The organism is Parafilimonas sp. (assembly GCF_047606085.1).
Classification (GTDB): domain Bacteria; phylum Bacteroidota; class Bacteroidia; order Chitinophagales; family Chitinophagaceae; genus Parafilimonas.
Genome location: NZ_JASGEX010000040.1, coordinates 1 through 44,181 on the forward strand (window position 1 = coordinate 1; position 44,181 = coordinate 44,181).

22 protein-coding genes are annotated in these 44,181 nt (G+C 40.6%); 5 read left to right on the forward strand and 17 right to left on the reverse strand.

The window, feature by feature from the left end; genetic code table 11:
- Positions 1-93: 93 nt before the first annotated feature.
- Positions 94-426 carry an alpha-L-fucosidase gene (locus QM629_RS03540; RefSeq protein WP_415157253.1) on the reverse strand — a complete coding sequence of 111 codons (333 nt, stop codon included), beginning with the start codon at positions 424-426 and terminating at the stop codon, positions 94-96.
- A 177-nt stretch (positions 427-603) separates the two neighbouring features.
- Positions 604-3,021, reverse strand: a complete 2,418-nt coding sequence (locus QM629_RS03545; protein WP_415157255.1) for an ABC transporter permease — start codon at positions 3,019-3,021, stop codon at positions 604-606.
- 271 nt (positions 3,022-3,292) lie between these two features.
- Here QM629_RS03545 and QM629_RS03550 point away from each other — a divergent pair, with 271 nt between their 5' ends.
- Positions 3,293-4,552, forward strand: a complete 1,260-nt coding sequence (locus QM629_RS03550) for a DUF937 domain-containing protein (RefSeq protein WP_415157257.1) — start codon at positions 3,293-3,295, stop codon at positions 4,550-4,552.
- 153 nt (positions 4,553-4,705) lie between these two features.
- Here the strand turns inward: QM629_RS03550 and QM629_RS03555 are convergent, their stop codons facing one another.
- From QM629_RS03555 to QM629_RS03570, 4 genes are all read right to left on the reverse strand, one after another.
- Positions 4,706-7,042 carry an FtsX-like permease family protein gene (locus tag QM629_RS03555; protein WP_415157259.1) on the reverse strand — a complete coding sequence of 779 codons (2,337 nt, stop codon included), beginning with the start codon at positions 7,040-7,042 and terminating at the stop codon, positions 4,706-4,708.
- A gap of 60 nt (positions 7,043-7,102) precedes the next feature.
- Positions 7,103-9,559: an ABC transporter permease gene (locus QM629_RS03560; RefSeq protein ID WP_415157261.1), complete on the reverse strand. Its 2,457-nt coding sequence runs from the start codon at positions 9,557-9,559 to the stop codon at positions 7,103-7,105.
- Positions 9,560-9,867: 308 nt separating this feature from the next.
- On the reverse strand, positions 9,868-12,222 hold the full coding sequence (locus QM629_RS03565) for an ABC transporter permease (protein WP_415157263.1): 2,355 nt from the start codon (positions 12,220-12,222) through the stop codon (positions 9,868-9,870).
- Positions 12,191-13,918: an ABC transporter permease gene (locus QM629_RS03570; RefSeq protein ID WP_415157265.1), complete on the reverse strand. Its 1,728-nt coding sequence runs from the start codon at positions 13,916-13,918 to the stop codon at positions 12,191-12,193. The genes QM629_RS03565 and QM629_RS03570 overlap by 32 nt, the downstream gene beginning before the upstream one ends.
- 76 nt (positions 13,919-13,994) lie before the next feature.
- Between QM629_RS03570 and QM629_RS03575 the strand changes: the two genes are divergently transcribed.
- Entirely contained in the window at positions 13,995-14,162 is a 168-nt protein-coding gene (locus QM629_RS03575; protein WP_415157267.1) for a hypothetical protein, read from the forward strand.
- Positions 14,149-14,511 (forward strand): type II toxin-antitoxin system VapC family toxin, encoded by a 363-nt coding sequence (locus QM629_RS03580; RefSeq protein WP_415157269.1) that lies wholly within the window; start codon positions 14,149-14,151, stop codon positions 14,509-14,511. The genes QM629_RS03575 and QM629_RS03580 overlap by 14 nt, the downstream gene beginning before the upstream one ends.
- A 36-nt stretch (positions 14,512-14,547) precedes the next feature.
- Here the strand turns inward: QM629_RS03580 and QM629_RS03585 are convergent, their stop codons facing one another.
- Both QM629_RS03585 and QM629_RS03590 read right to left on the reverse strand, forming a co-directional pair.
- Positions 14,548-16,944, reverse strand: a complete 2,397-nt coding sequence (locus QM629_RS03585; RefSeq protein WP_415157271.1) for an ABC transporter permease — start codon at positions 16,942-16,944, stop codon at positions 14,548-14,550.
- Between the two features lie 139 nt (positions 16,945-17,083).
- Positions 17,084-19,504, reverse strand: coding sequence for an ABC transporter permease (locus QM629_RS03590; RefSeq protein WP_415157273.1), 2,421 nt, complete (start codon positions 19,502-19,504; stop codon positions 17,084-17,086).
- A 43-nt stretch (positions 19,505-19,547) separates the two neighbouring features.
- Between QM629_RS03590 and QM629_RS03595 the strand changes: the two genes are divergently transcribed.
- A complete protein-coding gene (locus QM629_RS03595; protein WP_415157275.1) occupies positions 19,548-19,775 on the forward strand; it encodes a hypothetical protein in 228 nt (75 codons plus the stop codon).
- Complete coding sequence (locus QM629_RS03600; protein WP_415157277.1) at positions 19,765-20,175, forward strand: putative toxin-antitoxin system toxin component, PIN family; 411 nt, start codon at positions 19,765-19,767, stop codon at positions 20,173-20,175. Before QM629_RS03595 ends, QM629_RS03600 begins: the two co-directional genes overlap by 11 nt.
- A gap of 119 nt (positions 20,176-20,294) precedes the next feature.
- On the opposite strand, the gene QM629_RS03605 is transcribed toward QM629_RS03600, so the two are convergent.
- The 9 genes from QM629_RS03605 to QM629_RS03645 form a co-directional block, all read right to left on the reverse strand.
- Positions 20,295-22,718 carry an FtsX-like permease family protein gene (locus tag QM629_RS03605; protein WP_415157279.1) on the reverse strand — a complete coding sequence of 808 codons (2,424 nt, stop codon included), beginning with the start codon at positions 22,716-22,718 and terminating at the stop codon, positions 20,295-20,297.
- A 75-nt stretch (positions 22,719-22,793) separates the two neighbouring features.
- Positions 22,794-25,244 carry an ABC transporter permease gene (locus tag QM629_RS03610; protein WP_415157281.1) on the reverse strand — a complete coding sequence of 817 codons (2,451 nt, stop codon included), beginning with the start codon at positions 25,242-25,244 and terminating at the stop codon, positions 22,794-22,796.
- 94 nt (positions 25,245-25,338) lie between these two features.
- A complete protein-coding gene (locus QM629_RS03615) occupies positions 25,339-27,747 on the reverse strand; it encodes an ABC transporter permease (protein WP_415157283.1) in 2,409 nt (802 codons plus the stop codon).
- A gap of 89 nt (positions 27,748-27,836) precedes the next feature.
- Positions 27,837-30,296 carry an ABC transporter permease gene (locus tag QM629_RS03620; RefSeq protein WP_415157285.1) on the reverse strand — a complete coding sequence of 820 codons (2,460 nt, stop codon included), beginning with the start codon at positions 30,294-30,296 and terminating at the stop codon, positions 27,837-27,839.
- 541 nt (positions 30,297-30,837) lie between these two features.
- On the reverse strand, positions 30,838-33,237 hold the full coding sequence (locus QM629_RS03625; RefSeq protein WP_415157287.1) for an ABC transporter permease: 2,400 nt from the start codon (positions 33,235-33,237) through the stop codon (positions 30,838-30,840).
- A gap of 260 nt (positions 33,238-33,497) precedes the next feature.
- Positions 33,498-35,936: an ABC transporter permease gene (locus tag QM629_RS03630; protein WP_415157289.1), complete on the reverse strand. Its 2,439-nt coding sequence runs from the start codon at positions 35,934-35,936 to the stop codon at positions 33,498-33,500.
- 296 nt (positions 35,937-36,232) lie between these two features.
- The gene (locus QM629_RS03635) at positions 36,233-38,641 is read right to left on the reverse strand and encodes an FtsX-like permease family protein (RefSeq protein WP_415157291.1); all 2,409 of its coding nucleotides are present in this window, start codon (positions 38,639-38,641) and stop codon (positions 36,233-36,235) included.
- 322 nt (positions 38,642-38,963) lie between these two features.
- A complete protein-coding gene (locus QM629_RS03640) occupies positions 38,964-41,357 on the reverse strand; it encodes an ABC transporter permease (protein ID WP_415157293.1) in 2,394 nt (797 codons plus the stop codon).
- A 268-nt stretch (positions 41,358-41,625) separates the two neighbouring features.
- The gene (locus QM629_RS03645) at positions 41,626-44,010 is read right to left on the reverse strand and encodes an ABC transporter permease (RefSeq protein WP_415157295.1); all 2,385 of its coding nucleotides are present in this window, start codon (positions 44,008-44,010) and stop codon (positions 41,626-41,628) included.
- Positions 44,011-44,181: the final 171 nt, after the last annotated feature.

The following is a 44,181-nucleotide window of genomic DNA, read 5'->3' on the forward strand; positions in this document are numbered from 1 at the left end:
AAAATATCAGGAAGAGGAAGAACGTAAAGAGGAAAGGGATGGAAAAGATTTTACGCAGATGAACCTTGGAATATAGCCCTTTGGGCTGCTTCTTTAAGCCACCTGCTTTGCAGGTGGTATTTGACTGTGAAAATCTACAAACCGCTGCCGGTATGCTTCATTCTCTTCATAAGAAGTGTCGGTTTTTTCTTTCTTTATACGCTTCCAGTACCATTCGGCATAACTGTAGCCGCTGTTGGGAATTACCGGCGCATAGGCAGGAACTGAATACAACCCCCAATGAATAAAAATGCCGAATTTATCCTGTTGAAACCATTCAGGCATTTTTCGGCTGTTGAGTGAAGCCCAGTTGGGTTGAAATTTTTGAGCGGATATGTTACTAACGCAAAAAGCAATAATTAAAAGTAAATAAAGCAATCTTTTCATGCAGAAGAATTTAGCGTAGTCAAATATAAGGTCGTTTATCCTTTTATTAAAGTGTTTTGTTTTACTCCGTTCTCAAACTCTTTATGGCTTTTGGCAATTTGCAGCCTTATTACCTGGGAAACCAGCTCCTGCCTTCGGGGCACCCCGCAGTTTTTTCTATCGCCTCCGGCGAGGATATTATTCTGTTCTTAATGATTTCACCGGGTTGGCCGTTGCCGCTTTCATTGCCTGGAAACTTACCGTTATTAATGCAATTAAAATGGCGGCAACACCGGCCACAACAAATATCCACCAGCTAAGCGCTGTGCGGTAAGCAAAACTTTGCAGCCAGGTATGCATTGCCCACCATGCCACAGGAAAGGCAATAACAGAGGCGATAAGCACAAGCTTCGCAAAGTCTTTGGATAACATAGCCACAATGCCTCCCACACTGGCGCCTAACACTTTGCGTACACCAATTTCCTTTGTGCGTTGTTCTGCTGCATACGTAACCAAACCAAACAAGCCAAGGCAACCGATAAATATGGCAAACACAGCAAAGGTTATAAACAGCTTACCGGTCTGTTGTTCGGCTGTATAAACTTTGTTGAAGTCATCATCCATAAAAGTATAACTGAACGGCTGGCCTGCTGCTGCAGCGTTCCACCTGTTTTGAATAATATTGATGATGGAAATAATGTTTTGGGTATGCACACGCACAGCAATACTGCCCCGGTTGTCGCCTAACTGTATTAAAAGCGGGCCAACATCCTGGTGCATGGAGCTGAAATTAAAATCTTTCACCACACCTACTATATGATAGGCAACAGCGCCATTTACATTGTTATTGCTGAAATCGGGGCGATATAAAATTTCTTTAAGCGGCTCTTTTAAGCCCAGCACTTTTACTGCAGCTTCATTAAGTATGAGGCCGGTTGAATCAGAAAGAAAATCTCTTGAAAAATTCCTGCCGGCTGCTATTTTCATACCAAGCGTTGGTATATAATTTTCATCCACATAAAAATCAGTTAACACAACGCCTCTTTTTGCATCCATAGTGGCATCCCGAAACCAGCCTTCGGTATCAAAGTTGTTGCCCGTGGGCAAATCACCTGAAACAGTTGCATTCTCCACACCGGAAATATTCAGCAGTTCATTCCTGAAAGCATGGATCTGTTTATCAAGGTACCAGGCATTGTGCAGCACCAGCACCTGATCGCGGTTATAACCGATTTTCCGACTGCGTATGTAATCAAGCTGGTTGTAAATAACGATCGTTCCTATAATAAGCATAATAGAAATGCTGAACTGAAATACTACCAAACTGCTGCGCAGCCAACTGCTTTTAAAGCCCTTCGCTATCTTACCTTTCAACACATCTATCGGCTGAAACGATGATAAATAAAAAGCAGGATAACTGCCGGCAATGCAGCCTACAACAAGCGCCAGTACAAGCATTACGGGAAAAAGCCAGGTTGAGAATAAAGTGGCAACACTCATTGCTTTACCGGCTAGCTGGTTGAACAATGGTAATAACAACATGACCAATAAAACAGCAAGTACTAATGAAAAGAAGCTTATTAAAACAGATTCTGTTAAGAATTGTGTGATGAGATGCAACCGCAATGAACCCGCCACTTTTCTTATGCCCACTTCTTTGGCGCGGTTGGCAGAGCGTGCTGTGGAAAGATTCATAAAGTTCACACAGGCTATCAGCAAAATAAAAACAGCAATAACAGAAAAAATATAAACATAGCTGATGTTGCCGTTCGCTTCTATTTCGTACTGCTTGTCTGAATGCAGGTGAATATCGGTAACCGGCGTTGCATGGTAATTAAAATGGCCGCCGGTTTTTTTGAGATCATTCAATGAGGCATGCAACTGGTCCTGTAATTCTTTTCCCAGGTAATTGCTGATGGTTGCATCTACATCTTTTTGAAGCTTTTGTTTTGTTACGCCCGGCCTTACCAGCACATAGTTGTACCGGTTGTTGCTAAGCCAACTGGGATTGTCTTTTCCCCGCGGGCGAATAAAATGAAAATGAAAATGCGATTGCCCCGGAATATCTTTTATTACACCGGTGATCTTGCAGTAATTATCATTATCAACAAGTAAAGTTTTACCAAGTACATCGGTGGTATTGAAATATTTTTTAGCGGTGGTTTCATCAATTACAATTGAATTGGGGTCGCGCAATGCCGTTAACGGGTTGCCCGCAATCATTGGCAACGAAAACACTTTAAAAAAAGTGGAATCTGCAAAAGCCGCATGATCGTCCTGTACATTCCGGTTATCTTTTTTTACAAGGATGCCACCCTGGTTAGCCACTCTTGTTATTTCTCCCACTTCAGGAAAATCTCTCTTTAACGCCGGGCCAAGCGGGTCGGGCGAAACCGCAAAAATGGCGGAGGTATTATTAAAGAAAATATCCGCATCAATGCGGTAGATGCGATCCGCATGGGGATAGTGTTTATCATATCTTAATTCATCTGTAACATACAAAACAATCAGCAGGCAAACAGCCAGCCCGGATGCGAGGCCAATGATATTAATGGCTGAAAAGCCTTTATTTTTCCAGAGGTTGCGCAAGGCAACTTTCAAATAGTTTTTAAGCATGGTTGTACGTTCAAAATTTAAAAATCAGCATTTAAAAAAGACCCGGTAAGGCTGGTTGTGCTATTACGTTTCAACCGTTTTTTTGTTACTATTTTTTAAAAACAGTTTTACATGTATGGTTTGGTACCGGCTAAAAAACTATTGCCAAGCCCTGAACCTGGCAGCCTGCACTGCTGTTCATACCCACCGGCAAACAATCTGGCTGAATATTTGTGAACTAACCAAAATAAAACGCTAATCAAATTTATTTATTAAACAAAAAAACAGCCATATGTCATTAAATATCCTCGAATCAATCAAAGGCATTTTTAATAATGACCTGATTTCAAAAGCAGCTACATCAGTTGGTGAACCTGAAAACGGCGTGCAAAAAGTGGTTAACGGCGCAGTGCCGGCCATATTGTTAAACCTGTTACACAAATCAGATACACCGGAAGGCGCCAGTTCTGTTTTCAGCCTGGTGAACAATGCAGTTAACAGCGTACCGTTAAATAATCCTGCCGGCTCGTTACCCCTTGTAAATGCTGCAGAAGGCGCTTCATCAAATGTCACCAGCAACCTTTTTGGAGATAAATTGAGTGGCCTGGTTAATTCCTTTTCCGGTTTTTCCGGTATAAAACAATCTTCTGTATCGTCTTTATTAGGCTGGGTTACACCGTTAGTGCTGGGCCTGCTGGGCAAACATGCCAAAGATAATAACCTGGGTGCTGCCGGCCTGACGGACGCCCTCAAAAGCCAAAAAGATGCGATTGCTTCAGCCATTCCATCCGGCCTCAACTTAACAGGTATTCTTGGTTTGGGCAGCCTTGCAGGTTTAGGCGGCAAAATAAGTTCAATGGCCGCTTCTGCCGGCGCTGATATAAAACACAAGAGCGCTGAAGTTACACAGGAAGTAAAAAAAAGCGGCAGCAAATGGCTATTACCATTGATTATTATTATAGCGGCTGTTTTGCTGATAGGATATTTGATGAAAAGCTGTAACGGCAAAACAGATACCGTTGCAACAGGAGATACGGCTGTTAACACAACTGCTGATTCAACAATAACCGACAACACCGGCCCTGTTTCCGTTAAGGTAAAACTTCCGGATGGCACCGAGCTGGATGCCTATAAAGGCGGCATAGAAGACAGGCTTGTAGCTTATCTAAACTCAACAGATGCGGCAGACAGCATCAGCAAAACAAGATGGTTTGATTTTGATAACCTTAATTTTAAATCAGGCAGTTCGGAAATTACAGATTCGAGTAGGGTACAGATAAACAATATTGCAGCTATATTGAAAGCTTATCCAAAAGCAAAAATTAAATTAGGTGGTTATACAGATAAAACCGGAGATTCAACAGTTAATTTAAAACTTTCCCAGCAACGTGCTGAAGCTACCCTGGCTGCTATTAAAAAAGCAGGCGCAAATGCAGCACAGTTAACAGGCGCAGAAGGGTATGGCAGCAAATTTGCCACTGTAGAAGCTTCTGCCCCGGATGAGCAAAGAAAAAAAGACAGGCACATTTCTGTAAATGTAAAAGAAAAATAAACTGACAGATGGCAAGAGGCTGTCCTCAAAAAAAGTACAGGACAGCCTCTTTTTATTTTTATCCGGCAGGTAAATGGAGTTTACGTGCATCATTCCGTCCGCAAACGCTTTATCCCGAAGTCTGCTTCGCAGCCCGGGATTTCGTCGTTACGCTCACTCTGTTCGCAATGACTCAACCGGGTTTGCTACCGCAATCCTGTAAGTGTACCAGCCTATTGTACATAACCCTGGTAAAAGAAATATTATAATGGCTGCTATAATTAAAAAAGAATCAATCCTTATATGAAAAGCATAAGTATTTAAAAACTGGTTGCCCAATAAGATGCCAACAGGCAAACCAATGGCAACCGCAATAAGCAATAGATATGTAAAAGACTTTGAAACCTGGAGAATTATGCTTGTTACAGAGGCGCCCATTATTTTACGAATGCTTACTTCTTTTGAACGCGTTTGGGTAGTATAAACAACCATGCCCAACAGCCCCAGCAAAGCAATAGATAAAGACATACCTGTAAGCACGCCCATCCCGCTCAGATCGCCTTCATGTAAATGCTGATCATGTAGCAACTGGTCAAACCATAGCGCATCAAATGCTTCATTGGGAAAAGTTTTTTCCCAGGTATTTTTTATGGTTTTTAACGAATATTGATCCGCGGCTCCCTGTATTTTTAAATTAAGGCGGGTGAACTGATCTGCATTATCCGTAAGTATGAGCGGCATAATACTTCTTTGCATGCCGGCATAATGAAAATTTCTTACTACGCCGGCAATATGGAAACCGGCAGTATCATCTGTTTTAATAATTTTTCCTACGGCATCGCCCGGTGTTGTAAAGTTCAGGATTTTACAGGCCTCTTCATTTATCAAAACATCTTTAAAAATATGTCCTCCGACAGGCGGCAGGGTTTTTCCCGCTATAATCTGCAGCCCGAAATCTGTAATAACAGAAGGAGATATTGAAAAATATTCACTCCTCACGCTATCATTAACCGATTTTCTTATAAATACGGCATCGCCGCCGGAAAACCCGAAAAGCTGCGAAGTGGCAGAAATTGACTGAACGCCGGGCAATAAAGAAAAAGCAGCCACAGCTTTCTTATAGCCGTTTTCAGGCAACGGCAGTGTAAGTATATTTTGCCTGTTGAAACCATAATCTGCATTTGCCATAAATAAGCACTGCTTATAGAATATCATTAAGGTAATAACAGCAACCATTGATACAGTAAACTGAATTGCAATCAACGTTTTTCTTAAGCCAATCCCTCCAAATAAACCAATATTAAAACGCCCACTTAAAACTTTTACAATTTTCACTTTTGAAAATATTTTAGCCGGTATCCATCCTGCTAAAATGCCGGTAATAAATGTAAACATTACAAAGCTTATACATGTAATGGCATCATAAGAAATAGTGCCAACCATTCTTTGCACAGTACTAAAACGGCTTATCCATGTTAATTCTATCATTGCAATACATAAAGCAAGAAAGGCTGTCAAAACGGCCTCTGACAGAAACTGAAAAATAATATGCTTTTTTAAAGCCCCGGTTACTTTACGAATACCCACTTCTTTTGAACGGCCTAAAGAACGCGCCAATGTTAAATTGATATAATTAAAAAATGCAAGCATTAAAATGCCAAGACTAATACAGGCAAAAATTATAAGCCCGCTCATTAAGGGTTCATCCGTGATACGATTGTACAGGTTAATGGTTCCGGGAGAGATATGATCTAATCTTTGCATGTTGAATGCAAAAGTTTTTTTGTCCTGATGGATAAAATCATTTGCATCTTTTGCAGCATTATTCAGCATGTTTTTAAAAGTTAAGGTGCTGATGCCTTTTTTTAGTTTTACATAGGTTAATGCAATCGTTTCATCATCCCAGCTTTTTTGAAAGAAACCCGCAGGCGGGGAGACAAGAATATCAAAATTCAAATGAGATTCTCCGGGGTTTTTTGCAAGCACGCCGTTTATAATGTAATTATTGCTGTCTATTACAAGCACTTTCCCAACCGGGTTCTCCTCGTTAAAAAAACGTTTTGCCGTTTCATAAGAAAGAGTAGCAGTCTGCGGCTGCAGCGCCGGAGCACCTTCCAAAACTTTAAAGCCAAATATGGAATAAAAGCCTGGTTGAATATAAGCAAGCTTGGTATACAGTCTTTTTTCATTAGCCACAACATTCGCATTTGCCAACTGAATGCTGGTGACATCTTCCACACCGCTATAATTGGTTTTTAAATAGCCGCTTAGCGGAGCAGGCGAAGTAGCGCATAGAAATTGTTCTCCGTTTTTATAGGTTATATCAGTAAGTATCCTGTATGTTCTTGATGCGTCGGGATGAAAATTATCATAGGCGAATGCTTTTCTTATCTGCATTATTGCCAGCAGGCAAACCGCAATGCCGGTAGCTAATCCAAAAATATTAATCACAGAAAACAACCTGTGCTTATTTAAATTCCGCCAGGCGGTTTTGAAATAATTTTTAAACATAGAAGCTGATTTGTGATGTTTGATGTACCGTTGACTGTCGACTGTTGACCGTTAACCGATTCATTCCGTTCTCAAACTTTTTACCGGATTTGCCAATGCCGCTTTTATCGCCTGGAAACTTACAGTAATCAAGGCGATAAAAAGTGCCGTAATTCCCGCTGCGGCAAACATCCACCAGCTAATGCTGATGCGGTACACAAAATCCTGCAGCCATTTATACATAAAATACCAGCCAAGAGGAACAGCAATTATAAATGCAATGGCGACAAGCTTTACAAAATCTTTTGAAAGCAATTGCACAATGCCGCTTACACTTGCGCCCAATACTTTTCTGATGCCTATTTCTTTTGTTCTTTGTTCTGCAATAAAAGTCGCTAATCCAAACAGCCCCAAACAGGCGATGGCAATTGCAAGCACAGAAAAGATTAAAGCGATTTTGCCGACTCTTTGTTCGGCATCATACATTTCGTTGAATGATTCATCCAGAAAGCGATAATTGAACGGCATGGATGGCACCAGCGCTTTCCATTTGTTTTCTGCACTGCTGATGATATTACTGATATTTGCCGCATTTACTTTGAATGCAACATAGCTGCCGGCTCTTTTGCGAAGACGGAAACATAAGGGGCCGACATTTTGGTGAAGCGATTCAAAGTTGAAATTTTTTACGACACCGATAATGTTATAAGGAATAAGCCTGGCACTATCATCCTGCCCGTATATTTTTGTGTTTAGCGGATCTTTCCTGTTCAGGAACTTTGCTACTGTTTCATTTACTATCATTGCCGAAGAATCGCTGGGAAAATCCTTTGAAAAATTTCTTCCCTTTATGAGCTGCATTCCCATTGTTGGGATGTAATTTTCATCAATAGACCAGTTTTGCATATCAAAACCATTCTTTACATCCGTTGAAGGCCCGGAAAAATAAGTATTATCGCTGCGACTTGAATTGCTGACCGGCAAATAAGGGCTTATTGTAGCTGATTGCACACCGCTGATTTTTGTAATATCTTCCTTAAAAACGTTGGTACTGCCGCCCAGGCTGAATGCATCGTTAATAATCAGCACCTGGTCTTTATTAAATCCAATATCTTTTGTTTGAATAAAATGAAGCTGCTTATAAATAATAATGGTTCCTATGATTAAAAAGATGGATGTTGCAAACTGAAATACGACCAGCACACTCCTCAACCCGCCGCTTTTGTTACCCATTTTCAATTTACCTTTCAGCACTTCAACCGGCCTGAATGATGATAAAAAGAACGCAGGATAACTGCCGGCAATTAGTCCCACAATAACCGGCAATGCAACAAGCAATAATAAAATAGCCGGTGAAAAAAGATTGCGCACGGAAATTATTTTGTTGGCAAGGCTGTTAAAGAGCGGCATCACCAGCCATGCCATACCTATAGCAATAATTAAAGATAAACAGACCATTAATACCGACTCACTAAGAAATTGCAGGATCAGTTCTCTTTTTTCCGTACCAAGCACTTTGCGTATACCTACTTCTTTTGCACGGTTGGCAGACCGTGCAGTGGTTAGGTTCATAAAGTTTACGCAGGCAATCAATAAAATAAAAAGCGCTACTGCTGAAAAAATATACACATATTGAATGTTGCCGCCTGGCGCCAGCTCAAATTGATAATCGGAATAAAGATGAATTTTTGTTAACGGCGTAAGCGAATACTCCAGTTTATTGCCTGCTTTTTTAAATTCATCCATGCTGGTTATTTTCACAAACTGCTGAACATAAGGAAGTACGTAGCGGTTGGTATAATCGTCAAATTTTTTTTCAAAGGCTTTGTAATCTGTTCCCTTTGCCAGCAATAAATAGGTATGAAAATTATGGCTGGCATATCGTCCCCATTCATAGCTAACATTCTTCATCGGGAAAAGAAAATTGTAATTAAAATGGCTGTTCTCAGGCATGTCTTTTATTATTGCTGTTATTTTATATACATCGGTTTTATTATCGCCCGGCGTTTGTACTTCAAGGGTTTTGCCCGTAACATTGGCGCCATGCGCGATATCCTGTGGAAAATATTTTTTAGCAACCGATTCTGTAATAACAACGGTGTTCGGTTCATTCAATGCAGTATGTGTATTGCCTGAAATTGCGGGAAAAGTGAATACATCGAAAAATGTGGAATCAACATTGGCGACTTTTTCTTCTTTAATGTAGTTGTTGCCTTTCTTAATTAATTTATAGCCGTCGAAATTATAAATGCGTGTGTATTGCTCTACCTGCGGGTAATCTTTTTTCAGTACCTGCCCCATCATGTCGGAGGATATTGCTCCATGTATTTCGCCACCACCAAACCGTATGTCCGCATTGATGCGGTAAATCCTGTCCGCATTTTTAGTAAAACGATCATAGCTCAGTTCATCCAGCACATATAACGCTATGATTAAAAAGCAGGCAAGGCCGGTTGCCAAACCGACGATGTTGATGATAGAGAATGTTTTGTTTTTTAAAAGGTTTCTCCAGCCGATTTTGAGATAATTTCTGAACATGACAGTGTGTTAAAGTTTAACGTAAGCGGTAACAGGAATGCAGATGCCCTGCGTCCTGTGTGATGACTCATTTCAGAATGCAGGCAGCCGCCAGTCCTTTCTAATGACTATTTAGCTATAAGCTATCAGTGAACGGAAAAACTCCGGACCAGGGATAAGATTTATAGAGGGTATGACGCTTTGGACAGAAAAAGGTTACTTCAATTCGCGTTTAATACTGATTGTAAATAACCTTTCAGAATAAAGAGCAGTTCTCCGGACAAAGCGATTAAACCATGAATATCTTAAATCCGGCGAATCTTGGTTCTTTACTCTGTTCTGAGTGACTTCACCGGGTTCGCCATCGCCGCTTTTATTGCCTGGAAACTTACTGTTATCAAAGCAATCAGTATTGCCAGTATTCCCGCGACGCCAAATACCCACATTTGTATCGGTACTTTGTACGCAAAATCCTGCAGCCAGTTATGCATCGCCCACCATGCAAGAGGAGTAGCGATTGCCATGGAGATGACCACCAGCACAATAAAATCCCTGGATAACAGCGTAAACAAAGAAGTAACGCTTGCGCCCAGTACCTTCCTGATCCCGATCTCTTTGGTTCTTTGTTCAGCAGTGAACATCGCCAGGCCTAACAAACCCAAACAGGAAATGAATATGCCGAGGAAAGCAAACCAGCCTGATAGTTTACTGACCACCTGTTCACTTTTATACAGCTTTTGATATTCTTCGTCGGAGAAGGAATAGGTGAACGGAAATTTCGGGTTCAGGTCTTTGCATATTTTTTCAAGACTGGCCAGCGCCTGCTTGGTTTTGCCGGGTTCGGTACGAACAAGTATGTTTCCCCGGGTAGAGTTTTCCCCATTACGAAGTATTAAGGGATTTATCGGATCATGCAGGGAAGAAAAATGAAAATCTTTCAGTACACCGACAATCGTTCCTTTTTGTCCCCAGAAGGTAAGTGGCTTACCAACCGGATCTTTATAACCGATAACTTTTAAGGCCGATTCATTAATCAGATAACCGGCTGAATCGGAAGCAAAATCTTTTGAAATATCCCGGCCGGCGACCAGCTTCAGGTTCAGTGTTTTTACAAAGTCATAACCTTCAAATGTATTAGTGAAATTAACAGAAGAGTTCGGGTCTTTTCCTTCCCAGTTCACGCCGCCTGTACCGCTGCCGATATTGGTCGGCGTTTCTCCTATGCGTGTCACTGATTTTATTCCGGTGGAATTAAGCGCTTGCTCTTTAAACACTTTGTATTGTTTACGCAATTCGCCTTCAACCGGTACGTATATCAGGTTTTCCCGGTCATAACCGAGGTTAATGCTTTGTATGAATTTTATTTGCTGGGAAACAATGATCGTTCCTGTTATCAATATAATGGAAAGGGCAAATTGAAAAACGACAAGCCCTTTACGTAAAAACGCAGAGCCATTGCTGAATTTCAGTGTTCCTTTTAAAACGGTAATCGGTTTGAAAGAAGAAAGAAAAACAGCCGGATAAATACCGGATGCAAGACCTGTAATAAAGGTTAATAACACAACGCTGATCCAGAAATAGACATTTGAATAAGGAAAGGCAATTTGCTTTTCCGTCAACTGGTTGAAATAGGGCAGCAGTACAACCACAAGAATAAGCGATAATACCACTGAAATGGCGGTAATGAGTAACGCTTCGCTTAAGAACTGCCGCATCAGCACCGGCTTAATGGCGCCTGCAACCTTCCGTACCCCGATTTCTTTTGCCCGTTTAGCGGAACGGGCAGTAGTAAGGTTCATAAAATTGATGCAGGCGATTAATAGTATGAACACGGCAACGATGCTGAACAGTTTTACATACTGAATGCGGCCGCCTGTAATAAAACCATCTTTAAAGTTTGAGTTCAGGTATAAATCCCTGAACGGTTGCATGTGCAGTTCAATGCGGAAAGAGGCCGTTTGTTCTTTATTATAATTGTCGAGGAACTTCCTGATTTTTGAATCAACCAGCTTTGCATTGGCGTTATCGTGTAAATAAATCAGGGTATTCGGGCCATCGTTTCCCCATTCCTTCGCCCAACTGTTTTCTTCCAGGTAGGTTGCCCAGTTAATAACAAAATCAAACTTATCCGTAACATTCGCCGGTAAATCAGCGAATACACCGGATACCGTAAGGTCTTTCCTGTTTTCATAGCGCAGTGTTTTGCCTACAGCCGCATCCGCGCTGCCAAAAAAAGCTTTCGCCATTTTTTCGGAGATGCAAAGACTGACGGGTGAATTCAGGGCAGTTGCTTTATTTCCCTTAAGCAAGGGATAATTCATCATTTTGAAATAATCAGAATCCGCGTAGCTGCCATCAAATTTCATGATCTTATCTTCCGCCTGAAAAGTAAGGCGATCAGGATAACCAATAGTAGACAGGTTGGAAGCGTATTCGATTTCCGGTATATTCCGCTTCATTTCGTTGGCAAGTATCCCCGGCGTGTAATAGCCGCCATCAATTTTATTATCGATAAACTGGCGCTCATATACAATATATAGATTTTTACTTTGCATGCCATCCACACTTTTTTCATCCTGCACCCAAAGCAAGATCAGGATACTGCAGGCCATGCCCAGGGCAAGTCCCATAATGTTCAGTAATGAAAATGCTTTATACCGCATCATGTTTCGCACCGCGCTCATTTATTATCATTGCCTGTATGCTGTCGGTTGCAAAATCTTTTGAGAAACTTCTGCCTGCCGCTAACTCTAATTTATACTGGTCAATATAGTTGTAATCAACAAAGTAAAGATTGATATTCGTTTTTTGTGTTTCGCCTTTTGCGTTTTCTATTTCTGAATAATCTGCTTTATAACTACTGCCGGGCACACTTGATGACCATGTGGTTGATAATACACCCGGAATGGATGATAGGGATGCTTTGAACGCATCTTTGTTCTTGTCAAAATTGGTATTGATAATAACTTCCTGTTCCTTACTAAAACCCAGATCTTTATTGCGCATATAATTCAACTGCGTATAAACAATAATAGTTCCGGCAATCAATACAATGGAAACAACAAATTGAAAAATCACCAGACCTTTACGCAGTATTAGGCCCTTGGTGCTTGTTGAAAAATGCCCCTTTAAAACAGTTACAGGATTGAAGGACGACAATACAAGTGAAGGATAGAAGCCGGCAACAATACCAATAATAAAGGCAAGCAGCAATAAAAAGAGCAACCGTGCTTCATTGCCAAATATACTGCTGCTGATTGTTTTGCCTGCAAGAACATTGAACAAAGGCAATGATAATTGACATAACAAAACAGCCAGTATAAATGCTACCATGCAAATAAGAATAGATTCTGCAATGAATTGTTTGGCAAGCTGAAAACGTGCTGCTCCCATTACTTTTCTTATGCCTACTTCTTTTGCCCGTTCAGCGCTTCTTGCTGTAGTGAGATTAATGAAATTAATGCACGCAAGCAGCAAAATAAAAATACCAATCACCGAAAAAATATACACGTTATTAATATTACCGGTTGTAAACACTTTTGCAGGTGTGAAAGCCGTGTGTGTTGATTTCAGGTAAACATCATGCAGCGGTTCAATATACAATGTTTCAAGCATCTGCCGTTTTCCTGCATCTTCGCCATGATACTTATCCATAAAAGCAGGTAATTTTTTTTCAAGCGCTTTTACATCGGTGTATGGTTTTAATAAAATATAAGTCAGAAAATTATGATTGTTCCAATCACTGTCTAAAGTTGATTGTTTATAAATAATTGGATAAGATGACATGGATACCAGCATATCAGCATGGAGCTGTGAATTCCCAGGAATATCTTTCATCACGCCTGTAATGGTTGCATTTATGGCCGCGCCGGTGAGTAACACATGCTGGCCCAAAGGGTTTTTACTGCCAAAATATTTTTTGGCTGCTGTTTGGGATAAGACAATGCTCATGGGTTCTTTAAGTGCCGTTTTTTTATTGCCTTCAACTAAGGGAAAATCGAATATGTTGAATAAGGATGAATCGGCAATCAGCGTTTTTTCTTCCTGGAATTTTACATCATCTTTCTTAACCAGAAAACCATCCGATGCAAATCGCACTGCATCTTCCACTTCCGGAAAATCTTTCTTTAAATAGATGGCAACAGGCGCAACGGTAATACCCGCCGCAATGGTTTCAGAAGGCGTTCTTACATCCGATACAACCCGGTAAATCCGGTCGGCTTTCGTGTTAAAGCTATCATAGCTTGTCTCAAAGCTTACATATAAAAAAATCAGGAAAAACGCCGCCATGCCAACAGCAAGGCCAAGAATATTAATCACCGAAAAAGCTTTTCGGCTTAGCAGGTTCCGCCATGCGGTTTTGAAATAATTTTTAAACATAAAAGATGATTTGTGATGTTTGATTTATGATGCCTGATTTATACACCTGCCCGAATATTTTAGTTATATTTGATTTATGATTATAGAAATTAAAAAACCTGTTACTAAAGAAAAAGTTCGGGATGCCCTTGCCCTCGTTTCCAAAGAACATCGGAAAAAGTCTTTGCGTAAACATTTCGGGAAACTCAAAAGAGGATTGAATGGCACATCTTATCAAAAAAAGATAAGAGATGAATGGAATTAGCTTCGTCGCCGACACCAATTTTCTAATCAACGTACATGAGGGATTAGCCAAGACAGAACCTTTCCTGGATGGAACAGCCGTTATTTCTGTTATTTCTGAAATTGAATTATTAGGATGGCATAACCTTACCCCATCAATGAAAAAGAAACTAACCGCTCTCCTCGAAGATTGTATTATTATAGAACTTACACAGGAAATTAAAAGCATAGCCATACAAATGAGGCAGCAAAGCAAAATAAAAACTCCCGATGCCATTATTGCTGCTACTGCAAGTTTCCTGCAGCTTCCGTTGGTAACTTCTGATAAAGGATTTAAGAAAATCAAAGGCATAGAAATCATTTTAATTTAATAGTTCTGACATTTTATTTTTCATCTTGCAAGTAGCTCATTCCGTTCTCAAACTTTTTATGGGATTGGCTCTTGCTGCTTTGAATGCTTTGAAACCGATAGTTGCAAAGGCTATCAACAATACTACTGAGGCAGCAAGTATAAATATGAAAATGTTTATGGTAGTCCTGTAGGCAAAATTATTCAACCAGTTATTCATAGACCAATAAGCTATGGGTATTGAAATGACTATGGCAATAATTACAAGTGATAAAAAACCTTTGCTGATTGATGTTACAATATTTCCAACACTGGCTCCATGTACTTTGCGAATACCTATTTCTCTGGTTTTTACCTGTGCAGTATAGGTCGCTAAACCAAATAGCCCAAGGCAGGAAATAAAAATAGCGATGACGGCAAACGTTGTAAATAGTGTTCCCGTTTGTTGTTCGGTTTTATATTGCGATTCAAAAATTTTGTCCAGGAACTCATAACTAAAGGGCATATCGCCTGGATATTTCTTATATTGATTTTCCACAGCTTTTATAGCATCTCTTGCATGACCGGCTGTAGTTCGTACATATAAGATTGAACGTGGATACCACCAGGCTCCCGAACCAATTATAAGAGGTTTTATAGTTTCTTTTAAATTTTTAAAATTAAAATCCTTCAGTACGCCGATGATTGTCCCGGTTCTTCCATGGTAGGTTACCGTTTTGCCCACGGCATCATCTTTCATGCCCATTGCCTTAGCTGCCGTTTCATTAATGATATAGGAAGATCTGTCCGAAGGAGTTCCGGTAAAATTATGCCCGGCAGCAAGTTGTAAGTTCATCATAGGAATAAAATCTTTATCTATTTCTGTTTCAAAAAACTGCATCGAGAAATTTGGATTGCCGGGTAATTTCATATCTAATGACGAAGCGCCGATATCTGAAATATTCGGATTGGCCCTGGCAACCGATATCACTGATTTTTCCTGCCTTAATTCATTAATAACCGCATCGGAATGGTTGTACATATCACTGGGCATATTCACCATAAATACGTAAGACTTGTTGTAACCCACATCTTTGGTTCTAACGTATTGTAATTGCCTGTCCATAACAATAGTTGCAATAATAATAATGGACGAAATGCTAAACTGCACAACTACCAGTGCTTTTCGGAGAAACGAAGCGCTGATATGCTGAGCTATTTTTCCTTTTAAAGAAGCAATGGGATTTAAAGATGATAACAAAACTGCGGGATAAATTCCTGAAGCAATTAATGTGCCTGCAACTACAGATAACAATAATTTCCAGAACTGAATATCTGATAAGTTTATTGTTAATGCCTTGCCTGAAATGGCATTGTACAAAGGCATCAACGCAATCATCAGCCCAATTGCCAAAACAAACGCAATAGAAAAAATGAGAAGCGTTTCCGCCATGATTTGAAAAAATAATTGCCATTTACTTGCACCAATCATTTTTCTAATACCTACTTCTTTCATTCGCACCATAGCCCTTGCCGTAGATAAGTTTACATAGTTGATGCTTGCTATCAGCAGAATCAATATTGCCACCCACATAATAATTTGAACCATGCGTAAGGTGCTTTGGTTACCATCAGCATTTGTTAAATGCAATGAGGTTAAGGGTTGCAGGAAAAAAGAAGTGGAGCCTTGGTATTCAGTTTTTTGATGATCATTAAAAATGGTTGTTAAGCTTTTTCCAATGTTGTTCAGATTTGCTCCGTTCTTCGTTTTTACATAAATTTCATACATTGAAGAACCCAGGTCTTCATCAATAGTTTTCCAGCCATTATTGCCTCCGTTTTGTGTAAAATGCTTCGACCAGTTTCCCATGGGTATTAAAATATCTGCTTTGCGTATCGAAGTATTTTCAGGCATGTCTTTCATTATGCCCGATACCACAAAACTTTCATTGCCATTTATGGTTAGCTCTTTACCTATTGCATTATCATTGCCGAATATATTTTTTGCGGTGGTTTCTGATAGAATTATTGAACTAATTTGTGGAAAAGGCTTTTCCGTGTTGCCAGACAACAAGGGAAATGAAAGCATTTTAAAAAATCCATCATCTACATAATAAGCATCATTACCCGCTTTAAATATTTTTTTTGATTGATAACCTATATAATTGATTTGAGTTGCATAACTAATGCGTACCACTTTCTCCACATCGCGAATATTTGCCGCAAAAGGCTTCAAAGGTGCAGGTGAAGTTCCCCATACCGTATTGCCTCCCTCAGAAGCTTTGTAGGAAGAATTGATGCGGTAGATATGCTGTGCATCCGGGTTGAATTTATCATAACTAAATTCATGCTGCACCCAGAACAGTAGCATAATACCTGTAGCCAACCCAATAGCAAGGCCACTAATATTCAGTATGCTATAAAATTTATTTGATACCAAATTCCGCCATGCGGTTTTCAGATAGTTTTTAATCATAGAAGTTGATTTATTTAGCTGTGAGCTTTTGGCTTTACGTTATTTAATTTACTGTTGTTTCATTAAAAAAGCAATAACTCGTGAACTTTTGAACTTTAACTGAACGACTGTTGACTTTTAACTGCTGACCGTTGACCGCTCATTCCGTTCTCAAGCTCTTCACCGGGTTTGCCATGGCGGCTTTCATTGCCTGCCAGCTTATCGTTAAGAAAGCAATGGTTAGGACAACAGTTGCGGCAATAGCAAACACCCACCAGCTAATGTTGATTCTGTAAGCAAAGCTTTGCAGCCATTTATTGGCAAAAAGCCAGGCCACAGGAAACGCAATCAGTGAAGCAAGTGCAACGAGTTTAATAAAATCAAAAGACAGTAATAGCACAATTTGCCATGCCCCGGCGCCAAGCACCTTCCTGATGCCTATCTCCTTCGTCCGTTGAACAACGGTATAAGCTGTTAGTGCAAATAAACCCAGGCAGGCCAGTATAATTGCCACGCCGGCAAACACGCTGAATATTTGCGCTGTTTGCTGCTCGGTATGATAAATTGTATTAAAGTTTTCATCTAAAAAATGATATTGAAAAGGCCGGTGGGTCACCCGTTCTTTCCAGGTATTTTCCAGCGCATGTAATGTTGAAGGAAGATGATTGCCTGATACTTTTACAAATATTTTATAGACGTGGCGATAATTTGAATCTAAAAAAATCACCAGTGGGGCAATGGGCTCATGCAATGGAGCGAAATTGAAATCTTTCACTACGGCTTTTACAGTTCCTTTCTGACCATTTCTATCACCCCTGTAAATAGTTTTGCCGATTGCTTCTTGCGGCGTCCATCCCAAAGCTTTTGCAAGCGTTTCATTCAGCATAAAAGAGGTATGCGGATTCGTTGTATCACTCATTTGCATCCAGTCAGTTAAAGTATAATCACTGCCTGCAACCAGGTGCAAATTCATTGTCTTTACAAAATCAATATCTGTCGGCGATGCATGCACAAATAAAGGAGCAGACGAAGCATTATCACCGGCAGTAACTTCATCATCCCAATGAATATATGTAGGTTCTTCCGTGCCACAGCTTACCGAAACCACATCCGGAACCCGCTTAATAGCCTCTTTAATTGACTGGAAGTCCGGCCGCATTACGCCGTCAACAGGCAGCACAATAACATGGTCTTTATCATACCCCATATTCTTATTTCTTATGTATGACATCTGCTGAAGGATAATAACTGTAGAGATGATGAGAAATACGGAAACAAAGAATTGAAAAACGATAAGTGATTTACGCAATGTTCCCGAACCACCGGAAAAAGAGAATCCTGTCTTTAATATCTTGATGAGCTTTAAATTGGATAAGATAAAAGCCGGGTAAGCGCCGGAAGTAAAGCTGATGATACAAAAGAATAACAACAATAATGTAATTGAAAGAGGATGCATTAGCATAGTAAGGCTAAGCTGCCGTTCAACAAGCTGATTGAATTGTGGCAGTGATGCAATCACTAAAACAATAGCCAGCGAAACAGCAAATAAATTCAGCAGCAGCGATTCGCCGATAAATTGCCAAAACAATTGCCATCTTACCGAGCCCAGTACTTTGCGGATACCAATTTCTGAAATACGCCGTGCAGCCAGTGCCGTTGAAAGATTAGTGTAGTTTACACAAGCTATGCCAAGTATTAAAATGGCAATGGCGCAGAGAATATAGATGTACATGATATTGCCATTGGGCTCAAGTGCATCTAAAGAAGAATATAAATGAACTTTGGTGATGGGCTCAAGATGGTATATCAGGTAATCATTGCCTTGCTGCCCTACATCTTTCTGATTTTTCATGTATGCCGGAATGCCCTTTTCCAATGCAGATGCATCAGCGCTGTTATGCAATAAAAAATAAGTAGCATATATACCCCGCCACCATTCCGGATGATTGGCATTGGGCAGGCTTGCAAAAGAAGCCACAAAATCAAATTTTATCTGCGAGTTTACAGGCGCATCCTGCGCTATGCCTGAAACAATATAATCTGTTGTGCCGGCTATCCTCAATACTTTGCCCAGCGCATCTTCTTTGCCAAAATATTTTTTCTCCGTTGATTGGGTAATAACGATTTTATTGGGCGCATTCAAAGCAGTTGTTGCATCTCCTTCGATTAACGGAAAAGAGAACATGCTGAAGAAAGTAGAATCGGCGAACAGGAATTTATTTTCAATAAACGTTTTTTGCCCGTACTGAACAGCGTAGGGTTCAAAATTCAGGATGCGCACATACGATTCAATCTGCGGAAAAGCAGCCGACAAACGCACACCCGCCATAGACCCGGTAGTGCCGCCTTCATTTTTAGCACCGTTAACCGTATATTCAGTGGTTGCACGAAATAACCGGTCAGCATTTTTATGAAAACGGTCATAGCTCAGCTCATTATACACATATAATCCTATCAGCATGCAGCCTGCAATGCCAATGGCCAGGCCGGAAATATTTATAATGCTGAAAAGCTTATTTTTAATAAGGTTTCGCCATGCGGTTTTCACGAAGTGTCGTGCAGGGAAATAATTTTTAAACATAGAAAGGTGTTTGTAAATTTGAACAGAGATAAAACTTATCAAAATGGAACGAATAGTACTTGAAGTAGATGATGCTGCTGCTAAAAAATGGCGGAAATCTTCCAATGAAATTAAAAGAAGGCTTGAAAAAAATTTTGAGAAACAAATAGAAATTGTTTCTCAAATTGATAAAGAAGCACGGTTTGAAGAACTTTTGACTAAAGCAAGAGAAGAAGCCGCCAGAAACGGGCTTACCGAAGAAATTCTTCAACAGTTGCTGAATGAGAAATAGTTTTTTTGTTATTGATACAAATACACTGATAAGTGCATTCCTTTCACAACAGTCAAAACCAATGCTTGCGTATGAAAAGACGAAACAGATAGGAAAGTTATCAGCAAGCATTGAAACGTACAATGAATTTTGTGACACATTTATCAGGGACAAATTTGATAAATATATTTCCTTAGAAACAAGATTAGACATTTTAGAGGGATACAGGGAAATTGCTGTTTTTTCTGAAATATCTGAAACTATTACTGCCTGCCGCGACCCGAAAGACAATAAATTTCTTGAGCTTGCCATAGCAACAAACGCATCCTGCATTATTACCGGCGATAAAGACTTGCTTGAGCTTAACCCTTTTCGCGGAATACCCATTTTAAATGCTGCGGATTTTTTGAATATGTTTTGATACATAGAAAGTTATTTTTTTATCAAGCTTCGGGCTACAAGCTGTGAGCCTTGAGCCACGCGCTTCTGACCTTTTCATCACTCACTATTGACTATTCACCATTCACCTCAATTATTCCGCTATTCGCTCCGTAATGCTGCGGCCGGATTCGCCATGGCCGCTTTTATGGCCTGGAAGCTGATGGTAATTAAAGCAATCAGTATGGCCGAAATACCGGCTGCTGCAAACATCCACCAGCTAATATTTATCCTGTAAGCAAAATCCTGCAACCATTGGTGCATCAGCCACCAGGCAACCGGTGATGCGATAATGACGGCAATAACGACCAGCTTCAAAAAATCAAGGGAGAATAACCGTACAATGGAATTAACGGAGGCGCCCAGTACTTTTCTTATCCCGATTTCCTTAACACGCTGTGCCGTGGCCTCTGCAATCAAACCAAAAATGCCGAGGGCCGCAAGAAACATGCTCAGGCTGCTGAAGAAAATAAACAGTTGCTGCAGCCTGCTTTCAGCCTTGTACTGTTTGGCCAGCATATCATCTACCCACTGTATATCCAATAGTTTATCAGGATAAAACTGCCGCCATAATTTATTGATGGATGCCATAACCTGCTTTTCAGAACCGGGTTGTACCCTTACCAGCATCCCGCCAAAATCCGGTGATTTTTCTGCGATAATAACAGTAGGCTGCAAAGGGTTTTTTAAGGATTCGCTGTTGAAATCTGCCACAATTCCTACAGGGGATGTCAGCGCTCCTTTGATAGGAACGTTCAGGTTCTTTACCTGTAACCGCCTTGCGGTATAAGAAGTAATGACAGAAGATTGTGCGCCGGCCTCCGCTATGAACTTTGCCGAATCCAGTCTTGTTAATGAGTCCTGGTTCATCTCATCGTTTGCAAAAGATGCATCCAGCAATCTTCCTTCTGTTAAATGAAGACCGAGTGTTTTTACGAGATCAACATCCCCTTCAATGAACCATACCGTTAATTTATTGCCTGCATGATTAGGGTCATCAATATCCCTTATCATGTAACCGGCACTTGTGGGCGCCCATGGAGTAATGCTTGCACATTCCACTCCCGGCTGCCTGAGCAACTCATTTTTGAAAGCCTGCCCTTTATTATCCCATGATACAGAACCAATATTCAATAAATTGTTTTTGTTAAACCCAATGTCTTTTTGTTTCATGAAAACAACCTGTTGCTGCACTATTATCAGGTCTGTTAAGACAATTATGGAAATAGAGAATTGCACCACCACCAAACTCTTTCTTACAATGTCCCGGCTGCCTGTACCGCCTGAAAACAGGTTGCCTCTTAATGCAGCAGCGGGCTTAAAGCCAGACATGATCCAGGCGGGATAAAAACCGGTGAGGAGGCTTATAGCAAGCACTGCAGCATACCCTGCTGCCTGCAAATAATACCTGGAAATAAATGTTTGCGATAAACTATGTTCAAGATATTTTTCAACCAAAGGAAGCGATACACTGTAAATGAGTGTTGCCAGTATGGCTGCTATAAAGAAAAACAACAGCGACTCTGTGAGAAACTGGAAAATAAGCTGCCTGCGTGCGGCGCCTAAAATCTTTCGCACACCTGTTTCACGTAATCTTTGAATAGCTCTTGCAGTACTGAGATTTACAAAATTTATACAGGCAATAACCAGCAGCAACAAGGCCACGCCCGAAAAAATATAGATGTTTTTAATGTTGCCTTTTACTTTCTGGTTTTGTGCAAAATCTGAATGCAGGTACACCTCTTTCACGGGCTGAAATCCGAATTGACGGCCTGTTTTTGCTGTAACAGAACCCGCATACCACTTATTTACCTTCGCAGTAAACTTTTCAATATCGGTACCCGGTTTTACCAAAATAAAATTATTGGAAGTAAATCCTGCATAAGATTCATTCAGCACAATGGCCTGCGAGCGGAATATACTGTTGGAGGGAATGTCTTTAATAACGCCTGTAATTAAATACGGTTTTGGCTTTGCAGCAAAAGCAGGAACATTGTAAATGATTTTTCCCACAGGGTTTTCTTTTGGGAAATATGTCTTTCTGAAACCTTCCGTGATAACAATATTACCCGTGCCGGCCACATAATTGCGGGGATTACCGGCGAGCACTTTTATATCAAGCATTTGCCATATCGAGGTATCGGCATACAGGATAGAAATATTTGCGCCGTTCGGGTCGTCATTATTAAGCTTAAACCTGTCCTCATCATTATATAGTTGGGCAACGGCCTCTGCTTCAGGAAAGTCTGTTCTTAGTTTGTCCGACAGGCCGGGGAAAGTTGAAGCAAAACGATCGTACAAACCTTCGCCCATTTTATCAATGGTTATGATCCTGTACAGATCATTGCCCCGGCTCCATTGCCTGTCGTAGCTCAAATCGTCAATTACAACAGTAGCTACAATCATGCAGGCGCATAGACCTATGGTTAGGCCAAGTATATTGATTAAAGAATACATCCTGTTCTTTATCAAATTCCGCCACGCTGTTTTCACGAAGTGTTGTGCAGGGAAGTAATTTTTAAACATTGACCACGATTTATATGATTTAACTGATTAACCGATTTTTTTTATTCACGTTTCACGATTGACGATTCACGTATATCATTCCGTTCGCAAACTTTTCGCGGGATTTGTCATAGCGGCTTTTATTGTTCTTAAACAAAGTACAATTAACCCAATCAGTAACATACCTATTCCGCTCGTTAAAAATATCCACCAGCTAAGCTTTGTTCTGAACGCAAAGTCCTGCAGCCATTCGTGGGAAAAATACCATGCAACAGGAAAGGCAATGACTGATGCAAGTCCAACCAATCTTATCATGCTTTTTGAAAGCAATGCGATAATTTGCACAACACTTGCACCTAACACTTTTCTTATACCAATTTCTTTGGTTTTTTGATTTGCCATAAAGCTTACCAAACCCAGCAGCCCCAAACAACTGATAAAAATGGCCAGGCCTGTTGCCCATTTTAATAAGGCTGAAAGGCGCATGTCATTTTTATATAAACGCTTAACAGTATCATCCAAAAAAGTATAATTTAAATCATCAACGGAATAAACCGATTTATATGCCTTTTCTATTCTATCTAAAACAGTTTTCCATGCTGACGGGTCATTGGGAAGACCTATGGAAATCAAACTTGCAATATTTGAATTATCTGCAACAATAATCGTCGGCTTAATCGGGTTGTGCAAAGACATGGTCGTAAAGTCTTTAACTACTCCGGTAATCCGGCCGGTATCGCCAATGTACACATATTTGCCTATCACTTCCTGCGGATTGATTAAGCCCATTTGGTGAAGCAGCGTTTCATTGATTAATACATCGGTTATTTTACTGTTCGTATTAACGCTCAGGTTATTGCCTGCAAGCAATTGAAGATGGAACAATTTAATATAATTGCTGTCAACGGTCCGTGTATGAACATTATTAAATGCTGTTTTCCTGCCTTTATAATTCCATTCAAGCGTCCGGGCTGCCCACCCAAGCATTACAGGTGTTGCAGTTGATAAAGATATATTTTGCAGTTGCGGTATCTTTTTCAGCTCATTTAGCAAAACATATTTCTCGTTTTTCTGATTTAAGTTGTACAATCCAACATTATGAGAAACATCCGGCAACTGAAATGAAACAATCCCATCCTTTCTCATGCCGATATTTTTATTCAACTCAAAATGAATTTGCCTGCCTACTATAATAACAACAATTAAAAATACCTGCGCAATTACAAACTGAAAAACGGTTAATGTCTGCCGCACCCATGCGCTGCGTGATTTTCCGCTGCTGATAATCTGGCTTTTTAACACCAACGCAGGGCTAAATTTTGTTAGAACAAATGCAGGATATAATCCGGCAAGCAGCGTAACAACGATAATTATGGCAACCAGAAAAATAATGATAACAGGCTGGGATAATTGGTTTACATCCAGCCCTTCAGGCATAAAGTCTCTGAATATATAAAGCAAAAACGGCGACAGCATAATAGCCAGTAATGTTGCACAAACTGTAATTAAAAATGTTTCGGCCAAGAACTGATAAATGATTTGCTTTTTGCTGCTGCCAAATGTTTTGCGTACGCCAATTTCTTTTGCACGAAGCGTTGATTGCGCTGTAGAAAGGTTAATAAAATTAATAATGCCCAGCAATAATAAAAACAGGGCAAGCATACTTAAATTTCTCAGCGTAGATTTCTCCACTGTGCCATCTATATTTGTGTCGAAATGAATATCCTTCAATGCCTGAATGCTACCAATAAACATTTGAGAAGGCTCCATTCCTTTTTCGTTATCCACATACAGTCTTTTAATCTGGGCATTCACATTAGCGGCATCCGTTCCCTGATGTAAAACAAAAAAGCATTGGGACTGATATGCAAGCGCTGTCCAGCCTTCTTCCAATGTTTTTTTCAGGCTTGTGTTCATGAATGTTGGAAGGGAAATAAAAATTTTATTGTCAAAATCTGTATTGGCTTTTACATCCGCTACAATGCCCGACACAATCGTATTAATGCTGTCGTTGAATACAATTTCCTTACCGATAATTTTATCGGCCGGCAGACCGGGAAAATATTCTTTGGCAACAGAAAGGGAAAGCACCACATTGTTCAGTTGCGATAATGACTGCACATTACCCGCCAGCCATTGATGCGGGAATATTTTAAAATAATTTTCATCGGCAAAAACCATGTCTTTAACATCTTTGAAAGTTTTTGGAACAGGTTCGCCTGCCTGCGGAATAGATGCAGTAAAGTTATCAAAGGGAGACCTGATAAAATGCGCCATAGTTTCTATGCCCGGTATTTTTTCTTTAATTGCCTTCGGCGCAATAAGCGAAACGCCGCCGGTTGTGCCGAAGCCGCCCATTTTGGTAACCATTCTGTATGTGTTTTGACTGTTTGGTTCCCATTTATCAAAGCTGTAATCGTACTGCACTATCAAAAAAATAACCACAGAGGCACTGATGCCTACTGATAAGCCGAGCATATTGATGGCTGTTGTGGCTTTATTTTTCCAAAAATTCCTGATTGCGGTTTTGAGATAGTTTTTGAACATGGTTACAAGTTTTAAGTTGTACGTTTTACGTTATAAGTGAGCTGTTAGTTTTAGCTTAGCTATTAGCCAACAGCCAATGGCTAACAGCTTATTTTCATTCCGTTCTCAAACTCTTTACCGGGTTGGCCGTTGCCGCTTTTATTGCCTGCCAGCTTATCGTTGCCAGTGCAATTAATAATGCCAGCATTCCTGCTATACAAAATATCCACCAGCTAATGTTTATCCGGTAAGCAAAATTCTGCAGCCAGTTGTTCATGGCCCACCATGCAACAGGCGTGGCAATAATGGCTGAAATAACAACCAGCTTTATAATGTCTTTAGACAGCATCGTTACAATATCACTTATGCTTGCACCAATAACTTTTCGTACCCCAATTTCTTTTCTGCGTTGTTCGGCAGTGAACATGGTAAGGCCAAGCAAACCGAGACAGGAAATGAAAACAGCAAATAACGAAAAGCAGTTGGCCAGCTTGCTTACCGTTATTTCACTTGTATATAATTTTTGGTAATCCTCATCAACAAAATGATAGCGGAAAGGAAATCCTGGTTCCATTTGCCTGAATACTTTTTCCATGCCGGCAATGGCTTGCTGTGTTTTGCCGGCCTGTGTTTTTACAAGCACACTTCCCCAACCCTCATGTTCTCCCCAATACAGCACCAGCGGTTGAATGGGATCGTGTAAAGAGGTTAAATGAAAATCTTTTACTACGCCTGCTATAGTGCCTGTATAGTCAAAAAAATGAAGCCTTTTGCCAACAGGATTTTTAAGCCCGGTTAATTTCAGTAATGTTTCATTGATAAGAAAAGTATGCTTGGCTGTATCGTTTGGAAAATCCCTGCTGAAGCCCCGCCCTTGTATTACGGGAATATTCATCATCTTCAAATAATCATATCCAATACCGTTGTGAATTGCTACTACTTTATCATTTGGATTTTTACCTTCCCATTCAAGGTTATACACGTGAGCGGCAATGTTTGAAGGCGGTTCTGTATTCATGGTAACGCCTTGTATGCCCGGCAAAGTTGAAAGCTGTTGCCGGAACAATTCAAACCTGCTTCCCAAATCGCCCTGGAAAGGAATGTAAACAAGGTTCGCCTTATTATAGCCAAGGTTAGCGGTTTGCACATACTGTATTTGTTGGGAGATAATGATGGCGCCTGTTATCATTACAATGGAAAGTACAAACTGGAATACTACCAACCCTTTGCGGAACAGTAATGCATTGGGGCTGAATTTTAATGAGCCTTTTAATACTTTAACCGGATTGAGCGATGATAAAAACAATGCGGGATAGCTGCCTGCCACAATGCCTGTAATTACAAGCAGTGCAAGTATAATAAGCCAGAAAGAAAGGGATGCGAAAGGAAATATAATTTGTTTACCGGTGAGTGTATTGAAAAATGGCAACGCAATATTTACTAAAATTAATGCAGCGATTATAGCGAAGAAAGTGAGCAGCATGGCTTCGCCGATAAACTGCATAATAAGTTTCCATCTTAATGCACCAACTGTTTTACGGATGCCTACTTCTTTTGCCCGTTTTACAGAACGCGCGGTGGCCAGGTTCATGAAGTTGATGCAGGCAATCAGTAAAATAAAAACAGCTATGATGCTGAATAATTGTACATATTCAATTCTGCCGCCGGCAGGTACACCATTTTTGAAACTGGAATTAAGATACATTTCATCAAAAGGCTGTAAGCCGAGCTCGGTATGAATGCCACCTGCCGTGGCTGCGTTTAAATAAGGCGTAATAAAATTTTTTATTTTGGCTGCTACTTTTGCAGGGTCTGCATTTGGCTGCAATTGAACAAATGTTTCCGGGCTGCGGTAAATCCAGTCCTTCAGCCACCCTACTGTTCTTAGCTGGTGATCCCAGTTCAATGTAAAATCGAATTTTTGCGAAGCATTGGCAGGCACATCAAACACCGCAGTAATTTTAAAATCTTCCGTTCCCCAGTTATTATACCGGATGGTTTTTCCGATTGCTGCAGCGGGGCTGCCAAAAAAATTATCTGCCATTGTTTTTGAAATGGCAATGGCATCGGGGCCTGATAATGCCGATGCCGCCGTGCCTTCCAGCAAAGGATAGCTGAACATTTTAAAGAAATCGCTATCGGCATGGCAGCCTTTTACGCTTATGCTTTTATCACCCACGCGAAACACATTTTCATCATTTTCAGCATCCGTATTCCAGAAAGCGCTGGCATATTTTATTTCAGGGATATTTCGTTTTAATTCTGTTGCCAGTAATCCCGGCGTCCATGGCCCTGCCTCAACTTTCCCTTCTGAATAAATACGTTCATAAACGGCGTAGATATTTTTGCCGGTATTGAATGTATCAACATTTCTTTCATCATTTATCCAAAGAAATATCAGCAGGCTGCAGGCCAGCCCCAACGCTAATCCTGAAATATTAATAATAGAAAACGCTTTGCTGCGTATCATATTCCGCCATGCGGTTTTCAGGAAGTGTTGTGCAGGGAAATAATTATTAAACATGGCTGCAAGTTTTAAGTTGTATGTTATGAGTAGCTGTTGGCTGTTAGCCTTTAGCTATTAGCCAACAGCCAATGGCTAATAGCTTTTCTTCATTCCGTTCTTAAGCTTTTCACCGGGTTGGCAACCGCCGCTCTTATAGCCTGGAAACTGATCGTTAATAATGCCATCAGCAACGCAGCCAATGTGGTTATTAAAAAAACCATCCAGCTTATGTGTGTGCGGTAAGTAAAACTTTGCAGCCACTTGCTCATAATGAGCCAGGCCAATGGCGAAGCAATAATTACGGCTATGCCCACCAGCTTCAGAAAATCTTTCGATAATAATGCAACAATGCTTGTAACGCTGGCGCCTAATACTTTGCGCACCCCGATTTCCTTAATGCGCTGTTCTGCGCTAAAGGTGGCCAGGCCAAATAAGCCCAGGCATGAAATAAGAATAGCGAGAATGGTAAAGTCGCCCACAATGGCCGACAGTTTATTTTCCGCATCATAATTTTCCTGGAAATCCTTATCCAGAAAACTGTAATCAAAAGGTTCAGTTGCATTAAGCGTATGCCAGGTGTTCTGAACAGCCTGCAAAGCCGCCGCCATATCGCCCGGTTTAATATGCACAATGGCATAATTAAACTGCGGCGGTACGTTGAGCATAAAACCAAAAGGGCCAATGGGCAGGTGCAGGTCTTCGTAGTGAAAATCTTTCACTACGCCGGCAATATTGAAATTATACATGGAGTCGTCAAATGTAAAGTGCAGCTTTTGGTTAATGGCCTGCTGTGCATTGGCAAAGCCTAAAGCCTTTATGGCGCTTTCATTCAATACCACGGCGGCAATTGTGGTATCCTGCGCATAATAATCGTCTGAGAACAGCCTGCCGGCAAGCGGCTTAATACCGAGCGTTTGCAAAAAGCGCGTATCAATATAATTCATCTTTACATCCTTGCCCTGCTGCATACTTTCGCCATCTTTAAAAAAAATATTATCAGCCGCGTTTGATATGCCGGGATAATACAACGATGCGCCTACATTGCTTATATATGACCGGCTTAATAATGCATCTTTCAGCGCACCATACATTTCCTTGGCATGGCCGCTGCGCAACGGGATTACAATTTGCCGGTTTTGCTCAAACCCGAGATCGGCGGAGCGCAGGAATTTCATCTGAGCATTAATCACAACCGATGCAATGATCAATACAACCGAAATAATAAACTGAAAAACCACCAGCGCCCTGCGCAGTGTTATGGCAGAAAGCGAATTGGAGAATTTGCCTTTTAAAACCTTTGCGGGATTGAAGGAAGAAAGATAAAATGCAGGATAGCTGCCGGCTATTAACCCCGTAATTACCGCCAGTGCAGCAAATACAGCAATAAGGCCAATGTTTTCTGTAAATGACAGTGTAAGCTGCTTGCCGGAAACAACGTTGAATAAAGGCAATAGCAGCCGGGCAAATGCAAAAGCCAGCAATAATGCAAATAAGCTCATTAAAACCGCTTCGCCCAGGAACTGCATTACCAGCCATTTCTTTTCTGCGCCCAATACTTTTCTTATACCCACTTCTGCTGACCGTTTTGCGGATTGAGCAGTAGCAAGGTTCATAAAATTAATGCAGGCAATCAATAAAATGAATAAAGCTATAGAGCCAAGAATATATAAATAGGTTACGCTGCCCCCGGGGGTAACATTATTTTTTACATCTTCAGTAAGATGAATTTGCCTGAGCGGCACTAAGAATTGCTTCTTTGAAAAACCAACGGCTTTTAAATCTTTCCCCGCATATTTATCTATAAACGCAGGAAACTTAGCCACCAGGTTTGCAACGTTAGCGCCTGGTTTTAATTGCAGGTAAGTAAAAAAGTAATTGTTTGTGGCAAGATTAGCGCCCTGCCTGTTGATGGCCTGTTCCATATTGCCGCCCATCATGCTCATAAAAAACCTGCCGTCAATATGCGAAGGTTTATTAACGGGCCTGAAAACACCGGTAACCAAAAAATCATGGTCGCCGTTTGTGCTGCTGCTTATATGAATTACTTTATGCAATGCCGGCTGGCTGCCGAATATCTTTTTTGCCACATCATCAGACAGCACAACCGTATTGGGATTGTTTAATGCCGATTGCGGATCGCCTTCAGCAAAATTGTAGGAGAACATGCGGAAGAAGGTTGAATCGGCAAGAAAGCCTTTCGTTTCATAAAAGGATTTCACAGCGCCATTCCCTTCATTGTATTGCAGCAGGGTTTTGTCTTCGCTATACAGGCGCGCTATTCTTGTTGTTTGCTCTATTTCGGGAAAAACATGTTGCATGGTTTCACCCAGCGCAGCCGGCGTATTGGGCAGTTTCTTAAAGTTGCCAAGGCCTGTAAATTCGCTGCCAACCTGGTAAATATTGCCTGCATTTTTATGATGGGCATCATAACTTGTTTCATTCAGAATATACAGCGTTATCAGTATGCAGCAGGTAAGGCCTACAGATAAGCCAACGATGTTAATGAGCGAAAACATTTTGCTCTTCATCACATTGCGCCACGCTGTTTTCAAATAGGTTTTAAACATGGGAAAAAAGTTTTGTTACAGGAATAATTGTTTGTCGCTATCATGCATAGCAATAACTGTCTCCAAAATTTTACAACGAAAATGCCAGGCGTTTAAAAGGTTGTTTTTTAACTATTTAGGATTGGCTAATGCAAAAAACTGTCCGATATCGGACAGTTTTTTGTACGGCGGTGAACGGGTTTTGATAAAGTGTACAAGTTCAGGGGTTGTTTAGCTGCAAGTTTCAAGCTATGAGCTGCGAGCTTTGAGCCGTGAGCTTCTGACTTTACGTTATTTATTTACTGTTGTTTCATTCGTGCATATTTGTTTTTTAATGGCCTCATGCCTGTCCCGAACTTGCTTCGGGAGAACCTCGCTATGCACATTCCCCTCCCGAAACTGGTTCGGGACAGGCTGTGTGAGAAAAATTATCATGCTCGGTTTCATTAAAGAAGCAACAACCCGTGAACAAGTGAACTCGTGAACCTTTGAACGCTACAAGCTGCAAACTGTGGGCCATGAGCTTCGAGCTTTCACGTTTGACGATTCACGCTTCACGTCATCATTCCGTTCGCAAACTCTTCACCGGGTTGGCCAGCGCCGCTTTTATTGCCTGTGCGCAAACCGTTATCAAGGCAATTGAAACAGCAATCAGGCCCGGTATTAAAAACATCCACCAATGCATATCTATCCTGTAGGCAAAATCCTGCAGCCATTTATGCATGGCAAACCATGCAATTGGTAAGGCAATGATGGTTGCAATTAAAACCAGTTGCATAAAATTCTTTCCAAGCATAACCGTAACCGAACCAACTGAAGCGCCCAGCACTTTTCTTATACCAATTTCCTTAACACGCTGCGATACGGTGAACATTACAAGGCCGCTTAAACCAAGGCAGGCTATTATAAAAGCGAGCATCGTAAACACAAATGAAAGCTGCTCCTGCTTTTGTTCGGCAGCATATTGTTTGGCGAATGCCTCATCCAAAAAAGTAAAATCGGCTGTATGCTGACTATCGAATTTTGAATATGTTTTTTTGAGACAGGCAAGCCCTTCAGCAATCTTGCCTTTCGCAATCCTCACATACAGGTTATCCTGTTCACCCGCAGCCGGCGGCATTAGCAATACCATCGGTTCTATTTTATGTTGCAGCGATGAAAAATGAAAATCTTTTACCACACCAACAATTGTGCGGCGGCTTATATCCATAGACTGGTTTACACGATATTCTGACTTCTTTCCTACAGCGTTTGTATAACCCAGTTGCTTCATCAATGTTTCATTAATAAGCATGGCGCCGTACTGGTCGGTTTGCATATCTTTCGAAAAATTTCTGCCCTGCAGTAATTGAATATTCATTGTTTTTAAAAAATCTTCATCAATCAATAATTGTTTTGCCATGGTTGATGAAGGCTGCATAACGCCATTCTTCTCAAAAGCAAAATCGTGGCCGCCTAAATAATTATCGCCGATTGCGTTGCCGGCTACGCCTGCACTTTCAATAACAGGATTTTGCAGCAACGCGGTTTTTAATGCAGGAATTTCGTTGCGCACTTTCATATCATCAATATGAAAAGTAAGCACCTGCGCTTTATTAAAGCCAAGGTCTTTATTATTTACATATTGCAATTGCCTGTAAATAATAAATGAACCGCTGATGAGAAATACGGCAATTATAAACTGGAATACCACCAGCGATTTGCGCAATAAGGCGCTTGTTTGCATATTGCCCAACTGGCCTTTTAAAGAGGGTATCATTTTAAAGCGGGAAAGAAATATGGCGGGGTAACTGCCGCTTGCAAAACCCGCTGCTGCTGCAAACAGCACAACAAAACCAGCAGTGTACCATGTTCCAAAACGCCAGGTATCCAGGTGCTTGCCGGATACTTCATTAAAGAAAGGCATGCCGGCTTCTACCACCAATACGGCAATTAAAGCAGCAATGAATGTTACCAGCAATGCTTCTGCAATAAACAATCCTGCGAGGTTACTGCGGCTTGAGCCGACCACTTTTCTTATACCAATTTCTTTAACCCTTACGGCGGTACGTGCCGTTGAAAGGTTCATGTAATTGATCAATGCAATCAGCAATATCAATATGCCAATGGCAATAAAAATATACACACGGCTGATGCTGCTGTTGGTGCTTAATTCATATTGCAGGTTTGAATGCAGGTGAATAGAAGTGAGCGGCTGCAGCTCCATGTGATAATCTTTAATACCCATTTCTTTGGCAATGGTTTGCATACCAAAAGCATTCAGCTTTTTTTCGAAAGCGTTTACATCAGCGCCTTTCTTTAAAAGAATATAATTGTATAAATAAAGGTTTTGCCAGGTATTCTGATCGTTTGGAACAACATACATGGAACGGATGCCGCTGAATTGCAAATGCGAATTTTGCGGCACATCTTTTATAACACCGGTAATTTTTACAGGCTCGCTGTCACCAAAATAGATAGTTTGATTTAGTGCGCCGGAAGTATTTCCAAAAATCTTTTTCGCAAGGCTTTCTGTAATAACAATTGTGCCGGGCTGCAACAAAGCAGCCGCTGCATTGCCTTCAGCAAACGTATAATCAAACGTGCTGAAGAAGTTCTTGTCAGCAAAGAAAATATCGTTTTGTTTAAAACTGTTGCTATTGAATTTTATAACACCGCCGCCTTCTGCATCAATGCGCACACTCTGCTCCACTTCAGGAAATTTTTCTGCCAGTGCCGGCCCAAGCGGTGGCGGGTTTAAGGCAAGGTTTATGCTGCCACCTTTCCAGTTAGCATGTTGCGCAATGCGGTATATGCTGCCGGCATTGGCAAATGAACGATCGTAACTCAACTCATCGCCCACATATAAAGCAATAAGCCAGAATGCGGCAAGGCCAATGGCAATACCTGCAATGTTGATGAAGGAATACGTTTTATTACGTTTAAGATTTCTCCAGGCAGTTTTAAAATAGTTTTTTAGCATAAGATGTATTTCTGATGTTGATTTTTTCAACTGGTATGCCAACGAAAAATAAGCTAAAAATCAACCACTTGGAAAATACTGCAAAAGAAAACTGTTCGATACCGGACATTAGGAATGTTATGTGCGAACAGTACCAGCCGGCCTCTCCTAAATCCTCTCCAAAGGAGAGGATTTAGGAGAGCGTGATTTTTTAATGTTGTTTATATATTCAGCGGCTTATAAGCCTCCCGAAAAAATCGGGAGGTTTGGGATAGGCCGCCCTACTCCGTTCGCAAACTCTTCACTGGGTTGGCCAGCGCCGCTTTTATTGCCTGGAAGCTTACCGTTGTTACTGCAATCATCAATGCAACAAAACCTGCTACTGCAAACATCCACCAGCTAATGTTAATACGATAAGCAAAATCCCGCAGCCATTTGTGCATTAAATACCAGCTCAGCGGAACTGCGATGATGAATGCAATGGCGACAAGCTTTACAAAATCTTTTGAAAGCATTTGTACAATGCCGCTTACGCTTGCGCCTAAAACTTTTCTTATGCCGATTTCTTTTGTTCTTTGCGCTGCAATAAATGTGGCAAGACCGAATAAACCCAAACATGCAATGGCAATGGCAAGCACGGAAAATATCAATGCAATTTTACCCACACGCTGCTCTGCATCATACATTTCATTAAACGATTCATCTAAAAAACGATAGCTGAAAGGCATGGATGGTGCAAGTGTTTTCCATTTATTTTCTGTTGCGCTTACAATGTTGCGGATATTGGCTGCATTTACTTTAAACGCAACAAAGCCGCCGCCATATTTGCTAAGCTGTAAACATAATTGCCCAACATTTTGATGAAGCGATTCAAAATTGAAATTCTTTACCACGCCGATAATAGTGTATGCAACAGGATGGCCGTCGCTGCCTTCAAGATTGTAAATTTTTGAGTTAAGCAAGTCTTTTCTGTTCAGTAATTTTGCCGTTGTTTCATTAATAATGATTGCCGAAGAATCGCCCGGAAAATCTTTTAAAAAATTTCGCCCCTGGATAATTTGCATGCCCATCGTTGGCACATAATCTTCATCAACTGTCCAATCCTGCATTTGAATACCATTGTTTATATCTGTTATTGGCGTAGAAAACCAGGAGTTGTCATTACGGCTGGAGTTACTTACTGGCAAATAAGAACTTATTGTTGCAGATTGCACGCCGCTGAGTTTTAAAATTTCATCTTTAAAAACTTTTGTATTATCGCCCAGGCTGTAGGCATCATTAACAATAAGTACCTGGTCTTTATTAAAGCCAATATCTTTTGTTTGAATAAAATGAAGTTGTTTATAAATAATAATAGTACCGATGATTAAAAAGATGGATGTTGCAAACTGGAACACCACGAGCACGCTTCTTAAACCTCCGCTTTTGCTGCCTATTTTTAATTTGCCTTTCAGCACTTCAACAGGCTTAAATGCTGATAAGAAAAATGCGGGGTAGCTGCCTGCAATAAAACCTACAATTATTGGCAATAAAACGAGTGATAATAAAATGGCAGGCGAAAAAAGATTGCTGATGAAAATGGTTTTGTTGGCAACGCCATTAAACAGCGGCAATGCAAGCCACACAATAGCAACAGCAATTAACAACGATATGCAAACCATTAATATTGATTCGCTGAGGAATTGTAAAATAAGTTCTTTTTTGCCCGTGCCCAGTACTTTCCGAATGCCTACTTCTTTTGCACGGTTCGCTGAACGTGCCGTGGTAAGGTTCATAAAGTTGATGCAGGCAATCAATAAAATAAACAATGCTACTGCACTGAAAATATATACATACTGGATATTACCACCCGGCGCTAACTCATATTGATAATCTGAATACAGGTGAATTTTTGTAAGGGGAATGAGCGAATATTCTAATTTATTGCCGCTTTTCTTAAAATCATCTATGCTGTTTAATTTAATTGACTGCTGAAGATAAGGAAACACATAGCTGGTAACATAATCATCAAACTTTTTTTTAAAGGCTTTATAATCTGTTCCTTTGGCCAGCAATAAGTACGTATGAAAATTATGGCTTGCATATTGCCCCCACTGATAGCCGCTATTCTTTATGGAGAAAAGAAAATCATAATTAAAATGGCTGTTCTTTGGCATATCTTTTATCACCGCAGTTATTTTATATACATCGTCCTTATTGTTGTTGGATACTGAAATGGTTTTGCCAACAGCATTTGTTGTGTTGAAATATTTTTTTGCAGTTGATCCGGTAATAACAACTGTATTGGGATCATTCAATGCAGTATGTGTATTGCCTGTAATAGCAGGAAAAGTAAACACATCAAAAAAAGAGGAATCAACATGCGCAACGTTTTGTTCTTTAATATAGCTGTTACCTTTCTTAATCAGTTTAGCACCGTTGCCGTTATAAATGCGTGTATATTGCTCCACCTGCGGATAATCTTTTTTCAATACCTGCCCAATCATGTCAGATGTTACTGCTGCATGAAATTCTGCGCCGCCAAAACGTATGTCGGCATTGATACGGTAAATACGGTCGGCGTTTTTATTAAAGCGGTCGTAGCTTAATTCATCCAGCACATACAATGTAATCATTAAAAAACAGGCAAGCCCTATTGCCAGACCAACAATGTTGATAACAGAGTAAGTTTTGTTGCGCAAAATGTTGCGCCATGCAATTTTGAAATAATTTTTAAACATGGAAGCTGATTTATGATGTATGTTTTTAGCTGCAAGCTGTCAGCTGTGAGCCGTGAGCTTCTGACTTTGCGTTATTTATTTAATGTTGTTTCATTCGTGCATATTTGTTTTTTCAGATGTCTCATGCCTGTCCCGAACTTGCTTCGGGAGAACCTCGCTATGCACATTCCCCTGTGTGAGAAAAATTATCATGCTCGGTTTCATTAAAGAAGCAACAACCCGTGAACAAGTGAACTCGTGAACCTTTGAACTTTAACTGAACGACTGTTGACTGTTAACTGCTGACCGTTGACCGTTCATTCCGTTCTCAAACTCTTCACCGGATTTGCCCTTGCAGCAGTAATTGATTTAAAACTGATGCTTATGGCTGCTATAACAAATGCGGCCAAACCTGCTATAAGAAACATCCACCAGTATAAGCCTGTCCGGTTTGCGTAACCCTGCAGCCATTTATTCATAGCGATATAGGCTAATGGCGTGGCTATAATCAATGAAATAACAATCAGCCATAAAAAATCTTTACTTATCAGCATTACAATGCTTTTTACAGAAGCGCCCATTACCTTGCGTATGCCTATTTCCTTTGTGCGCTTACGCACCATCAACGAAATAAGGCTGAACAATCCCATGCACGATAATACGATGGCTATACCTGCAAATGTGTCGCTGAGTCTGGTGAGCCTTATCTCCGAATCGTACAAATGCGCCATCTGCTCATCAATAAACCTGAAATCAAATTTCTCCTGCGGAAAAAATTGTTTATATAATTTACCGATACTTTCTATAGTTGATTTTGTATTGGACGCATTTATACGTGCATAAGCATTGGGGAGGTGTGCCCCGTTTGCCTTGCAGCGTATGGCAATCATCGGCGTTGTATCTTTTAGCGACATGGCGCTGAAACTTTTAAACACGCCAATAATAGTTCCTTTGAGAAAAAAATCTTTATCAATAATTTTCCCGATCGGGTCTTTAATGCCTAATTGCTTAACCAATGATTCGGAAACAAGCAAAGGACGGCTTGGAGTGGCGCCTGTCCATCCGGCAATGCTGTCATAGTTTGCCATATCCGAAGGGAAGCCTGTTGAAAAATCCCTTCCGGCAATTACAGGTATCTGAAATGTTTTTGCAAAATCCATATCGCCATCTATAATAGCCCCATGTAAAAGCTTTGAGGAGTCAGATCCTTCTTTGGGATCCTTCATGCTAAAAGTCATGGAGAAGCTTTTTCCAATATCCAGGGATGAGAAAGATATATTATTGATATTGGGGTTTTGCAGCAACTCGTTTTTAAAAGCTACCGGCATTTCTTTCAGAAAAGGAATTTTAAAAGAAACCAGGTTATCTTTATTGAAACCAAGCGGTCTGTTGTTCAGGTAGGTTAACTGTGAATGCACTACGGTTGTAGCTACAATCAATATAATGGAAATGCTGAACTGGACTACAATTAATACTTTTCTTAAACTGAAATTCAGTTTTACATCCTGGTAATCTCCCTTTAACGTATTTACCGGCTGCAGGCCTGAAAGAAACAACGCCGGGTAAAAAGCAGATACCAGGCAGAATACAACACATACGCCTGCAATGGGCAGCAACGTATCGGTATTGAATAAAAATGAGGTGCCGGCATTAATATTACTTAACTGCGTAAATACCGCCCAGGTTGTTGCAGCAAGCGCCAGCGCTATAAAAAATGCTATAATGAAATATACAGCGGCCTCGCCCACAAACTGTGTTATTAGTTGTTTGCGCCGTGCACCTAATACTTTGCGTACGCCTACTTCCCTCGTACGTTCCATGCTGCGGGCAATGGAAAGGTTTATAAAATTGATGCAACCTATGGCCAATATCAGCAGGGCTACACAGATATAGATATACACATATTTCAAATCACCAAGATTATAGTAGGAAGGCTGCCCTTTAATATCTGACGAATACAGGTGAATCTTCGATACGGGCTGCAGTTCCATTTTGTAATCGTCCATTTTATACCTGTGGCAAAACTGTTTTATTTTGTTTTCCGCATCAGCAAGAGAGATGTTTTGGTTTAGCAGCAGAAAGGCATTGCCAACAAAAAACTGCCCGGATACATCAAGCACTGAAATGCTTTTGGATAAAGGGGAAAAACAAAAAGCTTCTGTCTGCAGAAAACTGTTTTGCGGCATATCCTGCACCACGCCTGTAATAATGAAAGTTTTATCTCTTGTAATAAAAGGTTTGCCCACTACATCCGTTGTATTAAAAAACCTGCTGGCAACAGATGCGGTAAGCACTATGTTATCATCGTTGTTCAACGAAGTATTCGGATTGCCGTGGATAAAGCGGAAATTGAAAATGGAAAAGAAGCTGCTATCTACATTACTTTGCATAAAATCAGCGTATTGATTTTTAATCAACGCCTGAGTAATGTAAGTAATGATACGGGTTTGCTTCGTCATTCCGGGAACTTCTCTAACCAGCGTGGGTGCGAAGGCAACCGGCACATCCTCCGAAGGCCCTTCGTCATTTTTAGTATAAGTGCTTATTATGCGGTAAATGCGGCCGGCATTGGAATAGCTTTTATCAAATGAAGTTTCGTAATGCACATAACCTGCTACAAGCATAATTGAGGCTAACCCAATGATTAAACCTGAAAGACTTATTAATGCATTTACCCTTTCTTTTTTAAAACTGCGTAAGGCAAGTAAGAAATAGTTTTTAAACATAGAAGTTGATTTATTTAGCTGTGAGCCATGAGCCTTGAGCTGTCAGCTATGAGCCATGAGCTTTTGGCTTTACGTTATTTAATTTACTGTTGTTTCATTCGTGCATATTTGTTTTTTCAGATGTCTCATGGAACCTCGCTATGCACATTCCCCTCCCGAAGCTGGTTCGGGACAGGTTGTGTGAGAAAAATTATCATGCTCGGTTTCATTAAAGAAGCAGTAACCCGTGAACCTGTGAACCCGTGAACTTTTGAACTTTAACTGAACGACTGTTGACTGTTAACTGTTAACTGCTGACCGTTGACTGCTGACCGTTGACCGCTCATTCCGTTCTCAAACTCTTTACCGGGTTCGCCATGGCTGCCTTTATCGCCTGGAAGCTGATCGTTAACAACGCTATCAGCAATACCCCGCCGCCTGCCGCAGCAATCATCCACCACTCAACAGATATGCGATAAGCAAAATCTTCAAGCCAGCTATGCATTGCCCACCAGGCAACCGGCACAGCCACAATAAACGCTATTAATATAAGCTTTATAAAATCTTTGCTTAGCATTTGTACAATGCTTTGCACGCTGGCGCCCAATACTTTTCTTATCCCGATCTCTTTGGTGCGCTGTTCTGCCATAAATGTTATAAGCCCAAACAAACCAAGGCAGGCAATACAGATTGTAAGTACGGTAAACGTTTCAAAAATTTTTGAGAGCCTGTCTTCGGCTGTGTACATGGCCTCGTAATTATCGTCCATAAATGTAAACTCAAAAGGCTTTTGCCGGTCGTATTTTTCATAAACAGATTTTATCTGCTGAATAAGCGCCGGCATATTAACATGCACTTTTGCTTTTACGAACAGGCAGCCGCCGGCCTGCGCCCAGCCGGATGCAGTATCGGAAGCAATAAACAGGCAAAGCGCGCCGATCTTTTCATGCAATGATTGATAGTTGAAATTTTTTAAAACGCCGGCTACTTCATACTCTCCGCTTCCCACAGATATTTTTTCATGCAATGGATTATTGTGTTCAAGATTAAGTTTTGATATTGTTTCTTCATTAATAACCACCTGGTTTTTGTTATAATCAAGCGGCGCATCAGGCTTTATCTTCCATTGCAAACCAAGCATAGGAATAAAATTTTCATCAACAGAAAAAACAGGAAGGGTAACATCCGTATTGGCGCCTTTTCCTTTTGTAAAGAAAATATCATAGCCCTTATACATGGGATAATGCGCTGCGGTTGTTTGCTGCACACCGGCAAGCGATGCTGTTTCCTGCCTGAATGCAGCAAAATGTTTTCCTATTGAAGGCTCAAATGGTATCATTACAATATTTTCCCTGTTAACACCCGTATCCGCATGCCTGAAAAAATACATTTGCCTGTCAATAACAATGGCGCAAATAATCAATGCAACGGAAATGAAAAATTGAAAAACAGTGAAAAATTTCCTGACCGTTAAGCCGCCGCTTTGCCTGCTGAATTTTCCATATAAAACCCTGGCCGGCTTAAATGCTGACAACAGGATAGAAGGGTAAGCAGCGGCCAATACAACAGTTACAACAAACAATGCAGCAAACGATAGCAACAGGTAAGGATTATAAAAGAATGCGGCATCAATGTTTATGTGCAGGAAATTAAAAAACAACGGCTGGAAATTGATACACAGCATAGCTGCCAGCAAAAACGAAATAACAGCATATACAGTTGATTCGCTGAAAAACTGCATGGCAATTGATTTTTTTGAAGCGCCCAATACCTTTCTCACGCCAATTTCTTTGGCACGGCTGGCAGAACGCGCAGTGGAGAGGCTTACATAATTGGTTAATGCAAGCAACAATATTAATAATGCAACAAAAGGAAAAACCCTGAGATATTTTATATTGGCGCTATCGCCATAATTGGCGTGCAAATGTGTACTGGTGAGCGGCGTTGCCATATAGCTTTCATTATTGCCGTCCTCTTTATTTGCATTGTTTGCAAGTTGCACCAGAGTGGCTTCAAGATGGGGTGCATCTGTTGCATTCCGCAATAAAAAATACGTGGAAAAAGAACCTAACTGCACCTGTTGCGATTCCAGCAGTTTTTTATAATCATCAATGCCTGCAAGGCTTTGAACCGATGCCACAAAATCGTAGCGGATACTTGAATTGGAAGGCGTGTTTGCGGCAACGCCTGTTATGGTAAAAATGTATTGATCATTGTAGGTGATGGTTTTGCCAACAGGGTCTTCTTTTCCAAAATATTTCTGTGCGGCCTCTCTTGAAATAACAACAGTAAAAGGTTTTTGCAAAACCTGCTTGTTATTTCCCTGCAATAATTTAAAAGAGAAGAAGTTGAAAAAGTTACTGTCGGCAAACAGGAAATCTTTTTCAGCAAATTTTTTACCGGCTGATGCACTGCTTTGGATTACGGGCGCCTTATATGAACTCATCAAACGCATAAAGCTTTCAACAGAAGCATCATGCTGCCTGGCCAGCGGGGCGGATGCAAAGCTCATTTTGGGCATAAATATGGACTCGTTGCCCATCTTTACCTTGCCCTGCATCCAGTATATGCGGCCGGCGTTTGCATGAAAAGTATCATAACCCGATTCATGTTCAACGTACAAGATTATCGTCATACAAACAGCCAGCCCTGTAGCAAGGCCAACAATATTTATGGCAGCATAAACCTTGTTGTTCTTTAAATTCCGCCATGCGGTTTTGAGATAGTTTTTAAACATAGAAGTTGATTTATTTAGCTGTGAGCCTTGAGCTGTCAGCTATGAGCTGTCAGCTTTTGGCTTTACGTTATTTATTTACTGTTGTTTCATTCGTGCATATTTGTTTTTTCAGTTGTCTCATGAAACCTCGCTATGCACATTCCCCTGTGTGAGAAAAATTATCATGCTCGGTTTCATTAAAAAAGCAATAACTCGTGAACCTGCGAACCCGTGAACTTTTGAACTTTACTGAACGACTGTTGACTGTTAACTGCTGACCGTTGACCGTTCATTCCGTTCTCAAACTTTTTACCGGGTTGGCCACCGCTGCCTTTATCGCCTGGAAGCTGACGGTTATCAAAGCAATCAGTACAGCAGCCATTCCTGCAACAGCAATCATCCACCAACTGATGGAAATGCGGTAAGCAAAATCCTGGAGCCATTTGTGCATCAGTATATATGCCAGCGGTGCAGCTATTATAAATGCAATAATCACCAGCAATAAAAATTCTTTTGCCAGCAGGTTTGCAATGTTTGCAATGCCTGCTCCCAATACTTTTCGTATGCCTATTTCTTTTGTTTTTACCTGTGCGGTAAATGTGATCAACCCAAACAGGCCGAGGCAGGAAATGATAATGGCGATTGCTGCAAATGCTTTTATTAATGTGCCCGCTTTTTCATCGCTTTGATACAGATTGTTATAATCCTCATCCAAAAACGAATAGGTAAAGGGATAATCAGGTGAATAGGTTTTCCATATTTTTTGTGCAGCGGCAATTGCTTTTGGCGCATCTTTCCCTGTGGTTTTTACATAAACCGTCCAACCTGATTTAGTGTAATAAAATACTGTTGGCTCAACGGCCTGTTTTAAAGAAGTATAATTAAAATCTTTCACCACGCCGACAATGGTGGCCTTGTTTTGCCATAAGGTAAACGTTTTGCCAACAGGATTTTTTATACCTGTTTGCCTTACGGCTGTTTCATTAAGAATAATATGAGCAGAATCGGCAGGCATGCCTGTAAAATTTTCACCTGCAACCATCTGCATTTTTAATAAAGGAATCAAATGTTCATCTATGCCATTCGGATGAATTAAAAAAGTGCTGCCTGCTTCTTTCCCACTCCAGTAGGCATCGCTGGTTGTTCTTTGATAACCAAGAAAACCATTATCAGATGCGGCAACACTTAAAATACCGGGCTGCTTTTGCAGTTCATTATGTATGGCATCAAAATGATTATATGCGTCATTATTCAATGTAAAAGAAAATACCTGCGTTCTGTCGAAGCCCAGGTCTTTTTCTTTTATGTATTGCAGTTGTCTGGTAATTACAATAGTGCCGATAATAAGCACAACAGAAAAAACAAACTGTATTACAACCAATATTTTTCTGAAGGATGTTTCGCCGATACCAACAGATAATTTTCCTTTTAAAACTTCCAGCGGCTTAAATGATATAAGCAATAATGCAGGGTAAATGCTGCCGGCTGCTAATGTGCCAAGAACAGAACAACCAATAACAAGCCAAACGTTTTTATCGCTGAAACTAAATACAAGCTGTTTACCCGAAATATTGTTGTACAGTGGCAGCATTAAATAAATAATAATGAATGCAAGCAGGGAAGCCAGTGCGAACAATACCGCAGATTCAATAATGAATTGCATGAACAACTGGTATTTTGAGGCACCGATTATTTTGCGCATGCCTACTTCTTTGGAGCGCAGCATGGAACGTGCGGTAGATAAGTTTACATAATTGATGCAGGCAATAACAAGAATAAGAATAGCAATGATTAAAAATATTCTTACTGTTTGCAAGGCGCTGGCGTTGTCATCTGCAGTTATTAAATGTATGGATGTGAGAGATTGCAGCGTAAAGAAATTTTTATTATTCTCGTCTTTTTTATCAGGAAATTTTGCGTTCTTTTTATCCGCAAATATTTTGGATAATTTTTTCGCTGCTACCTGCGGTGAAGCATTGTTTTGCAACTGCAGGTAAATGGTGTACAGGAAATCACCCATGTCTTCATCAATCGTTCTCTTGTTTGCATTTCCCCTGAAATTTTTTGCATACAGGCTCATCGGGAAAAGCATATCATAATGAATGGATGAATTTTGCGGAAAGTCTTCCAGTACCCCCGAAACGGTATAACTGACGGTATCGTTATACGTCAGAATTTTCCCGACAGCATCTGTGGCGCCAAAATATTTTTTGGCTGTAGATGCAGTTATTACAACCGAATTGTCATTGCTGAAAGGCTTTGCTGTACTGCCTTTCAGCATTTTAAAGCTGAATATGGAAAAGAAAGATGGATCAATATAGGCATTGCTTGCTTCGGGTATTTTGTTTGTACCATTTGAAAGCAAAAGACTTCCTCTTCCCAATATACGTGCGGCATTTTTTACTTCGGGAACAGATTCTTTGGCAAACACCGCCAACGGCGCCGGGGAACTTTCCCAAACCTGTGCACCCGTTCCGCTGCCGATATGAGAATTGATTTTATAAATATTCTCTGCATTGGCGTGAAAGCCGTCATAGCTTAGTTCATTTTGTACCCAAAGCAAAATCATTATACCAACGGCCAGGCCAATGGCAAGCCCGAAAATATTGATGGCAGTATAGAACCTGTTGTTCCATAAATTCCGCCAGGCGGTTTTTAGATAGTTGTTAATCATAGAAGTTGATTTATTTAGCTGTGAGCCATGAGCCTTGAGCTGTCAGCTATGAGCCATGAGCTTTTTACTTTACGTTATTTAATTTGCTGTTGTTTCATTAAAGAAGCAATAACTCGTGAACCTGTGAACCCGTGAACTTTTGAACTTTAACTGAACGACTGTTAACTGCTG

Bases quoted from the DNA above. Each gene is read 5' to 3' on its own strand.
- QM629_RS03540 (WP_415157253.1), bottom strand. From the start codon at position 426: ATGAAAAGATTGCTTTATTTACTTTTAATTATTGCTTTTTGCGTTAGT.
- QM629_RS03545 (WP_415157255.1), bottom strand. From the start codon at position 3,021: ATGCTTAAAAACTATTTGAAAGTTGCCTTGCGCAACCTCTGGAAAAAT.
- QM629_RS03550 (WP_415157257.1), top strand. From the start codon at position 3,293: ATGTCATTAAATATCCTCGAATCAATCAAAGGCATTTTTAATAATGAC.
- QM629_RS03555 (WP_415157259.1), bottom strand. From the start codon at position 7,042: ATGTTTAAAAATTATTTCAAAACCGCCTGGCGGAATTTAAATAAGCAC.
- QM629_RS03560 (WP_415157261.1), bottom strand. From the start codon at position 9,559: ATGTTCAGAAATTATCTCAAAATCGGCTGGAGAAACCTTTTAAAAAAC.
- QM629_RS03565 (WP_415157263.1), bottom strand. From the start codon at position 12,222: ATGAGCGCGGTGCGAAACATGATGCGGTATAAAGCATTTTCATTACTG.
- QM629_RS03570 (WP_415157265.1), bottom strand. From the start codon at position 13,918: ATGTTTAAAAATTATTTCAAAACCGCATGGCGGAACCTGCTAAGCCGA.
- QM629_RS03575 (WP_415157267.1), top strand. From the start codon at position 13,995: ATGATTATAGAAATTAAAAAACCTGTTACTAAAGAAAAAGTTCGGGAT.
- QM629_RS03580 (WP_415157269.1), top strand. From the start codon at position 14,149: ATGAATGGAATTAGCTTCGTCGCCGACACCAATTTTCTAATCAACGTA.
- QM629_RS03585 (WP_415157271.1), bottom strand. From the start codon at position 16,944: ATGATTAAAAACTATCTGAAAACCGCATGGCGGAATTTGGTATCAAAT.
- QM629_RS03590 (WP_415157273.1), bottom strand. From the start codon at position 19,504: ATGTTTAAAAATTATTTCCCTGCACGACACTTCGTGAAAACCGCATGG.
- QM629_RS03595 (WP_415157275.1), top strand. From the start codon at position 19,548: ATGGAACGAATAGTACTTGAAGTAGATGATGCTGCTGCTAAAAAATGG.
- QM629_RS03600 (WP_415157277.1), top strand. From the start codon at position 19,765: ATGAGAAATAGTTTTTTTGTTATTGATACAAATACACTGATAAGTGCA.
- QM629_RS03605 (WP_415157279.1), bottom strand. From the start codon at position 22,718: ATGTTTAAAAATTACTTCCCTGCACAACACTTCGTGAAAACAGCGTGG.
- QM629_RS03610 (WP_415157281.1), bottom strand. From the start codon at position 25,244: ATGTTCAAAAACTATCTCAAAACCGCAATCAGGAATTTTTGGAAAAAT.
- QM629_RS03615 (WP_415157283.1), bottom strand. From the start codon at position 27,747: ATGTTTAATAATTATTTCCCTGCACAACACTTCCTGAAAACCGCATGG.
- QM629_RS03620 (WP_415157285.1), bottom strand. From the start codon at position 30,296: ATGTTTAAAACCTATTTGAAAACAGCGTGGCGCAATGTGATGAAGAGC.
- QM629_RS03625 (WP_415157287.1), bottom strand. From the start codon at position 33,237: ATGCTAAAAAACTATTTTAAAACTGCCTGGAGAAATCTTAAACGTAAT.
- QM629_RS03630 (WP_415157289.1), bottom strand. From the start codon at position 35,936: ATGTTTAAAAATTATTTCAAAATTGCATGGCGCAACATTTTGCGCAAC.
- QM629_RS03635 (WP_415157291.1), bottom strand. From the start codon at position 38,641: ATGTTTAAAAACTATTTCTTACTTGCCTTACGCAGTTTTAAAAAAGAA.
- QM629_RS03640 (WP_415157293.1), bottom strand. From the start codon at position 41,357: ATGTTTAAAAACTATCTCAAAACCGCATGGCGGAATTTAAAGAACAAC.
- QM629_RS03645 (WP_415157295.1), bottom strand. From the start codon at position 44,010: ATGATTAACAACTATCTAAAAACCGCCTGGCGGAATTTATGGAACAAC.